This is a genomic window from Phycisphaerae bacterium, assembly GCA_035384605.1.
In the GTDB taxonomy this organism is placed as follows: Bacteria; Planctomycetota; Phycisphaerae; order UBA1845; family PWPN01; genus JAUCQB01.
Genome location: DAOOIV010000017.1, coordinates 1 through 57,671, shown reverse-complemented (window position 1 = coordinate 57,671; position 57,671 = coordinate 1). Strand labels below are relative to the sequence as shown.

The 57,671-nt window shown below is 61.2% G+C and carries 43 protein-coding genes and 1 pseudogene (1 of these 44 running past the window's edge); 23 read left to right on the top strand and 21 right to left on the bottom strand.

Annotated features, from left to right (window positions below):
- Positions 1-744: the 5' portion of a hypothetical protein gene (locus PLL20_06510; protein HPD29627.1), read on the bottom strand. Its footprint begins 204 nt before the window's first position; only the first 744 of its 948 coding nucleotides appear in the window; the start codon lies at positions 742-744; its stop codon lies beyond the left edge, outside the window.
- A gap of 624 nt (positions 745-1,368) precedes the next feature.
- On the opposite strand from PLL20_06510, the gene alaS reads away from it, so the two are divergent.
- Positions 1,369-4,023, top strand: a complete 2,655-nt coding sequence (gene alaS, locus PLL20_06505; GenBank protein ID HPD29626.1) for an alanine--tRNA ligase — start codon at positions 1,369-1,371, stop codon at positions 4,021-4,023.
- Between the two features lie 741 nt (positions 4,024-4,764).
- Entirely contained in the window at positions 4,765-6,009 is a 1,245-nt protein-coding gene (locus PLL20_06500; protein ID HPD29625.1) for a hypothetical protein, read from the top strand.
- Positions 6,010-6,148: 139 nt separating this feature from the next.
- On the opposite strand, the gene PLL20_06495 is transcribed toward PLL20_06500, so the two are convergent.
- From PLL20_06495 to PLL20_06475, 5 genes are read right to left on the bottom strand one after another with little or no spacing between them, the layout of a single operon-like run.
- Positions 6,149-6,754 (bottom strand): hypothetical protein, encoded by a 606-nt coding sequence (locus tag PLL20_06495; protein HPD29624.1) that lies wholly within the window; start codon positions 6,752-6,754, stop codon positions 6,149-6,151.
- Between the two features lie 18 nt (positions 6,755-6,772).
- The gene (locus PLL20_06490) at positions 6,773-7,309 is read right to left on the bottom strand and encodes a 4-vinyl reductase (GenBank protein HPD29623.1); all 537 of its coding nucleotides are present in this window, start codon (positions 7,307-7,309) and stop codon (positions 6,773-6,775) included.
- Between the two features lie 15 nt (positions 7,310-7,324).
- Positions 7,325-7,516 carry a hypothetical protein gene (locus PLL20_06485; GenBank protein HPD29622.1) on the bottom strand — a complete coding sequence of 64 codons (192 nt, stop codon included), beginning with the start codon at positions 7,514-7,516 and terminating at the stop codon, positions 7,325-7,327.
- A gap of 36 nt (positions 7,517-7,552) precedes the next feature.
- Positions 7,553-7,867 carry a hypothetical protein gene (locus tag PLL20_06480; GenBank protein HPD29621.1) on the bottom strand — a complete coding sequence of 105 codons (315 nt, stop codon included), beginning with the start codon at positions 7,865-7,867 and terminating at the stop codon, positions 7,553-7,555.
- Positions 7,864-9,033 (bottom strand): aminotransferase class V-fold PLP-dependent enzyme, encoded by a 1,170-nt coding sequence (locus tag PLL20_06475; GenBank protein HPD29620.1) that lies wholly within the window; start codon positions 9,031-9,033, stop codon positions 7,864-7,866. The genes PLL20_06480 and PLL20_06475 overlap by 4 nt, the downstream gene beginning before the upstream one ends.
- Positions 9,034-9,759: 726 nt before the next feature.
- Here PLL20_06475 and PLL20_06470 point away from each other — a divergent pair.
- The 3 genes from PLL20_06470 (at position 9,760) to murI (ending at position 13,870) form a co-directional block, all read left to right on the top strand.
- A complete protein-coding gene (locus PLL20_06470) occupies positions 9,760-10,995 on the top strand; it encodes a carbohydrate porin (protein ID HPD29619.1) in 1,236 nt (411 codons plus the stop codon).
- Positions 10,996-11,451: 456 nt separating this feature from the next.
- On the top strand, positions 11,452-12,807 hold the full coding sequence (locus tag PLL20_06465) for an outer membrane beta-barrel protein (protein HPD29618.1): 1,356 nt from the start codon (positions 11,452-11,454) through the stop codon (positions 12,805-12,807).
- Between the two features lie 217 nt (positions 12,808-13,024).
- Positions 13,025-13,870, top strand: coding sequence for a glutamate racemase (gene murI, locus PLL20_06460; GenBank protein ID HPD29617.1), 846 nt, complete (start codon positions 13,025-13,027; stop codon positions 13,868-13,870).
- Positions 13,871-14,069: 199 nt separating this feature from the next.
- On the opposite strand, the gene PLL20_06455 is transcribed toward murI, so the two are convergent.
- From PLL20_06455 to PLL20_06435, 5 genes are all read right to left on the bottom strand, one after another.
- Positions 14,070-14,849, bottom strand: coding sequence for a GDSL-type esterase/lipase family protein (locus PLL20_06455; GenBank protein ID HPD29616.1), 780 nt, complete (start codon positions 14,847-14,849; stop codon positions 14,070-14,072).
- The gene (locus tag PLL20_06450) at positions 14,846-16,195 is read right to left on the bottom strand and encodes an MFS transporter (protein ID HPD29615.1); all 1,350 of its coding nucleotides are present in this window, start codon (positions 16,193-16,195) and stop codon (positions 14,846-14,848) included. The genes PLL20_06455 and PLL20_06450 overlap by 4 nt, the downstream gene beginning before the upstream one ends.
- Before the next feature lie 106 nt (positions 16,196-16,301).
- Positions 16,302-18,971, bottom strand: a complete 2,670-nt coding sequence (locus PLL20_06445) for a hypothetical protein (GenBank protein HPD29614.1) — start codon at positions 18,969-18,971, stop codon at positions 16,302-16,304.
- 131 nt (positions 18,972-19,102) lie between these two features.
- Positions 19,103-20,086, bottom strand: a complete 984-nt coding sequence (locus PLL20_06440; protein HPD29613.1) for a TIGR01212 family radical SAM protein — start codon at positions 20,084-20,086, stop codon at positions 19,103-19,105.
- A gap of 403 nt (positions 20,087-20,489) precedes the next feature.
- On the bottom strand, positions 20,490-21,764 hold the full coding sequence (locus PLL20_06435; GenBank protein ID HPD29612.1) for a hypothetical protein: 1,275 nt from the start codon (positions 21,762-21,764) through the stop codon (positions 20,490-20,492).
- A 304-nt stretch (positions 21,765-22,068) separates the two neighbouring features.
- Between PLL20_06435 and PLL20_06430 the strand changes: the two genes are divergently transcribed.
- Both PLL20_06430 and PLL20_06425 read left to right on the top strand, forming a co-directional pair.
- A complete protein-coding gene (locus PLL20_06430; protein HPD29611.1) occupies positions 22,069-23,751 on the top strand; it encodes a hypothetical protein in 1,683 nt (560 codons plus the stop codon).
- A complete protein-coding gene (locus PLL20_06425) occupies positions 23,738-25,183 on the top strand; it encodes a hypothetical protein (protein ID HPD29610.1) in 1,446 nt (481 codons plus the stop codon). Before PLL20_06430 ends, PLL20_06425 begins: the two co-directional genes overlap by 14 nt.
- Positions 25,184-25,600: 417 nt before the next feature.
- On the opposite strand, the gene PLL20_06420 is transcribed toward PLL20_06425, so the two are convergent.
- From PLL20_06420 to PLL20_06405, 4 genes are all read right to left on the bottom strand, one after another.
- On the bottom strand, positions 25,601-27,802 hold the full coding sequence (locus tag PLL20_06420; protein ID HPD29609.1) for a right-handed parallel beta-helix repeat-containing protein: 2,202 nt from the start codon (positions 27,800-27,802) through the stop codon (positions 25,601-25,603).
- A 300-nt stretch (positions 27,803-28,102) separates the two neighbouring features.
- Entirely contained in the window at positions 28,103-28,756 is a 654-nt protein-coding gene (locus PLL20_06415) for an HAD family hydrolase (GenBank protein ID HPD29608.1), read from the bottom strand.
- Positions 28,757-28,917: 161 nt separating this feature from the next.
- The gene (locus tag PLL20_06410; GenBank protein ID HPD29607.1) at positions 28,918-29,910 is read right to left on the bottom strand and encodes a L,D-transpeptidase; all 993 of its coding nucleotides are present in this window, start codon (positions 29,908-29,910) and stop codon (positions 28,918-28,920) included.
- 29 nt (positions 29,911-29,939) lie between these two features.
- The gene (locus PLL20_06405) at positions 29,940-30,995 is read right to left on the bottom strand and encodes a hypothetical protein (GenBank protein HPD29606.1); all 1,056 of its coding nucleotides are present in this window, start codon (positions 30,993-30,995) and stop codon (positions 29,940-29,942) included.
- Positions 30,996-31,155: 160 nt separating this feature from the next.
- Between PLL20_06405 and PLL20_06400 the strand changes: the two genes are divergently transcribed.
- The 4 genes from PLL20_06400 (at position 31,156) to carB (ending at position 37,167) form a co-directional block, all read left to right on the top strand.
- Positions 31,156-32,010: a carboxypeptidase regulatory-like domain-containing protein gene (locus PLL20_06400; GenBank protein ID HPD29605.1), complete on the top strand. Its 855-nt coding sequence runs from the start codon at positions 31,156-31,158 to the stop codon at positions 32,008-32,010.
- 49 nt (positions 32,011-32,059) lie between these two features.
- The gene (locus PLL20_06395; GenBank protein HPD29604.1) at positions 32,060-32,638 is read left to right on the top strand and encodes a CAP domain-containing protein; all 579 of its coding nucleotides are present in this window, start codon (positions 32,060-32,062) and stop codon (positions 32,636-32,638) included.
- 48 nt (positions 32,639-32,686) lie between these two features.
- Entirely contained in the window at positions 32,687-33,265 is a 579-nt protein-coding gene (locus PLL20_06390) for a CAP domain-containing protein (GenBank protein HPD29603.1), read from the top strand.
- 194 nt (positions 33,266-33,459) lie between these two features.
- Entirely contained in the window at positions 33,460-37,167 is a 3,708-nt protein-coding gene (gene carB, locus PLL20_06385; protein HPD29602.1) for a carbamoyl-phosphate synthase large subunit, read from the top strand.
- Positions 37,168-37,684: 517 nt separating this feature from the next.
- Here the strand turns inward: carB and PLL20_06380 are convergent.
- Positions 37,685-39,079 (bottom strand): hypothetical protein, encoded by a 1,395-nt coding sequence (locus PLL20_06380; protein ID HPD29601.1) that lies wholly within the window; start codon positions 39,077-39,079, stop codon positions 37,685-37,687.
- Between the two features lie 52 nt (positions 39,080-39,131).
- On the bottom strand, positions 39,132-40,682 hold the full coding sequence (locus PLL20_06375; GenBank protein ID HPD29600.1) for a hypothetical protein: 1,551 nt from the start codon (positions 40,680-40,682) through the stop codon (positions 39,132-39,134).
- A gap of 205 nt (positions 40,683-40,887) precedes the next feature.
- Between PLL20_06375 and PLL20_06370 the strand changes: the two genes are divergently transcribed.
- The 9 genes and pseudogenes from PLL20_06370 (at position 40,888) to rdgB (ending at position 48,375) form a co-directional block, all read left to right on the top strand.
- Entirely contained in the window at positions 40,888-41,247 is a 360-nt protein-coding gene (locus tag PLL20_06370) for a four helix bundle protein (protein HPD29599.1), read from the top strand.
- Positions 41,248-41,359: 112 nt separating this feature from the next.
- Complete coding sequence (locus PLL20_06365; protein HPD29598.1) at positions 41,360-42,412, top strand: tRNA-dihydrouridine synthase; 1,053 nt, start codon at positions 41,360-41,362, stop codon at positions 42,410-42,412.
- A gap of 34 nt (positions 42,413-42,446) precedes the next feature.
- Positions 42,447-42,791: pseudogene (locus tag PLL20_06360) on the top strand (four helix bundle protein).
- A 104-nt stretch (positions 42,792-42,895) separates the two neighbouring features.
- A complete protein-coding gene (locus PLL20_06355; GenBank protein HPD29597.1) occupies positions 42,896-43,474 on the top strand; it encodes a nuclear transport factor 2 family protein in 579 nt (192 codons plus the stop codon).
- Between the two features lie 442 nt (positions 43,475-43,916).
- Positions 43,917-45,116: an aspartate aminotransferase family protein gene (locus PLL20_06350; protein HPD29596.1), complete on the top strand. Its 1,200-nt coding sequence runs from the start codon at positions 43,917-43,919 to the stop codon at positions 45,114-45,116.
- Complete coding sequence (gene argF, locus PLL20_06345; GenBank protein HPD29595.1) at positions 45,113-46,072, top strand: ornithine carbamoyltransferase; 960 nt, start codon at positions 45,113-45,115, stop codon at positions 46,070-46,072. The genes PLL20_06350 and argF overlap by 4 nt, the downstream gene beginning before the upstream one ends.
- 37 nt (positions 46,073-46,109) lie before the next feature.
- Positions 46,110-46,847, top strand: a complete 738-nt coding sequence (rph, locus tag PLL20_06340) for a ribonuclease PH (protein ID HPD29594.1) — start codon at positions 46,110-46,112, stop codon at positions 46,845-46,847.
- 5 nt (positions 46,848-46,852) lie between these two features.
- Positions 46,853-47,707 (top strand): hypothetical protein, encoded by an 855-nt coding sequence (locus PLL20_06335; protein ID HPD29593.1) that lies wholly within the window; start codon positions 46,853-46,855, stop codon positions 47,705-47,707.
- Between the two features lie 38 nt (positions 47,708-47,745).
- Positions 47,746-48,375, top strand: coding sequence for an RdgB/HAM1 family non-canonical purine NTP pyrophosphatase (rdgB, locus tag PLL20_06330; protein ID HPD29592.1), 630 nt, complete (start codon positions 47,746-47,748; stop codon positions 48,373-48,375).
- A gap of 158 nt (positions 48,376-48,533) precedes the next feature.
- Here rdgB and PLL20_06325 read toward each other — a convergent pair whose 3' ends face one another.
- Together PLL20_06325 and PLL20_06320 are read right to left on the bottom strand one after the other, a co-directional pair.
- Positions 48,534-49,328: a DUF502 domain-containing protein gene (locus PLL20_06325; GenBank protein ID HPD29591.1), complete on the bottom strand. Its 795-nt coding sequence runs from the start codon at positions 49,326-49,328 to the stop codon at positions 48,534-48,536.
- A gap of 72 nt (positions 49,329-49,400) precedes the next feature.
- Positions 49,401-52,145 carry a cation-transporting P-type ATPase gene (locus PLL20_06320; GenBank protein ID HPD29590.1) on the bottom strand — a complete coding sequence of 915 codons (2,745 nt, stop codon included), beginning with the start codon at positions 52,143-52,145 and terminating at the stop codon, positions 49,401-49,403.
- Between the two features lie 304 nt (positions 52,146-52,449).
- Here PLL20_06320 and PLL20_06315 point away from each other — a divergent pair, with 304 nt between their 5' ends.
- The 3 genes from PLL20_06315 (at position 52,450) to PLL20_06305 (ending at position 55,057) form a co-directional block, all read left to right on the top strand.
- The gene (locus PLL20_06315) at positions 52,450-52,989 is read left to right on the top strand and encodes a phosphate-starvation-inducible PsiE family protein (protein HPD29589.1); all 540 of its coding nucleotides are present in this window, start codon (positions 52,450-52,452) and stop codon (positions 52,987-52,989) included.
- A gap of 90 nt (positions 52,990-53,079) precedes the next feature.
- The gene (locus PLL20_06310; GenBank protein HPD29588.1) at positions 53,080-53,979 is read left to right on the top strand and encodes a universal stress protein; all 900 of its coding nucleotides are present in this window, start codon (positions 53,080-53,082) and stop codon (positions 53,977-53,979) included.
- A gap of 295 nt (positions 53,980-54,274) precedes the next feature.
- A complete protein-coding gene (locus PLL20_06305; GenBank protein ID HPD29587.1) occupies positions 54,275-55,057 on the top strand; it encodes a hypothetical protein in 783 nt (260 codons plus the stop codon).
- A gap of 25 nt (positions 55,058-55,082) precedes the next feature.
- Here the strand turns inward: PLL20_06305 and PLL20_06300 are convergent, their stop codons facing one another.
- Together PLL20_06300 and PLL20_06295 are read right to left on the bottom strand one after the other, a co-directional pair.
- On the bottom strand, positions 55,083-55,541 hold the full coding sequence (locus tag PLL20_06300; GenBank protein ID HPD29586.1) for a rhodanese-like domain-containing protein: 459 nt from the start codon (positions 55,539-55,541) through the stop codon (positions 55,083-55,085).
- 233 nt (positions 55,542-55,774) lie between these two features.
- Complete coding sequence (locus PLL20_06295; GenBank protein ID HPD29585.1) at positions 55,775-57,430, bottom strand: arylsulfatase; 1,656 nt, start codon at positions 57,428-57,430, stop codon at positions 55,775-55,777.
- Positions 57,431-57,671 lie beyond the last annotated feature (241 nt).

Here is a 57,671-nt window from a genome sequence, read left to right as displayed (position 1 = left end):
ATCAACATCACCGTCGCCGTCAGAGTCGGCAAAAGGCGTGTTGCATGGCATGCCGCTTTCGACGAGCTTGAGCTGATTCAGGTACCATTTTCCTATGTCAGCGGGGTCGATTTGAGCGTTGTGCGGCCCGGGGGCCACCCGGATCGTCATATCCCCGTCGTTACCGCATCGGATCTTCGTAAACCTGGCCACGAACCCCTCATTCTGATAACTATTGTGACCGGTGTTGAATTCGACCCAGTCCTCTCCCCGCCAGGGTGCGCCGGCAGAACTCTCATTGACGAAGGACTCAACGTCAGAGATGCTGAAAATGGCCGTGCGGCTCGGGTACGCATTTGCCAGGGTGCCGCGGCTACCAGTAATCACCACCGTGTAAAGGCGATTGGGATTAAGCCCGCTGAAGGAGCATGTCACCCAGGAGTTTGGATTACCGGCCGGCTGATCGCGGTGACGAATGTAACCGTCGTTGTTGACGATCGTTCCGAACTCGACGAGTGCGTCACCGTCCTGAAAATCGTCTACGCTCTTGGTATCAGATGCGACCTCAGAGCCTTCCACGGTCAGTGTGACCGGCGTATCCATCCCGGTTTCGTAATCTTTGAGCAGGCCTGACTGCGAGAGATTGATGGCCGTCACATTCCCGGAACTGCTTCCTGCTAGATCATTGTAAGCCGTAAACTCGCCCGCTGCCTTGCCGGAGAGGCAGAACAGTACGCACAGGAAGGAGATCGGTATGCTTCTCATCGTTTCGCCTCCGGAGAAATATGCCGTATCGCCGAGATGGCATAAGAGATCATCGAAGAGCTCGATACACGATGAGTGTATCTCGCCCTTCTCAACAACGCAAGACCGTATGCGTTGTTCTCGGTTGTTTTGGCACGGATATTCTTAGCTGAACCACCGCTCTGCCGGCAACCTCAGAGTCCTGGCGATAAAGCCGGAGACGGGTTTGCGCAAAAGTCGTCACCGCACCACAGCCGGAATCCCCGGCTCCTTCGGCCCGATTGTAGATCAAAGCGTCCTTCCACTTGCGAAAACAGCGCCGGACGGTTGCTTGATGGAAGAAAGCGGGCTGGGGGCCCTGGGCGGATGGGTCGTAGGGTCGGCGGGTCTTGCCGCTTCAGCTCGACCACCGAGGCACGGTGTTGCCCCGACCGGTGGTTAGCCCTGACCCGAACAAGCCCACGAAAGGCTACGCATCTGCCGAGGACACCAAACCGTCGTCCGCCTGAGGTCCCACTTCATGATCCGGCTTCGTTCGGCTAGAATACCCTGTCCCGGCACCCGGGAACCCCTGACGAGGGCGAGGCTTACGGCTGCTTGGCCCGCCGGGTTTCCAGGGCGGTTTTCGCCGGACAGGAAACATTCATGGAGTATCGAACGGCAGACCAGATACGACAAGAGTTTATCGCCTTCTTCGAGGGCAGGGGCCACACTGTCGTTCCGTCCTCGCCGGTGGTGCCCATCGACGACCCGACGCTCATGTTCGCCAACGCGGGCATGAATCAGTTCAAGGACGTTTTCTTGGGTACCGGCAGCCGGCCCTACAAGCGGGCGGTCGATACGCAGAAATGCATCCGGGTTTCCGGCAAGCACAACGACTTGGAGGAGGTCGGCCGCGACACCTACCACCATACCTTCTTCGAGATGCTCGGCAACTGGTCGCTGGGCGACTACTTCAAGCGCGAGGCCATTGCCTGGGCGTGGGAACTGCTCACCGAAGTGTGGGGCCTGCCCAAGGATCGCCTCTACGCCACCGTCTTCGGCGGTGATCCGGAGGAGAAGCTCGCGGCCGACGATGAGGCCGCCCGGCTCTGGACCGAGGTGACCGATATCGATCCGGCCCACGTGAAGCGATTCGGCAAAAAGGACAACTTCTGGGAAATGGGCGTCACCGGACCATGCGGCCCGTGCAGCGAGATTCACATCGACCTGACGTCCGACGGCTCAGGAGAGAGTCTGGTCAACTCCGGCGACCCCCGGGTCATGGAAATCTGGAACCTGGTGTTCATCCAGTTCAACCGCGACGAATCCGGCAAACTGTCGCCCTTGCCGGCCAGGCACGTGGACACCGGGATGGGCTTCGAGCGGATCGTCGCCGTGCTCCAGGGCAAGAGGAGTAATTACGACACCGACGTGTTCGCTCCCCTCATCAATAGAATCTGCGAGTTGACCGGACACAGCTATACCGCCAGGCTCGATTCGAACACGGACATCGCTATTCGCGTGATCGCCGATCACGCCCGAATGCTGACTTTCGCGATCACCGACGGCGCCAAGCCCAGTAACGAAGGCCGCGGATATGTCCTGCGCCGCCTGCTGAGGCGCGCGGCCCGCTTCGGTCGTCAACAGCTCGGCCGGCACGAGCCGTTCATTTATAAGCTCGTGCCGACCATCGTGCAGACCATGGGGCACGTTTTCCCCGAACTGAAAGAACGTCCGGAGAAGGTGGCCGAACTGATTCGCGACGAAGAAGCCGGCTTCGGACGCACGCTCGATCGTGGCATCGCTCTGTTCGAAGAGGCTGCCGCCGGCGGCAAGTCGATCTCGGCGGAATACGCCTTCAAGTTGTACGACACCTACGGCTTTCCGATCGACCTGACCGTCCAGATGGCCGGCGAACGCGGCATCAGGGTCGACGAGGCGGGTTTTGTTCGTCTGATGTCCGAGGCCAAGGAGAAGGCCCGGGCCGGGGCGAAGAAGCACGTGATGGTGGCCATCGACGGCGAACTGCCGGTCACCGATGACGCCCCGAAGTACGACGGGCGGCAAACCGAGGCTAAGATTGTCGGCTGGGTGAAGAACAACGCGCTCGTCTGCTCGGGCTCGCTGTCGCCCGACGACGGCGAGGTGGCCGTGGTACTGGATCGAACCTGTTTCTACGCCGAGCAGGGCGGACAGGTGGGCGACGCCGGGAAGATCATCACCGGCACCGGCGTGTTTGACGTGGCGATCACGGAGAAGCTTGGCGACGGCATCCTTCACATCGGCACGGTCACCGACGGCCGAATCGAGGCCGGTCAGTCGGCCCGGCTCGAAGTTGACGCCGCCCGAGATCTGACCCGCAAGAACCACACTGCGACGCACCTGCTACACTGGGCTCTCTGCCGGGTGCTCGGCGACCACGTGAAACAGCACGGGTCGGTGGTCGATCCGGACCGCCTGCGATTTGACTTCGACCACGGCAGCCAGATTGCGCATGAGGATCTTCAGGAAGTCGAACGACTGGTCAACGAGAAAGTCTGCGCCGATCTGCCGGTGACCACTCGCGTTTTGCCGATCGACGAGGCAAGGAAGCTGCCGGGGGTGCGGGCGTTTTTTGGCGACAAGTACGGCGACACCGTTCGCGTGATCATCATCGGTGACGGCTTCTCAACCGAATTCTGCGGCGGGACGCATTTGTCCCGGACCGGCGAGATTGGTTTCTTCAAAATCCTTGGTGAAGAAGGCATCGCCAAGGGCGTTCGCCGTATCACCGCCGCCACCGGCCCGCGAGCGGTCGAGGCAGTGCAGCAGCTTGAAAGAACCGCTCGCCAGGTGGCCGGCATCCTGAAGGCGGGCTATGACCAGTTGCCCGATCGTATCGCGGGACTCCAGGAAGAGATCAAGAAACTGCGCCGGCAACTGGCCAAGGGAGCGGCCGCTGATGTCAAGAGCGTCCGACAGGAGCTTCTGGATAAGGCCGAACGGGCTGGTGGAACTGCGATCATCGTCGGCGAATTGCCCGAAGTACCGATTGAACAGGTTCGTGAGGCCGCCGACTGGCTGCGGACCCAGGCCGGGTCGGCCGCGGTCTGTTTGGCGGTCTGCAACGATGGCAAGCCCATGCTTATTGCCGCCATGACCGACGATTTGGTCAAGAAAGGTCTCAAGGCCGGCGAGTTGATCCAGAACATCGTCCCGGCCATCGAAGGCCGCGGCGGCGGCAAGCCCAACCTCGCCCAGGCCGGCGGAGTCAATCCCGGAGGCATACCTGAAGCTCTGTCCCTGGCGACCGAGTGGATCAGGCAAAAGCTCGCCTGATTGTTGGCCTCACGTGGAGAGAGGGCCACCTCCTCCATGCGATCAGTGGCAGCCCGAACCAGCACGGTGATTCCGTGCTCGCACACCCAAGAGCCAACGGGTTCTTGGACGCATCCGCAAATGTCAACCACAGGCAGGAGTCATGATGATAACGTCCGGACCGAGTGTCAGGCCTCCGGCCGGGGGGTGTGCATGAGTCCCCATAACAGGCTGGCAAGGCCGCCGGCGGTCATCACCACGCCGGCAATCAAGTTCATCAGCACCTTGCCCGACTCAATCTTTTCCACCAGGGGGCAACAGCACAAGAATGCCGATCAGCGCAAGAATGATGCCGTTAGCCCAAGTTGAACCGCCCAAGGCGATTCCAGGTCTTTTTGGGGGTGTCGAACTGCACTAGCGCGGCTGCGGGTGCGGTTTTCGTTTCGCCAAGGCCGTGCAGTCACGACCTCAGCATTTGCTAACATCGTGAAGGGATACAGGCTTACAGTGGCAACTGGATGTGTCGCTGACCACGACCAGCGGATGCTTCGGAACTCGCAGAGGACCGCAAAATGCAGTCACGACTCTCGAACATAAACGGCCCTGACGCTATCCCCAAGGCGATTCTGGGCTCACAAGTGTTCAACTTGGGCTAACAAAGCCTTCGTTTCCAATCCCGCATTTGCCAATCTCCATTTCGCGGCGTTGCAGTATGCATCGCCGGGGTTAATATGGCTCGGCTTCTTGAGGAGGATAATAAACGTGATCGCGGAAAGACCGCTGCGTTGGCCGATGGCCATTCTGCTGATTCTGCCCGCCACCGCCATCGGCGCGCCGGTGATGATCGAAGCGATTCCCGGTCAGGCCGAGTTGGGCACGGTCGAGATCCACGGCGTCTCGGCAGGCCCGTTCGATCCTGCCATCTGGCGATCCGGCTCGCTCAACCTGGTGCCGGACATCAGGCATCCTCTCCTGGCTCCTTGTCAGGGTGGCGGGTTCCGCAACATCTACGCTCCCTCGCCGGTCGAAGTGCCCGGCGGATGGCGGCTGTTCTACGGGGCCTGGGACGGCGTCCAATCCGGCAACGACCGAATCTACAGCCGGTTCACCGCGGACTTCATCGACTTCGGCGAACGGCGTATCGAGATCGAGCACGGCACCTTCATTCACGTGTGCAATGTCAACGCCGTCCGCCTGCCCGACGGTTCCTTTCGTATGGCGTGCACGGCATATCCGGATACCAACGGCCAGAACAAGCCGGCCATCTTCACCAGCCCCGACGGCAGAGCTTGGAACGACAAACCGGCACCCTATCCGGCGACCGCGAGCGATATCATTCAGATCGAAGGCTATCCCAACTACGACGCGGCCGACATCAACGGCATGAACGTGCTGCGACACGAAAACGGCAAGTACCGCCTCTATTTCGGTGACTTCAAGGCCCGCCTGCAGGTTCACAGGGCATCATCCGACGACGGCCGCCGCTTCACGTACGACGGCGTCAGCCTCGATGCCGCCATGATGGTCAACGACGTCCGCGACTTCATCGTTGATGGTCAGCCTGTCTATCTGATGGCCCTTCACGCCAACACCAGCCGACTCTGGTACGCGCTCTCCGGCGACGGGATGGAATTCGAGCCGCAACGCGAGATGGCCGTCAGCCGCAGCGACGCCGACAAGTACATCGTCGCGGTCGGATGGGTCAGCAACGGCGACCGGCTTCTCGGGTTTGTCTATGGCGCTGGGGCCGTGCCCTCGCTCGACCGCAACCGCCTCTTCGCCCGCTGGCTGCAAAAGAAGCTCGTATTCACAGACCGACAAGGCAACACCCTCACTGTCGCTGGTGCTCTCGGACCGGACCGGCAGATCATCTCCATTCCGGCCCGCGAGACAGAGGGACGCCTTGAGATCCTCTCCGAAGACGGCAAAACCCGCCTGGGCGAGCCGCTCGACCTCAAGCTGACGGCCGGAGGCATGTACCGGCTCACATGGAGGGTGGCGCGCTAACGATTCGCCGAGGATCTTGCGTTCACTCGCTCCCCGATCAGGTCAACAAATCGGAACCACCGGCCCGAGAAAGAGCCCCGGAGCACCCGTGTGATGACGAGGCTTCGGGGCCCTTTCAAGAAAAGACGGAACCGTAAGATCAAGCGGCGCGGGTGACGACGAACTCGCCGTATTCGTCACCGCATTCGATCCCCTTGGTCTGCTGGCAGGTGAATGTCCGCATGCCGGTCTTGCCGGTCGGATCGTATTTGCCACCGTAAGCCAGATCCATGAACGCGGCGCAGACGCCGCGGATCATGTAGGCACTGGGCTTCGCTGAAGCCCCGTAGGAAACGACGTCCTGCTCGTAGTAGTCGTAGGCCCGAACGACCATTTTTTCGTTCGGCACCAGCTCGACAATCTCGCTCTTGGCCCAACCCCATGCGGTGAACACGGCGAATGCACCATGCAGAACGTCCTCGGTATTCTCCACCATCGGGGCTACCACTGACTTCCACTCTTCCGAGGTGATGATGCCGTGACCGGTGTGGTAACCACATTCGTGGGCAGCGTTGATCAGCAGCCACTCGGCGGCTTCCAGCGTATCGGGACCGACGCCGCGAGTCAGCCGTTCGCCGAATCCGTTCCAGAACTTCGTGGGAAGCTGGTTGACCAGCACGCCGAATGCCGGAATCAGTCCTTGGTCATTGCCTACGACCTGGATCTTCGATAGAGATTGAATGACTCGTTTACGATCAATAGCCATGCTAAGGTCTCCTTTCACTCAGTTCGCAACGACCTGGAACCGCGAACTCTTGGCACCACACACGATGCTCTGCGTCTCAACCGCGTTGAAGTGCCGCGTCGGCTGACCGAACACGGCCGAAAACAGGCCGGCAATGTAACCCGACGTGACGTAGTTCACCGAGGTCTCGTGTTTGCCCCACTTCTTGAGCCAACCCTCGTCCACATGCGAGTGGACCAGCTCGACCTCACCGCCATCGGCACCCGCGCACAGAACCTTCATCTGACCAAGGCCGATCGCCGAGTAGTACTGCTCGGCAATTGTGATCCGGTCCGTCACGTCGGTGACTTCGTGCTCCCGGTAGTATTTGTTGAGCATCTCGTTGAAGGTGTCCTCGGCGACCTCGGCCATGAGCTTCTTGCCGTCAAGCATGCCGCAGTCCTCCGCCAGTTGCGTGTACAACGTGATGAAGTGGTGGCAGTGCATGACCATCAGCTCGCCGTTAACCATGTGCCGGCAGGTTTGCGGATCGAACTTGTGATCCAGAATCAGTTGTGTTTCTTCCATTACTGGCATGAGCGCCTCCCCTTTCTATGCGATAGGTGCATCCTTACCGGTGATCTTCTTGACCGCATCCTTAAACTTCGCGATGTTCTCCGGCGAATCCGGCGCTTCGCCGGCTTTGTTTGACGGTATGGCCGTCATCATCGCCAACCGCATCTTGGCTTCGAGTCCGCCGTTGGCGCCGACGAACTCATAGAACGCCGTCAGCTTTTGTGCCATAAGTACCCCCTTTGTTCTCTTTTATATGGCCTGTCATTACGTATCACCCGAGCCTCTGAAGGCTTCGGAACCTCGATCAAACAACTGTTCAAACTCTTTTCTTGCCACCTCTCTTTCGTCACGAGGGTATATGGCGCGGCATTCGCAGTCGCCCTCAACCCCCTTGATCTGACAACCGCACTCAGTCCGCAGCCTGAAAAACGGTCGCGGAAACTCGGAGAAGTAGTCAACCGGTCCCAGCGTTCGAAGGAGTTGGATCGTTTCGGGAGTCCACGGAACGTCGAACACGTACCCGTAAACCCCGCTTCCGTCAAAGCAATCTTCGATCTTGCGGACCGCAATAATTCTCAAGCTGCCAATCCCCTGACCGCATCAAGCGCCACAGCAACCTCCTCTTCACTCGTGAATGCGGACGTGCTGAAGCGAACCGTCCCCTCTGGATCACTGCCGATCGCCCGATGAATAAGAGGAGCACAGTGGAGCCCCGTTCGACAGGCGATGCCATAGCATTCCTGTAGGACGTAACCCATTTCCTCGACCGTCCACCCCTTCACAACAAACGAGACAACGCCGATCTGCTGAGCGCCGCTTTTGCCGTCAAAAACCTTCACGTTCGGAATCTCCAACAGTCCCTTTCGCAGCGTGACCGCCACCCTCTCGGCACGTTCGCGAGCGCCGGAATCCAGGCCGGTCGCCCAATCCAATGCGGCCGCAAACCCCGCCGCTGCCGGCACGTTCGGCGTACCCGCTTCCAGCCGCGCGGGCATGTCTTCCGGTTGATACGGCAAATCGCTCCTGACACCCGTCCCACCCACGATCAGCGGCTCCAGGTCGATTCCCTCTGCGACGTACAACACACCAATGCCCGGCGGTCCATGAAAACCTTTGTGCGCCGGAAAGGCCGTCAAGTCCGCGTGCAGGTCATCCGGGTTAACCGGAATGAGTCCGGCCGTTTGGGAGGCATCCAGCATGGTAACGGCGCCTACAGCCTTGGCCTTCGAAAACCAGTGGCTCACGTCGTTGATGCGTCCTGTCACGTTTGATGCATGATTGAACACCACCAACGCCGGTTCGCGCTCAAGCTCCTTGCTGATTGTCTCGGCGTCCAAGGCTCCATCTTCGGCAAGGCCCACAATGCTCAAACGAATACCTGTGGTCCTGACCAAGTGGTTCAGCGGACGCAAGACGGAATTGTGCTCCGTTACCGTTGTCACCACGAGAGAGCCTCGCTTCAGTCTGAGGCCGCTGATTCCCATGTTCAGCGCCTGTGTTGCTCCCGCGGTCAGTACGATTCGACTCGCTTTTCTGACTCCCAGGTACGCAGCACACCTCATGCGGCAATCGGTTAAGACGTCTTCAGCACTCGCAGTCGCCCGCCCGGGGTGCTCCGGCGATTGGGATAAGACGCGAACAACGGCTTCGATCACGCCTGGTGCCTTGGGGTAGCCGGACGCTGCGTTGTTCAGATAGGCGCGCCAAACACCCCTTCGTGCCACCGCAACACCAATGACACCCATTTGTGCGTCTGCAGACTTCACGCAACCCCCAGCGAAGCGTTTCAGTCGGATGTCCCATATGGAGACCATCTATGCTGCCTAAGTCAGATCCCGTGTCGGTTTCATTGCTACAAACCTTGAGGTTTCTGCGGCTTTGCCGGCGCCGTTTTGGCGGGTTTTCGCCATTACAGGCGTTAGATACTTCTAAAGATTCACACACACGCGAATCAGGCTGTTTTCAGACCCTTTGGCTGACCTTTGGGTGCGAATGAGATCCCTATCAGATGGGCATACCGTAGAATGGTTGACAGTTTATGTTTGTTCCTGTGACAGCAATAGTTTGCGAAGTCGGAACTTATGTTCCCAACCGGGTCCGAAGGCGCTAGCTCTCTCCTGCTGGCGAAGCGCAAAGACCTCGTCCGCTACAACAATGACTAGAATGCATCACAGGTCAGCTTGTAAGAGCGTATCGCGCACCGCAAAACCGTCCCAAAGATGCGAGACGGTTCTTCGCCTTCATCCTATCGCGATTGCTTGGCAGGTTTATGTGCGGAAAACGATATGTCTTTTTGCCCAAGGGTATTGCGTTGTCTCGCGCATTCGCGCACAATGCGGCAACGAACGGTGTTTGCTCGGCGCGGCGAACCCGGCTCGTGACAGCTTAGCAACACAATTGTGGAAAGTCGCATGCTCTTCAGTCCTGATCAGAGGAAGGGCGCGCCCCTTCGAAATTGAGGAGAATAGAACATGGCGAGAACGCTTCTGGCATCATTAGTAGTCCTGTTTGTCGTCCCAATGGTCATCGCGCAACCCACCACTGCTCCGGCCGGCTACGGCGGAAGTTGGACCGAGTGGTCCAAGGCTACCGGCGATTGGGGCGGCGCCCGTACCGCCCTGGCTGACAAGGGAATTACCCTGGATTGGGGCATCACCCAGATCGTGCAGGAAAACATGCACGGTGGAGCGGATACGAACAGTGCCATCAAGTATTCTGGATCGAGTAGCCTTGAGTTGAAACTCGATACGGGCAAGATGGGTCTTTGGCCGGGCGGAACGTTTGTCTTTCACGGCGAGCCGCGGTGGGGCCGTGGGATCAACCGCTTTGTCGGCAGTCTGATGCCCGCCAACATGGATGCTCTCATGCCGGGCGGCGACGACAGTTGCGAGATGACTCTTTCAGAGTTTTTCTACCAACAAGTTCTGTTCGAAGGCAAGCTGGTCTTGCTGGCCGGGAAACTTGATGGTTCCCGAGCCTTCGACACCAACATGTTCGCGAACAACGAAGAAACGCAGTTCATGAACGTGGCGCTACGCAACTATCCCATGATTCCGCAGTTTATTCCTTACACGACGCTGGGGATCGGCATCGTCTTCAACCCGTTCGAATGGTGGTCCATTCGAACGGCGGTGGTCGATTCAGACGGCAGTGCCACCCGGACGGGGTTTGATACCGCCTTCCATGGTGACGCCAACACCAGCGTCATGCACGAATGGGATTTCACCGTGAAGCCTTTCGGCCAGCTTGGTCACCAGCGGGTGGCGATGATCACGAGTTGCAAGGACACCCCCACATATACGGGCGGAATGCAGAACTGCAACCTTGCGGTCTTGTACAACTTCGACCAGTACCTCTGGACCGAGTCGGAGGGCTCGGATCAGGGCGTGGGTATCTTCGGCCGGTTTGGATGGGCCGACAAGGATGTCAACCCCGTCGAGTATTTCTACAGTCTCGGCGTCAGCGCCAAAGGTCTGATTCCCACGCGGGATCGCGATACTTGCGGCCTCGGCTGGTATTTCGGCAACGCCAGCAACCAGCTCGCGCCTGCCGGGATTGTGCAGGAAAGCGGTATCGAGATGTACTATAGCATCGAGGTCTTCCCCTGGCTGCATATCAGCCCCGATTTCCAGATCATTTGCAACCCGGGTGGCGGCAACGCGGACACGGCCCTGGTGGGCGGCGTCCGATTCCAGATGGATCTGTAACAGAACCGGCGATAAGGGTCGACTCAAGCATTCTGTGGACGGCATCGGCCATTGGCTGATGCCGTCCCGCTTTTTGAAAGGGGTCGAGTCTCGAGCATCTGGTTGCGACGAAGATTCTCATCAACCGGACGGGCCTTCAAGAACGGCAGCGCGACGCTCGTCGCCCGCTCTCAACATAAAATGCCCCCTATTGCACTCTGGAAAACCCGCCTCGGCCGGGTTTCCTCGCCTTGGCCGACCAGGCAACCCAACAATCAATGCTGGCACGCATGTTGCCTGATGCAACCGGAGAGGAGCAAGCAGGCGGCTCAAGAGCAGAAGACGAGGAGGTATTCCTACCGGGCCGTAGGTTCCCAATCGCGAATCGTACCTGCCGGTAGGGCTACCACCTCCTGTTTCGCAGTGAACGGTCAGTTGTGACCGTCGAACACGGAAAGGCGTCGAGGAGACACGTTCATGAACTCAAACGACATACGGCTGGTTCTGTCGGTTTTGGTCCTGTTGTCGGCAATCGGCGGTCTTCAGATGGCGGTGGCCGCCGATCCGGAGGCGATCCGCATGGATCCGGCGCAGCTCGTTTCCGACACCCTCGAACCTGCGGTCGCACGCCCGCTGGGGGGCGGCGAACAGGGAATTCCCGAGACCCAGCCGGCCTCTGCGGACTGGCCTCCCGGTCTGATGATGGACGGCTTGGACGCCATCTCACTGGGCAGGCCGATGAGAGACCTGGGCCTGCGGCTTTACGGCCACGTGGAAGCCGGAATGACCTTTGAGTTGACCGGCCCGGGAGACAAGAACACCGGTCTCCCCCTGCGCGGCTTCGATTCCCGCCGGCCGCAGAACCTGCGCCTCAACCAGTTGATGCTCTCCCTCGACCGTCCTGTGGATACGAGCAAGAGCTTCGACGTGGGCGGGACGTTCACTTTCCTTTATGGCACCGATGCCAGACTGACCCATTCATTGGGGTTGCTTGACAAGCAGAACCACGAGGCTCAACCGGACATCTTGCAGGGTTATGGGGAGTTGTGGTTCAAGACCGGAGACGCGGGGCAGGGCCTCGATGTCATATTCGGCAAATGGTTTACACCCGCCGGCTTTGAAGTGACTCCCGCACCCGCTAATTATCTTTATTCTCGTGGTTACCTGTTCACATTTGCCCAACCGGTGTCACATACGGGACTGAAACTCACCTACTTCTTCGACCCGGACAACTACGCCTACTTCGGGGTGGTGCGCGGATGGGATGTCTTTGACGACAACAACGACGGTGCAACCTTCATGGGGGGGTTTCAGTTGTCCAGCAAGCAGCTCATGGGCGACAACCCTCGCTCGCAACTGGCGGTGAATGTCATCGCCGGGCCCGAGCAGACCGGAGAGGGCTGGCCAGGCAACCGGGTGCTCGTGGACGTCGTCTGGACCTGGAGGTGGACGGAGAAGCTGACCCAACACATCAATGCGGATTACGGATTCCAGGATGACGTCCCGGAGGCCTTGGGGAACCGCGACGTGCCGGGCGTGCGCGACTCGGCATGGTATGGGCTGGGGTATTGGTTGAATTACACGTTCAACGACTACCTCAGCGCCACTGGTCGGGCCGAGTGGTTCACCGACAACCATGGCGTAAGGACCGGTTATCGCGGCACGTTCTTCGAGCTGACCACCGGCCTGAGCATCACCCCGTTCCCCAATGATCGTATCCTGAAGAATCTGAGCATCCGCCCGGAGATCCGGGCCGACTGGTCGGCAAACGACGCACCATTTGCCGAGAGTTGCCAGATGACCGCTGGGTTCGACGTGGTCTACAAGTTCTGACCCATATGGCAGGACGATCGCCGCTCCCGCCAGATTTGCCTTGAATCAGACGGGCAGAAATAACGATACATAACACAGGCAGATTGCCCGCAGCCTGCCGCCGGGCAGGGAGGACGTCTGACCCGCCCTTGACGCGCCGCCGGCCGGCCTTTCAATACTGGGAAGCGGGTTTCTGCCACCAGCGGATTTCGCAACCTGCTCTGGCAAGGAGGAGCCCATGAATGATCGTCCCATCGGGGTGTTTGATTCCGGTCTGGGCGGACTGACCGTCGTCCGGGCGCTGCAGGAACAGCTCCCCAACGAAACCGTCATCTACTTCGGCGACACCGCCCGGGTGCCATACGGAACCAAGTCGTCCGAGACCGTTCTGACCTTCGCCGAGCAGGATTGCAGTTTTCTACTGCGGTTCGACCCGAAGCTGGTCATCGTGGCCTGCAACACGGCCAGCGCCCTGGCCCTCGACTACCTTAAAGAAAAAATGCCCGTCCCGGTTCTGGGCGTGGTGGAGCCCGGAGCCGCAGAGGCCGTTCGCAGATGCCAGGGACGCGGCATCGCCGTCTTAGCCACCGAGGCCACCGTGGCATCCAATGCCTACGCCAAGGCCATTGCCGCCTTGGCCCCCAACATCCCGGTCGCACAGCAACGATGCCCCAGCCTGGTGGCCCTGATCGAAGAGGGCCGCACCTGGGACGACCCCATCATGACCATGCTCGTAGCCGAGTACCTCGAGGGCGTCAAAGATCTTGACCCCGCCGTGGTCGTCCTCGGCTGCACGCACTATCCTCTTGTGGCAAAAGCAGTTGCGAAACAGATGCCCCATGCCACTGTGGTCGATTCGGCCGGCGCTACCGCCTTGGCCGCCCGTGACCTGCTGGTTCGCGAGGAGGCTATGAGTGATGCGTCAGCCCCCGGGCGTCTGCGGTGTTACGTCAGCGACAACCCTCAGCGCTTCCGCGAAGTCGGCGGCCGTTTCCTGAACAAACCCATCCGGGACGTGACTTCGGTCACGCCGGAACAGTTTTTTCTCGAACAGGTCCTGGAGACTGCGGGGTCAATGACGTGAGCCGGTGAAGCAGTCTCGTACCGGCGCTTCGGGGACAGCATCCGGGCCGCGCAATCGCGTATTCCAGCACTGCGAGCAACGAACGTCGTCTCCGTCGGGGCGAGCAAGCCGCCCATGGCCCCCTGGGTGGACGAGAGTGGCATTCCCCTTCGGCCTGAAAGGGCATTCTCGCCACAACATTCCCGCCGTCTGCCGAATCTCAAGAACGTTCCTGCTCAGATTCGTTTGAAAAACGTGGGGCGGGATTCAGCGGCGGGAGGATCTCCTCGATCATCTTGGCCCAGACCTTGTACCCCGCCTCGTTGAGGTGCAGGCCGTCACGCGAATACTCCTTGCGAAGCAGGTTCTGCTCATCGGCCAGCGGCTTGAAGACGTCCATGAACGAGCAGTTATGGTCCGCGGCAATCTTGGCCAGCCGCTTGTTGAATTCCCGGATGCCGGGTGTGAGCTGGTCGAACCGGTCGCGGGTGGGAAACAGTCCGACGATCACCAGCGGCACGTCCGGCAGCCGGTCACGGATCGTCTTGACCACCTTCCGGTAGCACGCGTCGATTTCCTCGATAGTTGGTGTGCCGTTTCGCTGCAGTTCGCCAAGATCGTTCACACCGTTTTCCAGAATGATGAAACCGGGATTGCAGTCGAATACGGAACTGTCGAGGCGGTGGAGGATGCCGCGATCGGTAAGGCCGATCCGGTCCGAGGCAATACCGCGGTTGACCACTCGACGGCCGGGAAGCAGCCTGGCCGCATCAAAGCCTTCGATGTGCGACGATCCCACCATGACGATGTTTTTCGCTGCGGCGTTTTCCTTCTTGAATAACTCAACGCGGTCATGGTAATGCTTGACCCACTTGTCTTGAGCGGCCGCCGGCCGGGTTTCAGGAAGGGCCGCGCGAACCGTAATCACCAGCCCGTATGATGCGCCGAGCGACAGAAGAACGATCGCCAGGCAGCGCCTGTGATGCTTCTCTCGGATCATGAATCGGGTTCCTCCTTCAACGATACGTGGTGTTGTTCTCTCACGCGATTCAACAGCAGGGTCAACACCGCGCCCACCAGCAGCGAGGTCGCGGCCACAAATAGACCGGCCTTGTAGTTCCTTGTTTGGTCGACGGTCACCCCGATGAGATACGGGCCCACAAATCCGCCCAGGTTGCCGATGGAGTTGATCATCGCGATGCCGGCGGCGGCCGCCGTTCCGGCCAGAAAGGCCGGCGGCATTGCCCAGAACGGACCGAGCGTGCTCCAGATCGCCGATGCGGCCAAAGCCATTGCCACAATGCCCGCCACCGGCTGATCGGTCATCGCACACAGCATGAAGCCAAGCGCTCCGCCGCCCGCGCAGAGGGCCACGTGCCGGCGTCGCTCCCCGAAGCGGTCAGAATGTCGCCCGATGAGCACCATGGCGATCATCGCTGTGAAATACGGGACGGACGCAATCAGGCCGACGTGGAGATTGTCGCGAGAGGCGGTGACCTGTTTGACGATGGTGGGCAGCCAGAAGTTGATGCCCTGGAAGCCGAACATCAGGGTGAAATAGATGATGTTGAGCATCAGAAACGTTGGACTGCGGAACGCCCTGAAGAACGAGGTGTGACCGATGCTCTTGAGCCTCTCGCGGTCGGCTCGGACTTGACTGTTGAGCCAACGCTGCTGTTCCGGACTGAGCCACTTGACCTGTTCGGGACGGTTGGGCAGCAGCAGCAGGATGGCGAACCCGCCAAGGACGCTCGGGATGCCCTCCAGCAGAAACAGCCACTGCCAGCCGGCCAACGCGCGGCCCAAGACGGCAGTCCCGTCCAACTTGAGCAGCAACCCGGCCAGCGGCGAACCAACGGCCCCGGCGATGGCCGTCGAAGTCAGAAACCATGCCACCGCCTTGGCCTGATGTCGGACCGGCAACCAATAGGTCAGATACAGCAGAATACCCGGGGCAAACCCGGCCTCGGCCGCCCCAAGCAGGAATCGGAGCGTGTAGAAGCTGTACGGGCCGCGTACAAACATCATGGCCGACGAGATCAATCCCCATGTGATCATGATTCGAGCCAGCCACAGCCTCGCCCCGACGCGTTGCATGATCAGGTTGCTGGGTATCTCGAACAGGAAATAGCTGATAAAGAAGATGCCCGCGCCCAGACCATATACGCTTTCGCTGAAGCCCAGGTCGTCCTTCATTTCCAGTTTGGCGAAGGAGACGTTGACGCGATCGAGATAGTTGAACACGTAGAGGATGACGATGAAGGGAATCAGCCGCAGCAGGACCGTTCTGACGGTCCCGGTCTCGCAGTTGGACGCGCGGTTTGATACGCAGGCCAGGGGCTTCATTGGACGCGCGGTAGCATAACAAGATGTGCCTCGGTTGAGAACCGCGCACCGGGAACCACTCGGCGTGGTTCCGAGCCGATCGCACCAGGCCTGCAAGAGGGCGGCCTTACTGCTTGGCAGAGCTCTTCGCCCGGGCTTCTGCGGTGCGTATAAGTGCCGCGGAAGCTGCCTTGATACCGTTCACGTCGTTGAGCATGCAATTGAGGCCCGCGGCGGTGAGCACGCGGCCGGCAGGCAACTGGACCTGCTTTTCAAATCCGCTTTGCAGGTCCACGCCGCCGCGGAAGAGCTTTTCTTCACCAAGCGTGCCATCCTTGTTGAGCGGCCTGGCCCAAACGCCCATCCGCTTGACGTCCCACTCAGGAGCAATGCCGGCGCCAAAACCCGTGGCGACGTAACCGGCCGGAAGCTCGATCTGTGCCTCAAGGCCGGCGTCACGTTCCCAACCGGTTCGCAGTTCCTCCGGCTCGCCCAGCGACCCGTCGGGCATGAGCGGCTGAATCTTCATCCACATGGTTGTGATGTTGTCGTAGTGTGCGCGGGCCCCCAGGCCGGTGATGACGTATCCCGGTGGTGCCTGAATGAACCCTTCCACCCTGTCATCTGCCTCGATCTTGTGGTCGATCAATACCAACGACAGGCGTTCGGCAGTCCGGACGGGCGGCGCGTCGGCCGCCGCAGGCGCGGGGCCGAGATCGTACACGTGGACGTGATCGACGTACGCACTGGCCGCATCAAGATCGCGCCAGCGGAAGAATCCGAAGCCGATCGTGGCCTGCTCGGCGGTTGCGATCCAACGATGCTCGAATCGTATCCACTTGCCGTCCGTCCAGTACCATTGGCTGGAATTCGGCCCGTCGAAGTTGTCCCCGCCGTCGGGATCGACAAAGAGCCTCACCCGCGTATCGCCACGAGGCCCGTTCTTGACGGCGGTGAACGCCATGGCCGCCAGTGCATACGCATGGCCCGGTGTGGTGGCGATCTTCTGCGCGAGTGTGCTCTTGGCAAAAACCTGTTCGCGTTTCTCGCCCGCCATGTGCGTGAATCCGGCCATGCGGCTTCCCCAACGTGTGCCGATGCCAAGCTGCTTCAGTTCGGACCGACTTTGCACGCCCACATCCGGCGAGTCCAGCGCATTGGGCGGCGAGACCTGCCAGCCGATGAGGCCCTCTTCGAACTCGGGGTTGACCAGCTCCACGGCTCTACGATATCGCAGCGGCTCCGGATCGGTCCCGGCGGCCACGCGGCTTGGCGCGAGGTTGACAAAACAGGGAGGATAAGGCTCCGGCGACGACAGCACGGCTTCGATCTCATTGGCGCGAGGCATGCGGATCCGATACAGCGGTGTTCGCCACACAAGGCCCGTCGGTCCCGTGGCCGTCAACCGGAACTCGTAATCATGGCCTGACCAGACGGGAATCGTCGCCTCCGTCCGGCCCTTCTCCACGTCCACGCGCTGCAGGTCAGGTCCGGCTCCCTTCATGCCGGGGCCGCGGATCTCGATCCGCGTCTGCGTTGGGAAGTTCTGCGACCAGGTCAATTTGAGCTTGCTGTCCTGGGGTGTCGCGGCTGTGAGGTTGAAGATCGCAGGCAGTGCGCCCGGCTGCGGCTCGCCATAGACCGTGGTGTGCATGTCGCCTCTGATGATCACAACGTGATCATCCTTCGGCAGCGGGGCTTTGTGGGCAACGGCGTAGACTTCGATTTGATACCGCTCGCCGACCGCGACAGGGAACTCATCCGCGGCAAAGAGGAACGGAGCAGCGTGGGGACCGTTTTCCGGTCCGCAACTCAGTCCTCGCTTCGGGCCGGCTACGATCTTGCCGTCGGCGGATCGCACCCGGATGACCAGGTCACAGCAATTGTGTTCGGTGGGCGGGTTCATCAGGATCGGCGATACGATGAGCGAAACCATTCGCACGTTCGGTGTTCGCGGAGTGAACCAGATACGGTCGGTGTCGTACACCCAACCTTCCTCATCGGTGTTTTCAACGGGCGAACGTTTCAGGTCGGCCGGCTCTTCAACGATCCAGACGGCCAGGTCACTCTCCGGCCGTGGGAGGCCGTCAACGTACAAAACACCCCCGTCGTACGCGTTGCCGATCGAATGAAGGTAGGGCATCCAGGCCTTGCCATCCTCACGCCACAGGCGAATTCCATACGTACGACCCGGCACCATCGGGGCCTGGCCGGTGATCCAGCGAGCGATACCCCATTCCATTGAATGGCCGGAGACAAAAGTCTTTGTCGGTCCGATCTGCCTGCCGCCGGGCCCCCCTTCGACTAAGGCGGCGCGAAAGATACCCGGCTCGGAAGCCACCATCAGCGTCATGCTGACCAGCTCCGTCGAGGTGGCAGTGAAGGTTTGCACGAACTCGCGGGCCGACCAGCCCCAGACACATCCGTCAGGTTGGTACACATGGTCGATGACCAGATCGGCGCTGTTGATTCGGCTCTCGTCGGCCTGGGCCCCCGAGATGATCCGCGGGTAGATGGGACCATGTTCGACGAACGTGAAGTCCATCAGCCCATAGCAGAAAGGGAACTCGGTGTAACCCTCATCGGCCATGCCCGTATTGCCGATCTCGACCCGCTTGTCTTGCGTCCAGACCGATCGGGTCTTCGGCAGGATCGGGGCGTTGTTTCGTGAACCCACCATTCGATAGAAAAGCTGACGGCCTCGCGGTTTGCCCTCTCCTTCCGCCTTCTGGCCGACCAATGTCCCCGGTGCTACCAGGCATACAAGCCCGATGACGATAAGCCCGCGAGTCGTCATGATCGGGTTTCCCTTCTCGTCCAAGCGGACGCCGCCGGACAACCGGCGTTGGCTGGGTCTTTTGAGTCTTCGTGTCCAACTGGGTTCAGCGCGAATCCGCCGAGCAAGGATAGAAGGTCGGGACCCGCGCGTCAAACCCCTGATCTATGGTGATACATCGCTGGCGCAGGGGGGAGTGTGGGGATGTCACTCAGAGCAAAGCCTAGGGCCTTGCCTTGCCAGGTGTCGCGACGGGCAAGAGCCCGCTTGATGTCCTCCAAAACGGCGGCTTTATCAAGGCACCACTCCGGGGCAACGAGAATGTCGCGCGGGGCATCGGCATGCATGCGCTGGATGACCATCGTGGCCGGCAGTGTTTCGAGTACATCACACACCAGATCCACGTACTCCTGACGACCGAGCAGCGCAAGCTCGCCGCGAGCATATTGAGCGGCCATGACCGTGTCGCGCATGACGTGGAGCAGATGGATTTTGATGCCGTCGATGGGCAGTTGGGCGAGTCGACGGTGAGTGTCGAGAATCATCTCACGCGTTTCACCGGGCAGCCCGAGCACCGTGTGAACGCAGATCTTGATGCCTCGGTCGCGGGTCATCTCAACGGCGTCCAGAAACTCCTGGTAACCGTGGCCGCGATTGATCGCTTTGAGCGTGGCGTCATGGGCGCTCTGGAGGCCGTATTCGAGCCAAACCTCGCCGCGGCCGGAGTATCCGGCGATCAGGTCGATCTTGGCCGGGTCAACGCAGTCCGGGCGGGTGCCGATCGACAACCCGACGATCTCCGGGAACTTCCACGCCTCATCGTACAGCTCTCTGAGGTGCTCGAGCGGTGCATAGGTATTCGTGTAGGCCTGAAAGTAGGCGATGAACTTCGTGGCCCTGGACCGCCGACGGGTCTGCTCGATTCCCCATTGGAGCTGCTCGCGAACGACGGCCGGGTCGGTGCGGGCATTGGGGCTGAAACCGGCGTTGTTGCAGAACGTGCAGCCGCCGTAGCCCCGTGTCCCGTCGCGATTCGGACACGTGAACCCCGCGTGAATGGTCACCTTGTGGACCCGGCAGCCGTAACGCCGGCGCAGGTAGCGACTGAACGGATAGTAGCGAGGCGAATCGGTCATTTTTCGTTCATCAACCCGGTTACAGGCCTGGCCGGCCGCGCAAGGCAACCGAGGGGTTTATTGCTCTCCGGTTCCAAGCGCGGGGCCTCCTGTGCCGATTTTCGGCTGACCATAGCCGCACAACGTCTTATGATAGCCTGTGTGCGACGTTCTGTCATTGTAGAGACGTCTCCGCGCATGATACGTCGTACCCTGGGAGGGGCTTTGGGCGATGATCGGGGCGTTGTCCCGCGCACGATGGTTGATCTACGTGGGCATATGCTTGCCTTCATACCCTCCTGTGCTCGTCCCGTGAGGGCTGGGTTGCGCGCGACGCTCTTCTGCCGGGGATGGGAGTCGATGCAGAAAGCGTCTCTCCCCAGTTGCGCCGATCTCTCTTCGACAATCCTCGCCCTTTTCCACCTCACGGTATCCTTGTCAGTGTAATCTCCGCCTCCGCCGTCTGACCGGCGGCAGGAGGATCAACTGGAAGGAAGCCGGGCAAAGGGGAATCGAGCCTGATTCTGGCACTGACCGTGACCGTCCCTCGCCAGGAGGCTCCGATCGGCGAAACCAGTCGGACCGAGCCGGTCAGCATCCGCCGGATCGCGGCAGCGTCCAACGCCATGCCGGTGGCGACGCACCAGCGGTCGATGGGGATCTCAAACGTCCTTGTTTGCCTCGGCTCCGTGTGGAACTCGGCTCTGTCGAGCTTCATGAAGAACCACGTGCCGATCTGCTCGATGCTCACGACAAACGGTGCGGCCGTGTCGTTGATGGTCACGGAGAATCGGCCCGTCGCGGCAGGATACGGCCGGCAGAACCTGTTCAATCGGGAAATCTTCTCTTCCCACGGGGCTTTTTCCGCTAGTTGATTCAGCACTTCGCTCTCGGGCTTCAAACCGCTGAGAATGCATAGACCCTCGGCCGCCGCCATACGCACGTTGGCCTCTTCGTGGTTGCTCAAGACCGCCAGTCGGCGAGGGTTGACTGCTTCCAGCACCGCCGTGCCTTGCTCGCGACCGGCGGCGCTGCCCGCCATGTCCAGAATCGGGCGGAGGTTGGTCACATTCCCGCAGCCGATGAGCAGCACCGCCGCTTGCCGGATGTCCTGGCGTCCGGCTGAGAGCATGTCGAGAAAAACCGGAAGGTTGCCATCATCGACCCGTCCGGCAAACTCGGCCGCCAGCGAGGACTCATCGCCGCCCTTGCGCAGGTGCTCAGCGGCCAGTCGGGTCGTGGCCATGTGCGCGGCCTTTTCGCCACTGTCCAGTGCCGAGCTGGTGGCGGTCTTGAACAGCCGGTATCCGCCAATGCTCAACATCGCCAGGGCCGCGATGCCCGCAATCAGCTTCCACGGCAGGGCCGACAGGACCGACGGCTTGACTTCCACCGGCCGCCGTGGCGGACGCCGGACGATGCCGGTCACTTGATTCGCCCCGCATTCCGGGCAGGTGATTGCCTCGTCGTCCAGCGGTGCCTGGCAGATGATGCAGTTACGGAGTTCCTTCTTCTCTTTCGGAGCCTCGACGCCGATCCAGGAGTCCTCGCCGAGGTCGGTCTGCTTCCACTCGAACGGCAGCCGCACCTGGCCGATGCGAAAAGTCTGATGGCAGCCGGTGCACACGGCCGTCTTGCCCATCCCCTCGGTTCGCGTTCGGTACCGCCGCTGACAATGTGGACAGGCGACGCGAATCATGATTCACCTCGGCCTCAAGCATTTCAGAACCCGGAGCGCAAGCGACGGGCCAACCTTCTCAATGCCGCCAAGACTCCCACAACCGATTATAATCCCGGTCCGGAATCATAATGGCCCCAACCAACAACATGTTGTAAGAAAGAAGCGGCGGCATGACAAGGGCGGCGATTGTGGATTGGCGCTTGGGCCCTGGGGACTGGCGATTGCGCCCCGCAATGGGATTGGGCACCCCCGGCCCCCACCCGCCGATCCCCAGTCCCGGCCATTTGGCCCGCTCGCCCAGGACACTGGAAAGGACCAAGCCGTGACAGAGGGCATTCAGCAGAAGAAGCGTTGGCCGTGGTGGCTCCGGCTGATTCTCTATCTCAGCCCTCTCTGGATCATTCTCGCGATCATCCTGAGCGTCGAGATCTCCGGGCGGCGGGCGTACAACCGGGCGATACAGGAAGCCCGGGACATCGGCGGGCCGGTGACGATCGAGGAGATCGAGGCGGCTCGCAAGGTCTGGCCGGATGATGAGAATGGGGCCCTGGTTCTTCTTCGGGTTCGCGACCGACTCGATGCTATTGGCAAAGAGGCCGCAGCCACAACGCTCCCAGTTCTGGGCACCCTCAAAGACGAACTCGGATACCGCTGGTCAGATGACACCATTCAGGCTGTGGAGGCATTTCTTCAGCAACACGCAGCGGTGTTCGCCGAGATCGACCGCCTGCGACAGTATGACGGCGGGCGCATTCCGTTCGAGATGAAACCGAACCCGCTCGATACCTGCCTGCCTGATCGGGCTTTCCTTCGGCACTCGGCCAAGCTGGTGTTCCTGAGACTGGAGTCTCGGATCATTCTGGGCGATACTTCGCGAGCAGTGGATGACATTGATCTTCTCTTCCGTCACGCACGTCTTCTGGATGGTGAAGGGACGCTGATATCGAGCCTCGTCAGGCTGGCCATCGGCGCTCTTGCCGAGAATGGAGTCCAGCGAGTCCTATCCTTGTGCTCGCTGAGTGATCAGCAGTTGCAGCAGCTTGATGAGATGCTCGCCGCGTTTGAGCGCACGGATTGTCTGGAAATCGGATACCGCGGCGAGCGGGCCTTCTTTCTCATGCTCACAGAGGAGGCGAACCTTCGTCGCGCCGTGGCCACAGGGAACAACCCAAAATTCGCAACGCTCCCTATGGAGCTGCCTGTACTGCATGGCGTGTTTCAGATGGACCGGGCTGCCGGTTTGCGGATGCTCAATCGGATCGTGAAATCGAACACGCTCCAGGATCGTCTCAAGGCCATGATGGAGAATGAGGCAGAAAAGGCATCTGTGCCACGCCTTTACCTGGCGACGCGGATAATGATCCCTTCTCTCGAACGTTCCGTGGTCCTGGACCAGAACCGCATAGCTCAAGTGCGCGCTGCCAGAACCGGCCTGGCGATTGAGCGATTTCGCTCCGACCATGGTCGTTTTCCACAGCGGTTGGAAGAACTTGTGCCACAGTACCTGCCTGCTTTGTTGATCGACCCGTTCGACGACAAACCGCTGCGATACCGGGTGACCGACGACGCGGTGATCATCTACAGCATCGGCGAGGACGGCATCGACGACGGCGGGTATGTGGGCCACCGGACAGCGCCCGAAACGTCGCCAACAGACTGGGGTTTCGTCCTGCTCAAGCCCGACTTTCGTGGCCGACCGGCCAGTACCACGGCACCGGCGACACAAGAGGCTGAGACTGCTGCGGTCTCAACGGGTCCGGGCGGAGTAGGGCATGCCCGCGCCGAGTCGCGGGAATGCCATCCGGCGATGCAGACGGGCGAATCGGGCCATACATCCGCTTTGCACCAGCGTCATTATACGGGGAGCCGGGAGACTGGCCGCCGCGAGCAACGGCAACCTTGCGATGCTGCACGGTTCCACATCACCAGTCACCGATCCCCAATCGCGGCAGGGGGGGCGGCACGATGGTGGCGTCGGAAAGGACTGAGCCATGACAGAGACTGATAAAAACAAGAAGCGCTGGCCTTGGTGGGGCCGGCTTCTGTTGCTGTTGAGTCCGATCTTCGTTCTTCTGCTCGTGATCGTGGTTTTCGAGGCAGGCGGCCGCAGGTCCTTCAACAAGGCCCTGCAAGACGCCCGGGACATCGGCGGGCCGGTGACTTTCGAAGAGATCGAGGCGGCCCGCAAAGTCGTGCCGGACGACGTCAACGGCGCGTTGATCATCACTTCGCTGACCGGGCCGTTGTCGCCGTCGACGGACAACCCTGCACATGAGCTCCTGCCGCTTCTGGGGCAGGCCGACCTTCCACCGTTGGGAGAGAAGTGGCCGGATCAGACTGACCAGGTGGTCCGCGACTACCTTGCCCGATTGTCTGCCGAACTGAGCAAGATCGATGGGCTGGCTCGCTGCGAAAGTGGCGGGATGCCTTTCCAGGTGGCACCCAACCCGTTTGATACCCTTTTGCCGAGCCTGGGCCACGTTCGCGAATCATGCAAGCTGAAGTCGCTCCAGGTGATCAGCGAAGCGATGCAGGGGAATACGAAATCGCTGGTGACCGACCTGGACATTCTTCTGCGGCACGGCCAGACGCTGGCGGACCATCCGACGCTGATCTCGAGCTTGGTACATGTCGCGACCGACTCGTTGGCCCTCGACGTCCTCCAGCGAGTTCTCGGGCAGACGACAGTCAGCGCCGAGCAGCTTCGGCAGATCGAGCCGCTGGTCCGGGCCGTCGAGGATGAAGACCGCTTGTATTGGGGAATCCGGGGTGAGCGGGCGATGCTCGTCGGCGCGGTCACTTGGATGACGGCAAGCGGGGCTCGTGGCATTCCCGGGGCGGCTTCGCTGCCGTTGCCCGCTAACATTCCGGGCGTGAGAGGCTGGGTGATGGGCGACATGGCCGAGGGGCTGCGATTGGAGAACCGCCTGGTCAAGGCAAAGGGGCCTCGGGAGCGGATCAAGGCGGCCACCGAGGTTGAGACCGCAGTTGTGAGGCTTCCGCGATATCGCGTGCTGTCGAGGACGCTGATCCCGTCGATGAAGCGAGCATTCAGCCTGGACCTGCACGTGACGGCCATGGCCCGTTCGACCCGGGCGGCCTTGGCCGCGGAATGTTACCGGCTCGACAAGGGTCGGTTCCCTGACAAGCTGGAAGAGTTGGTGCCCGGTTACCTGGACGCGGTGCCGACTGATCCGTTCGATGACAAGCCGTTGCGATATCGTGTCGATCCAGACGGCGTGGTCATCTATTCGATCGCTGAAGATAGAAATGATGGCGGTGGCCAGGTTCAAGGCCGCATGCCTCCCAAGAGCCGGCCGCTTGATGTGGGTTTCGTACTGCTCAAACCCGATTCTCGCGGCCGTCCGGCCAGTAGCACCGCACCGGCGACACAAGAGGCCGAGGCCACTGCCGTTTCAACGGGTTCGGCGAGGTAAGCTACGCCCGCGACGGGCCGAATGGGATCTTGATGACCGGCTGAAAGTGAATCTGTGTGCGCCACGGTAGCGTCTCATCAGATTCATCACGAAAACACGAAAGAAGGAAAACACGAAAGAGGCCGCTGGGGGCCCCATCCATCCAGCCGAAGGGTGGATGGGTGGGGTCTCGGTGACCGACTGCGCAAGAATCGTCTGGCAGCGAACCTGGCTTTGGTGATTGATGGGGCGTTTGGGCTGATTCGATCATCGTATTCCCCAACCTTTGCTGGCGCGAAGGGTGGGCCATCCGGCCATCTTGATAGCCTCAAGCCGCCTTGGCAGCATGACGAAAGGATTCGTCGAGGGAATGGTGCCAGAAAGGATTCGGGCACCAGCAGACCCTGAACCCTGAACCCCGAATCCCGAACCCGTACCCTATTTGATCCTTCCGATCTTGCTCGTGTCGATGGGTACGAAGCCGATTTGGTGCGCCGGGTAGCCGGGCTTGAACGAGAAGTCCCCGTTGGCCGGGTCCACAAACTGCGGATCGGCGATGATGGAATGCGTGTCGTGGCCGCGTTTTCTCCAGTCCTCGAAAGACGCACCCGCGAAATCAAACGGTTGGCCTTCGGTTCGCCAGTAAAGGTTGTAGTCCGTCACGAACTTGTCGCTTTTCCAGTTGCCGGCCAGGAGGTTGGGACCGTCGAAGAGCACGATGTTTCGCTCGAAAATGAACGAGGTGTGCTCCTCTTCCCGTGACCGCTGCATCTGGGCCTCCCGGCCGAAGGCAAAGATGTTGTTGCGGAGGTAGTTCTCCTTGCCATAGTGCTGATGATAGCCGGCGTGCTTGGTGCGATAGACGATGTTGTTCTCGATGTGGATGTGCGTGCTGCCTTCGTCGTTGTAGATGCCCCAGCCGCCGTAGGTGTGGGCTTCAATGTCGTGGATCAGGTTATATCGAATCTGCGTATTTGGCGAGACCCCGAGGGTGTAGATACCGCCCATGTCGCTGAGCATGCCCTTGCCGATATCGTGGATATGGTTGTACTCGACGATGTTCCGGACGGCCGGGCTGGGGTTGTAGCCCCACGACCAGCCGACGGAAACGCCGGTGTAGTTGAAGTCGTGGATATGGTTGTGGCTGACGGTGTTGTCCCCGCTGGGGCCGATCAGCACACCGACGGCGCTGTGAAAAATGAGCCCGCCGGGGCCGATCTCGCAGTTGTGAACGATTGTGTGGCTCGATCCGCTCCAGACCTTGACTCCGCCCGCGCCCAAGTCGGTGATCTCGCAGTTGTTGATACAGATGTTCTCGCACCCGGTGCCGACCTCGATGCCGTAGCCGGAGACATGGTTGACCGCGGCACCGCAGACGATGCAGGTATCGGCGTCTACGAAGCAGACAGCGCCCGGCACGTCGAAGGAGGCCTGTGCCGAACCGGCTTTCTCGGCGGGCAGTGACCAGTCGGCATGGCTGAATGTCAGTTGACACAGATGCAGGTCGTGGACGGGTTTGCCGGCCTTGCGGTCACCCGCCACGCGGATCAGTTGGGGCAACCGCGGGGCGATCACAGTCGTGTTCTCGGGCGTCTCGCCGGGCTTGGGCACGTAGTAGAGCATGCCGGTGGAGCGGTCGACGTACCATTGCCCGGGCGTGTCCAGGGCCTCGAAGACGTTTTCGACGTAGTAGCGGGCAAACTGCTTGGGGCTGTGCGCGTCGGTCAGCCGGAAGATGCTCTTGCGGGTGAACTTGGCGAGGTTCTCGGTCTCGTTGACCTCGGCCAACGGCAGGCGCGACTCGATCCAGAAGTGCAGGGCAACGACCTCGACGTCACCGAGGTTCCGCCAATTCCTGATGTCGCCGGGCTTGAAAGTGGCTTCGGTCTGACCTTCGTTCCATGGAGTCTTGTCGGTCATCTGCGGCAGGCCGGTGAGCTCGAAGTAACCCTCCTTCGGAAGCCGCGTTCGCGGCCGACGCTCGTTGTTGACAAAAAGCTGGCGAGGGTACCACTTTCCGGCCTTTACGTCCGCCAATTCCGCGGCCCAGACCTTCTTGCCGTTCACTTCGGCGGTCTTCCAGCCGGTGATCCGCCGGCCGCCGCTGATGGTTGCGTGCTCATTGCCGAAGCAAGCGTACATGACCGGGGTGTCGCGTGTGCCGGAGTCCTCAGGGCCGAATACCAGTGGCTCCTCCAGCTCGTATGTCCCGGGTTTGACAGATACGAGCCACGCGGCTGCGTTCTTCGGCTTCTCGGTCGTGCGGATGCGTCTGAGGGCATCGCGCGCGGCTTGGATGGTCGGCAAAGGTCCGTCTGTCTTGTCGCTGTTGGGCTCGCGGAGCCGGCCCGACCATTCCAGTCGGCCGTCGGGCGAGACATAGATATCTGCATCGATCATGTCCTCCAAAGCGCGCGCCACCGCTGTCTGAACCGCCGGCCGGAAGACCTCTTCCGATATCAACTGGCCGCAGCCGGCCGGGAGTGTCGCCATGCCAAGTGTCGAGGCGAGCAGGGTCGTCGTTCCACAGAGGCGTGCGAAGCGGTGAGAGCGACGCGCAGTCCAAGACGACTCACGACGGTTGAAGACGCTGGCTACCATGTTCATGCTCCTGCGTTGAAGGTCCGGTGAAGTACTCACCCACGAGCTCCTGCGTGTCTCGTTGCTCTGTTAAGGCCGGCTATCATGGCCCCAAGGTGTCCTGCCGGCAAGTCCGGGCCGACCGATCGCGGGGCGTCGAGGAGCCAAGACCGTGATCGGGAACCTGACCCGGTGAGTGTGGGTCCGGCATCTTGCCGGTCATGTGACGCGTCAACTGGCAGGGCAGCGTCGAGCGGAGCGAGACCTGCCGGTGCGCGACGTTGGTGTGATTCACGGGTGTGATCGTGTTCAGCGTACAGGCGGCAGGTCTCCATCGCCTTCAGTGATTCCGACCATGCCCTACCCTTGCCAGATCAGTTGAAGCAGTTGTGCCGGCGCATCGATCAGGTGAGCAGCCCCTGCGGCGATGAGTTCCTCGCGATCACGATAGCCCCAGGTGGCTCCGATGGGAACAACTCCGGCATTCCGGGCAGTGGCGATGTCGGTGTTCGAGTCGCCGACGAGCATCACCTCGTTTGGCTTCGCCTTCATCCTCGCCACGATGTCCAGAAGCGTTCTTGGATCGGGTTTGCGACGGTCTTCTTCCTTATACCCCTCGATGGCCACCAGCGGCCAGCGGCCGAAGAGCCCCTGCGTCATCGGGACGGTGTACACGTGCGGCTTGTTCGACAAGACGCCCATCAGCACGCCTCGCTTTGCCAGCTCATCCATCAGTTCCGCAATGCCCGGAAACGGCACCGTCTTGTCCATCTGGTGCTCGCGGTAATGCTGCGAGACGGCCGCCATCATGCGTTCGAAGGTCGCCTTGTCCGCGTCCGGCAATGCCCGCCGGCACAGAGTCGGCAATCCCTCGCCGATCCAACGACGTACCTCGTCGCGGGATGCCTCGGGCCTCCCGACTGCGGCGAGTCCGTAGTTGATGGCGTCGGCAATCGCCGGCAGCGTGTCGGCCAGCGTGCCGTCAAGGTCGAAAACGACGCCCGTTGTGTTCATCCTCGTGAATTCACTCAACTCTGGTTCTATGGCTCGCTGCCCAATCTGAAGACATGGAGATGAAGCTCCGTGCCTCACCCGAAGACCTAGGGGATGAACCCCTCGGCTCGTCAAGATCGCGGCTACGAGCCTCTCCCACCGAATCCTGAACCCTGAACCCTCTACTGCACCTTCTGTGCCGCCTCGCTCGGTGTGTCAACGAACTTCACCGGTGTTCCGGCCTTGACCATCTTGGCCAGCCGTAGCGCATCCCAGTTGGTCAGCCTGAAGCAGCCGTGAGAACCGGTCTTGCCGATCATTTCGGGATTTGGCGAGCCGTGCATGCCCACGCCCGGCAGGGTCAACTGGATCCAACAGCGGCCGACCGGGTTTCGCGGCCCTGGCGGAATGGTCAGCTTGCTGGTGATCTTCTCGGTCACCTCAGGCCACATCTTGGGATCGAACGTGTACTCCGGATCGGTGGCGATGAACTCGACCTCGGCACTGCCCGACGGCAGCTTGGCCTTGCTGGCCGCGATGGAGCAGTGAAACAGCCCCGCCAGTTGCTTGTCACGATCAATAACCCGAATGATCTTGTCGTTGAGGTTGACTTCGAGTTGTGTCGCCTGCGGCAGACGTGCGGAACTGGCGATGGCCGGGCCGATGTACTTGTCGCCGGGCTTGAGGTTGCTGAGTTTCTTGCCCGGGTTGAGCCGCTGGAGCAGTCCTCGCGTGCAGTGGCATTTCTCGGCCAGAGCCTCTTCCAGATCGCTGTAGCCCAACAGGCTCTTCTTGCTCTTGGCCACCCAGCTATGGGGTACCGGATCAACCTCCTTAAGATCGGCCGATTCGATGGTGTAGAGGATGAGCGCCCCATCCGGATCGACCTTGAGAGCCTCGGCGGTCGCCTTGTCCAATTCACCGGTCTTGGGCAGTCCCTTAACCCGCTGAAATTCCCAGGTGGCGATCTTCGTCTTGCGTCCGGGGTTACCGTCGATCAATCCGGGTGAGAAGCCGACGTTTTCCAGTGCAACCTGCCAGGCGATATTCCGCCGAAGGCTTGACTCGCTTTCCTGAGCGATGGCGGGCCTGAGTGTCACACAGCCGCTGATGCAGGCGGTTGCGATCAGAAAGTGGTATACTGTCCCGACATATCTGTACGTTTGAGGAAGCATGTGACCTCCTTGTCCTCGCGCGATCGCAACTATTCCCTGCGGGCCGGGGCGGTTGCTGGGGCGTCAGGCGATTGTATCTGACCGGCCACTGAAGGGCCAGCCATCGATCGGGCCCAACTCTCATATTCGGCAAGACAATCCTCCGGACTGATGAACTTCTTCCAGACTGCCCGGGCGCGGTAACCGTATTCACGGTCCTGTTCGACGGGGTGGATGACATACTGGAAATCCCAGGCCGGCCGGGGGAACTTATCGAGCTTGAATTTGAACAGGCTGAACCGCAGCTCGTCGGCCGGGGTATACGCCCGGTCGAACATGAGAATATATGTCATGCCCTTGGCTGCCCGACCATAGTAGAAGGGCTTGCTGAACCGGGGGTACTCGTAGCTCCAACTGTTGAGCCGAAACCTCAGATCGTCGTCGCGGGGCAAATCCTTTGCCTGGACGTGCCGCCACGTTCCGCCATGATTGTGGTCGGGATGGCCGGGCGGGGCATCGACCCGGATCCATTCCTCCCGACCGTCTCGCCGTTCGATCCCGCGGAAGTTAATCGCCACGTCTTCGACGTCGTTCATGTAGTTGGCCCAGAAGAGAATCGCGTACCGATGTCTGCCGAACAGCGAGGCGTCGGCCGGACGGCATCTGAACTCGAAATCAATGTAGTGGGGCGGCGTCACCGTGTATTTCATCGTACTGGCCATGGCCCAGGGGTCATCTGCCGCATTCCGCACCAGCATGACCGATCGGCCGTCCGGCAACGTGTACAGGCGATAAGGCCCGTGTCGCGGAGTGAAAGCATTGTGCGGGTTCTCATGTCCCGCAATGATGTGCTCGAAGTTCAAACCGGCCGCCGCTCCCTTGCTGTCAGGGTCGAAGGCGTTGAAGCCCGGCGCGTCCTTCACGTTGATGAGCGACGCAATGCCGCTGAGCACGCCGGGCGACTCGGAGTTGTCCAGAAAGACGACGTCGAGATCGCCGGCGCGTATGTGGGCGGATTTCGCCGAATCGCCGGCGGGGCGGGTCGAGACCTCACTCGCAGGGTCGGCCTCACAACAGCATAGGACAACCAGCATTTGGAGCAACATGTCAGCCCTCCCGACGTCCGGCCGATTCATTCCCTCATCGCATAACCATGCTATCACACGGCCGTGAATCGGACGACGGGCGGAACGCTCCATCTCCACCTGAAATCAAACACCCGTGTCAAGTCTTGCTCCTGGAATCCGCTGCGATACAATCCTACCCATGCGTCAGGGACAAGAAGGTGAGGGCAAGGGGACTTGCGACGCCCTGATGGGCCGCGACCAGGCAGTCAGTCGCCGCGAACTGCTGGCGTCGCTCGCCGTGGCGGTCTCGGCCCGGGCGGCCTTGGCGGCGGTCGGCACTTCACGGCCCGCAAGCCGACCGGCAGACACGATACCGTGGGACGACCCGCCGACTGATGCAGTCCTCGGTCGAGTCCTTTACGACGGTACGCCTCCGGTTCTTGCGCCGGTCGACTGTAGCGCCGACCCCAACTGCGCCGCCCTCTACCGCCACAACCCGCTCCTGCCGGAGGACCTGGTGGTGAGTAAGACCGGCGGGTTGGCTCATGTCTTCGTGTCGGTGAAACACGGGTTGGATCCGGGTCGCCGATGGCCCGTGCCCGATCGACCGGTGATCCTGGATCAAAAGGGCTGCCTCTACATTCCCCACGTGTTCGGCGTCATGGCCGGCCAGCCGCTCCAGATCCTCAACAGCAGCAAGATCAACGAGGTTCCGCACGGATACCCCAAACGTAACCCGGAGTTCAGTTTCACTCTGCCCAAGCGCGGCATGAGTAAGACCGTCGTGCTCAACGAGCCGGAAGTGTTTCGCATCGGCTGTGACGTGCATCCGTGGGAAACGGCGTGGTGCCACGTGATGGCCCACCCGTTCTTTGCGGTGACCGACACCGAGGGGCGGTTCATGATCCGCGGTCTGCCGGCCGGCGAGTACGAATTGGAGTTATGGCACGAGCATGCCACGCTGGGTACGCTGACCAGGAGCGTTCGCATCGAGGCGGGTCGGGCGGCTTGGCTTGAAGAAGTCAGGTGGTCGCCGTTGCAGCAACGGCAGTAGCGTGGAAACAGAGAATCGCGTCTTCTTGGGCGTCTGGAGAGGTCGACAGATGAGGCAGTTGATTCGCATTGCGCCGGTAGCGGGGCTCTTCGCCCTGTGGTGTGCGGGCTTGGCCGGCTGCACCGGCTTCGATCTGCCCTCTTCTGACGGTGGCGACTGGTGGGATCCGGGCGATGGTGGAGGAGGGGGCGGCGGCGTCGAGTCCGGTTATTGCGAGCCTGTCGGAGCGCCCGATACGGCCGTTCAGCAATTGATGTTCGAAGCGATCAATACATATCGACTGGCCAACGGTCTTGACGAACTGCTCTATTCCGATACCCTGGAAGAGGCTGCGGACTTCCAGGCCCAAGACATGTATGCCCGTAGCTTCTTCGACCATACCAACCCCGACGGCGAGGGCCCGATGGACCGCGCGGTCGCGGCCGGATTCTGTCGTCCGAGGCTGGTCGGTGAAAACATCGCTTATGGACAACAATCGGTGAACGAGGTGCAGGTGGGCTGGCAGAATAGTCCCGGCCACAATGCCAACATGCTCAGGGCCGACTTCGTCTTTGTCGGCATGGGACACTACACCGCCCCGATCGGGACGCAGTATTGGGTCCAGCTTTTCGGAACACCCTTCGAGTAGGCCTCGCGGGGGGTTGTTCGGCGGGCATGTGCCCGCGGGAGAACAAAGATGATGCGATTACTGACAGGCTTGCTCTGGCGGACCTCGGCTGTCGTGTTGCTTGTGTCCTTACCCGCCTGTGTTGGCGGTCTTCCGCTGCCGGGTATCGGAGGGTTTCCGGACGTTCTTGGTGACGATGCCAATGATCCCGGCGCGGGCGCATCGGGCTATTGCGAGCCGATCGGTACCCCGGACACGAGTACTCAGCAGCAGATGCTGAATGCTTTGAACAATTATCGTCTTGCGAATGGACTTGGGATACTGATGTATTCCGACTCGCTCGAACAGGCCGCACAGGCACACGCGCAGGATATGCATGCCCGCAACTTCTTCGACCATACCAATCCCGACGGCAAAACCTCATTCGACCGCGCTGTGGCCGCCGGCTTCTGCAGTCCCTTGATGGTCGGCGAGAACATCGCTTATGGCCAGCAGTCCGTGGCCGACGTTCAGGCCGGTTGGGAAGGCAGCCCGGGTCACAACGCTAATATGCTCCACACTGGTTACGCGTTTGTCGGCATGGGGCACTATGTCTCCTTCCTGGGGGAGCATTACTGGGTACAAGTCTTTGGCACCACCTTCGAGTAGACATGCCCCAAAGGCACCCTCGCCCAACCGGTCATGGATCCCTACTGGCCGGCGTTCCCGCCGCGAGTCGCTTTCGTTGAGAGTTTCGGCTATCCTTTGGCTTTCAACGGTTATCGCCGGACGCCTGAAACGGGCCGCTTGCGGCGCGGCATGGGGATCCCTGTGATGGGCCGGCGACCGATCGGGAAGCGTAAATGCCTAAGCGACAGGATCTTAAGTGTGTAATGATCATCGGCTCCGGCCCGATCATCATCGGGCAGGGCTGTGAGTTTGATTACTCCGGGACCCAGGCATGCAAGGCCCTTCGCGAGGAGGGCATTCGCGTTGTTCTTCTCAACAGCAACCCGGCGACCATCATGACCGACCCGGAGATGGCCGACCGGGTCTACATCGAGCCGATCACGCCGGAGGCCATCGACAAGGTCCTGGCAATGGAAAAGGCTCGCGGCACGCCCGTAGATGCGCTGCTTCCTACCCTCGGCGGCCAGACGGGTTTGAACTGCGCGGTGCGCGCGGCAGATGCGGGCATCCTCGGCAAGCACGGCGTGCAGCTCATCGGCGCGGATCAGAAAGCCATCCACAAAGCCGAAGACCGTACCGAATTCAAGAACGCGATGCTCCGCATCGGTCTCGATGTGCCGCGATCCGGGATCGCCCATTCGTGGCAAGAGGCCCGGGAGGTGCTCAAGGAGATCGGCTTGCCGGTGGTCATCCGCCCGGCATACACACTCGGCGGGACCGGCGGAGGATTTGCCACCACTCCCACGGAGTTCGAGACCATCTGCAAGCGCGGGCTCGAATACTCGCTCAATAGCGAAATCCTCATCGAAGAAAGTTGCCTCGGCTGGAAGGAATACGAACTCGAGGTCATGCGCGACCGCGCGGACAACGTGGTCATCATCTGCTCCATCGAGAACTTCGACCCCATGGGCGTACACACCGGCGATTCAATCACCGTTGCTCCGGCCCAGACGCTGACCGACAAGGAATACCAGCGCATGCGGGACGCGGCGATCAAGATCATCCGCGAGATCGGCGTCGAGACCGGCGGGTCGAACATCCAGTTCGCCGTGCATCCCAAGACCGGCCGAATGGTTGTGATCGAGATGAACCCGCGCGTCTCGCGAAGCTCCGCCCTGGCCAGCAAGGCCACCGGCTACCCGATCGCCCGAATCGCCGCAAAACTCGCCATCGGCTACACCCTGGACGAGATCCCCAACGACATCACCAGGAAAACGCCGGCCAGTTTCGAGCCGACCATCGACTACTGCGTGGTCAAAATCCCACGCTGGACGTTCGAGAAATTCCCCGAGGCCGACGAGACCCTGACCACCCAGATGAAGAGCGTCGGCGAGGCCATGTCCATCGGCCGCACGTTCAAAGAAGCGCTCCAGAAGGGCATTCGTTCGATGGAGATCAAGCGCTTCGGCCTGGGCCTGGACGCCAACGACAAGTGGCTGGCGGCCATGCAGGCCTCCGAAAGCGCCTGGCGGCGTGAGGCCGAAACACCCGGCGAGCCCGAGCCGCTCAAAGGCTGGCGCAAGGGCGAAGCTCCGGCCGACACCGTGGAACAGAGTGCTCAGAAGTATCCGATTCCTTTCCCGGTACTTCGCGACAAGTTGTCTCGCCCGTGCCAGGGCCGCCTCTACTACATCCGCTACGCCCTTAAGATGGGCTGGAGCGTCGAGAAGATCTACGAACTCAGCCACATCGATCCATGGTTCCTGGAGAACATCAAGGAGCTGGTGGAGTTCGAGGATGAGTTGATCACGCTCGCTCAGGAGGGCAGAGACGATCTGAAGAGACTCTTCGAAGATTGTGCCCGAGCTCAGGCCGAGTATGACCAACACGGCATGAGGCGCTCGCCGGCAACCGATGATGTTGCTGCCAGACTCTCTGCCGGGTCCTCTCTTGCGGTGTTTGAGCGGCTTCGCCAGGTCGTCCGTCAGGCCAAGCAATGGGGCTACTCGAATGTGCAACTGGCGACGGTATTCAACGTTCCCCATGTGCAGGTGCGTGCGTTCTGCAGATATGGCGGCCTTGAGCCCGTCTACAAGCTGGTAGACACCTGCGCGGCGGAATTCGAGGCCGAGACACCGTACTACTACTCGTCTCACGAGAATCCACCGGCCACGTTGGGCAAGATGGATGTTACCTCCGTGGAGCATGGAGGAAATCGGCAATGCTCCGAGCGTCTTGTTGCTTTCGCTGAACACGACGACGAAATCCGCGTCAGCGAACGGCAGAAAGTCATTGTACTCGGCGGTGGGCCGAACCGTATCGGGCAGGGCATCGAGTTCGATTATTGCTGCGTGCATGCCGTTTTCACCGCCCGCGACATGGGCTATGAGACGGTGATGATCAACTCGAACCCCGAGACGGTCTCGACTGACTACGACACGAGCGACCTGTTGTTCTTCGAGCCGCTGACGCATGAGGACGTATTGAACATCTGCGAACGTCTGAACGGCAGGCCGTTCATCCCTTTGACCCCCCCGTCCCCCCCTTGCCAAGGGGGGGCCAGGGGGGGTGGGCTCGTCAAAGGTGTCATCGTCCAGTTCGGCGGCCAGACGCCGCTGAACCTGGCCCAGGGGCTCAAGGATGCCGGCGTGCCGATCTTGGGCACCTCGCCCGAGAGTATCCACTTGGCCGAGGACCGCGAGGCCTTTGCCGGCGTGCTCAACGAACTGGGTCTGCGCCAGCCGGAGAACGGAATCGCTTATGACCTGGAAGGTGCCAAGGAGATCGCCAGACGCATCGGCTACCCGGTGCTGGTGCGGCCGTCGTACGTGCTGGGCGGTCGGGCGATGGAGAAGTGTCACTTGGAAGAAGACCTGGTGCGTTACATGGACAAGGCCCTGCAAGCCACCGACCGTATGGCCGGCAGCGGCAAGGCTCACCCCATCCTCATCGATCGATTCCTCAGCGAAGCCACCGAGGTCGACGTCGACTGCATCTGCGACGGAAAAAAAGCGGTGGTTTGCGGCGTGATGGAGCACATCGAGGAGGCCGGCATCCACAGCGGCGACAGTGCATGCGCCCTCCCCCCCTACGCGCTGAGCCCGGCCATCATCGATGAGATCAAGCAGCAGACAGAGCGGCTCGCCATGCGGATCGGTGTCTGCGGCCTGATGAACGTGCAATACGCAGTGAAGGATGACGTGGTCTACGTACTGGAGGTCAACCCGCGGGCCTCTCGAACCGTGCCCTTCGTCAGCAAGGCCACCGGCGTGCCCTGGGCAAAACTGGCCACCGAAGTAATGCTCGGCAAATCGCTCGACCAGGTGATGAGGCAGCGCGGCCTGACCGATGCTCCCTGGCCCAGACACATTTCAGTCAAAGAGTCGGTCTTCCCGTTCAGCAAGTTCCCCGGTGTGGATTGCGTTCTCGGCCCCGAGATGCGCAGCACCGGCGAGGTTATGGGTATCGACTACTCGTTCGGCCTGGCGTTTGCCAAGTCGCAGATGGCGGCCGGCACGGCCCTGCCAACAAGCGGCACCGTGCTCATCAGCGTCAACGACCACGACAAACCGCTGATCGTGCCGATCGCCCGTGAGTTCAAGGAGATGGGCTTTCGGATCGTCTCGACCCGCAAGACCCGCGATACGCTGCTCGCCGCCGGCATCGAGGCGGACCTGGTATCGAAAATACAGGATCCCGCCGGTCCCTATCTGATCGACATGATCAATGCCGGGCAGATCGGCCTGCTGATCAACACCCCGGTTTTCTTCGGCAGCGCAGCCACCGAAAGCCGCATCCGCTCCGCGGCCGTCATGCACAACATCCCTCTGGTCACCACCATGACCGGCGCCCGGGCGGTCGTTCAGGCCATCCGGGCCCTCCGCGAAGGCGATTGGACCGTCCGGGCACTGCAGGACTATCACCGTCAGCCGGTCGGCTGACCGTGCGGTCCGGGCGGCGAGGGGCTCGTCATCTGAGGCTGAGCTGCCGGGAAAACCGTGCTTGTTGAGCGAGGTCTTATTCTCCCCCGCCCCGCATCCCACGTCCCATGCCGACATGTTGTCGGCGCACAAACGCGTATCGCCGGGATGAAACACCCCTCAGGGCATCTCATCCCGGCGATCCCGCGGGAGGAGGAAAGACGAAAGAAAGTACTTGCTGTCTGTATGCTCTGCCCTACATCTGATTATACGCCTGCCGGCGGCCTCGGTTCGCATTCTTCCACAATAATCTGGTCCAATATAAAGCCTGCCCGAGAGCTGTGGCGCGTGTTTCAAGGCCGTGGCAGACGCTTCCCCCCGTTTCCCTGGGATTCGGAAATCCCAACATCGGGCCGTCCCACACCGAAGACACCGCAGAACCCTGATCTTTCGTGCTCCGCAGCGAGGGACCGAGTCTGTACAGGGACGCTGGTCTGGTGATAGGCCCCGCGAACGCTTGGGGTTCTCAAAAAGATTCTCACGCGTTGGCGAAGCGAGTCTGGCGCAGGGCTCTGACCAGGCGGATGGCGGCGAAGAGGAAGACGACGGCCGGGAGGGCGCAGATCGCAGCACCAGAGGCATAGTGTGCGATTGTGCCGGCCCAACTGTAGTGGTACGTGGCCATGTTCCACTGGAAACGTTCCTTCAATACGTAGACGATCAACATCGACGCATCGACTGCCAAGAGAATCGGAACCGCCCACGCCGACCAGTAGAAAACCACCGTGGCCGGAGTCCTCAACGATCGGTGTCCGGACAATCGACCCAATAGCACCAGCAGGGAGAGAAAGAGCAGAATACCAACGGGTATGGCTGTCGCTGCGACCGCGGCCTTTCCCAGGTGTCGCAGTGCATAGTCCGGGCGCCAGAGGAGCACCTCGATGATCCCGAACGGTACGACGAGCGGCAACGATGCCAGACACATCCATATGGCAAACCGTCTCGCTGCCGGGTAGTCGGTCCGCACGGTCGTCCGGCGGTAGAAGTCGGTACGGAGAGAGGCCCAACACGTTCTGAGAAAGGCCCTTGGCCGAGATGCAAGCCGATGGGCGGCGGCCCAACTCGTCGGCCTGCGTCGCTCCGGCAGTGAATACGCGATCGCCGCACCGCACTCGGGGCAGTTGTCGGTCGACTTCAGCCCGGTTAAGGCATAGCCGCACGTCTCACACAATGGCCGGCGCGGCTTCCAGGCTGGTCCCTCTGTCGGTCCGGCGTAACGAAGGCCGCTCCGCAGCCAGATCCAAACGAACCACAAGACGTATAGACCGATGGCACCCGCCCATAGCTCGTCGAGCTGCTCTCGGGTGTAATCGAGAAGCTCAATTGCCTGGAAAGCGATCCCCAAGACCGGCAGAGACGTCGTGGACCACAACGTCAGTTTCACACTTCGCGAGAACAGCAGTTGGCCGCGCTCCCCCGCGGTTGCATAGGGCATCAGCAGACATGCCAGCAGGATCAGCCCGGCCTCTACGGCGACTGCCATGGCCAGTCCAATCGCCAAGTCCGCACCGCCACCGACCCAGCCGTTTACGCCGAATTCTGGGTTGCCGGCCAGCAGGGTGCCCAGCACGGCCATTGGAGCCCGGGCAATCTGCGAGATGGTCGGGTCCGGCCAGAGTGCCTCCGTTTCATGCCCGGAGGTCCGCCCGGTCAGATAGGCCGCCCAGCCGAACATCGGAGTCCAGTAAGCGACCGTCATGCAGCCCAGCCCGTACACCACCCAGACAAGATGCGCGACAATCACACCCGGCCATCGTACGGCCGCAAAGTGCGGTCCCATCCGCTTCGGCAGGAGCCAGAAAAGTGGAACCAAGACCACCGCCAACGGCCAGGGGATCCACAGGGCCCGCACAGGCTTCGGCGGTGTTTGCAACGGCCAGAACTCCGGCAGAACAGCCTGTCCGGACGGCGAAACGGGTGCTGTTTCAGTAGTCGCTGTCACCGGTTGCCCTTGTTGTTGTGCCGGCGGGGACGAGGAACCATTCATTGAACGTTGCGGGTTGCCGTGTCTTGTGGATGAGGAGGTCCAGGAGCTCGCCACTGTTCGCATCCCGTTCCACACCACCGTCGTCCTTTCCGTCCTCCCACACCGAGTACAGCCGGTAGTCTCCCTCAGTCTCGCGTTTGTATCGGAGCGGTCTGCCCGCGCCAGGGTCTATTGGCAGCGCCTCAAGATAGCGGGGTACCATTTCCTCCAATGCCTCTGGAAACCGGCCGTGGTCGTTCCGGTAGGCCGCAAGAGCGAGAACCGTGATGGTGCCATCGACCCACATCTCGTCTCGCTCCGTCCGCCAGCGTATCCTCCACGACCAGTCTTGTCCTTGACTCGCCTTGAACGGCAGCGTCGGATCCCAGCTCTGCCAGCCCCTGCTATGTCTGCTTATTGATGAGGGTGGCGGTGTGGGTGTATCGATCGCCACAAGCTGATTGCGGCAATAGTCGTCCAGCCGATTCTTCGCCTGTTCGCGATTATCATAGAACGGCGAGAGAAGGTTCAGCAGGCCAAGCGACGGGTGATCGGCGATCTCGGGACAGCAGTAGGTGGGAACGAACCATCCGCCGTCGCGGTCATCCCCAGTGTACATCTGGTTGGCGAAGTCCCGCAGAAGAAGATGATCGCTTCTCAGCATGGTCTCGGCCAGTTGCCTGGGATCGCGTCGCTGGGTACCGACCAGATTCTGCAACCGGCGGAGTTGGACGTTGTCCAGCTTCATCTCCTCAGGCCAATGAGTCATTTCCCACAATGCCATACAACGACATGCCGTGCCGACCATCATGCTGAGGGCTCTTTGGTCGTCCTCCAGGCCCGAGGCCAGATTGAGAACTGTCCGGATATCACTCAGGGCGCTGTCGAGATCGTTTCGCTCGGCCATGGCCCGGCGTGCTCGGACGGTCAGCGTCCTTGCCGCCTCCCGGCAACTGCTCAACATTGTGAAGCCGAATCTGGCCTGCGAGATGCAAAAGGGCTTGCCACTGAGTTCGACGATTCGATCGAGGGTTGCCTTTGTAGTCGCCAGATCGAGATATCTGACGATCTCCGTAAGATGGTAGCGCGTGGTCGGGTTCCATTCCCCGTCCAGCGCCACTGCGGTCCACAAATCGATCGAATCGGACTTCGCCGATCGCCGCTGGACTGGTTGGCCCTTTCGCCAGGCCTCGTAGTCTTCTCCTTCCATCCATTCCATGCCGGCCGGCGCTGTGGTCGGGGCTGGGAAGGTTGTTGGTGTCGCCGTCAGCGTGGTCAGGGCGTTAGCGAGTTGCACAGAAACATCGACAGCCGGATCCGGAATAGCCAAGCCGGCGTCGGACCAGCCTCCGGCGATGTACGGCGCGGCCGGCCGTGTGGTCATCCGCGTATACGCGAAGTACCCGAACCACGGCACCAGCACGACGGCCAGCACCAAACGAACCCACCACCGCCGGCGGTCGAACCAGTCGCGGACGAGATTCAGCGGATAGGGGGCGTAGGGGGTCATGGTTGCTCCTGATAGAGCATACCGCCTGTGTTGGGGGGGGCAACTGTGAGGAGAGAATTGGCTGTTAGTCCCTTCCGTCGCAACTGGTGCGCATTTTGCGCGCATGTTTCTGGATCGCAGAGCGGTTGGGTTGCGGCCTGCAAAAAGGCGGTCCGCCTTAGTCTGTTAGACTCTCGGTGAAGCAGGCAATCTGGAGGTTAGTTCCTTGCGAGATCACACCAAGGTCAAGGTATTCCAGGCGGCGGACAGGTTAGCCATCCTTGTGTACAAGATGACGCGGACCTTCCCACGAGAGGAACAGTCTGGCCTGACCTCGCAGATGAGACGAGCCGCGGTCTCCGTCCCGTCAAACATCGTGGAGGGATGTGCGCGGCCGACGGAGGCCAACTACATTCGCTTTTTGGGCACCTCATTTGCCTCCCTTCGTGAACTGCAGTACCAGGGTTCGCTGGTCCATCGTCTGGGCTACTGCAAGGACGACGCCCGTCAGGCCTTTGACGCACTCTGTACCGAGGTATCCAAGATGCTCGGCGCGATGATCCGCTCTTTGCGGAGCGAGCAGTGATGGTTCTTCTGTTCGTCTGAGCGACTATAAGGTCCAACGATCTTGCACTGGCCTAACAGCCCAACAGTCCAACAGCCTAACAGTCTTTCTTGGTTCCGGATAAAATCCATACATGCTTCGCATTGGCTCGCTCACACTCGAGTTCCCCGTCATCCAGGCCGCTCTGAGCGGTTACAGCGATCTGCCCATGCGTCGGGTGGCGCGGATGCTGGGCGCGTCCTACATGCTCAGCGAGGTGGTGCTCGATCGGCTGGTGATCCAAAAGGGTCGCAAGCGCCGGACGATTACCACCGTTCATCCTGACGATCATCCTGTCGGCGGGCAGCTCATGGGGGCCGAGCCGAACGCCTTTGCCCAGGCAGCGGACGCCTTGGTGCAGGCCGGCTACGACGTGGTGGACATCAACTTCGCTTGTCCGGTCAGAAAGGTCCTCGGCCGTTGCCGCGGCGGCTATCTGCTCTCGGACCCGGAAACGGCGCTGGCGATCGTGCGGGCAGTCGTTGAAGCCGTCGATCATCGCCGGCCGGTGACGCTCAAAATGCGGCGCGGCATGGACGACACGCCCGAGAGCGAACGCAAGTTCTTCACCATTCTCGACGGGGCCTTTGCCGCCGGCATCGATGCGGTGACGGTGCACCCGCGCACCGTTCGCCAGCGCTATGTCGGCCCGAGTCAGTGGCCTTTCCTCAAACGAGTCAAGCAGCACGTTGGCGACAGGGTCGTCATTGGTAGCGGTGACCTGTTTTGCGCCGAGGATTGTATCCGCATGATGGCCGAGACCGGCGTCGACGGAGTGGCCGTTGCCCGAGGCTGCATCGGCAACCCGTGGATTTTCCGCGAATGTCGCGAACTGCTGGCCGGCCGTCCGATCCCGCCGGCTCCGTCGGTTCCCGAGCAGGGGGAGGTCATCGCCCGCCACTATGCCTGGACGGCCGAAGTCTACGGCGACAAGATCGCCGGGAAGATGATGCGCAAGTTCGGCATCAAGTACAGCGAGCTTCATCCCATGGACCGCGAGGTGCGCGACGCCTTTATCGCCGCCAGGACCCGTGTCGACTTCCAGGCCGTCCTGACACAATGGTATGATCCGGCCCGCGACTGGCCGCCGGGTGTCCGCCGAACCGGTCCGGGACATCTGGTGGCAGCGGGAGCGAGGATGGGGTAATTGGTCTGTTGGTGGGGGGTAATGAGTATCGAATATGCGAGATCACACCACACTTCAGGCATTCCAGGAAGCTGATGAGTTGGCCGTCCTCATCTACAGGGCAACCAAGCCTTTTCCTCGAGAGGAGCAGTTTGGGCTCACTGCCCAGATGAGGCGAGCCGCTGTGTCTGTGCCTTCAAACATAGTCGAAGACTGCGCTCGACAGAGTCAGGCCGACTTCGTCCGGTTCCTGGATACAGCGTTCGCGTCTTTGCGGGAATTGCACTACCAAGCGTCTCTGTCTCGCCTTCTGGGATACCTGGATCAAAAGCGTTTCTGTGCTCTCGATGCCCAGTGTACGAAGGTCTCAAAGCTCTTGGCTGGACTAATCCGCTCCATGCACAACCGGCGATGTGCAACGAACGCAAACGCGCCAGCAGACCAACAGACCAACAGACTAACAGACCAACAGACCAGTACACCAATGACCTTTGGAGCCCAATCGTGTCCTTCCTCACCCGCATCCTCTTCGAAGACCTCGCCGTCCTGCTCATCATCGAGTTTCTCGTGCTCATGTCCGTGCTGGCCGTCCATCGGCAGCGCATGACACCCCGCACCCGTCGGGCCGTGTGGATCACACTGGGTTGCTGCGCGGCTTTCATTACCCTCAACCATCTGGTGACCACCGACAGCGAGCGGATCGTCCAAACCGTCTCGGCCATCGCCAAGGCTGTCGACGAGGGTGACGTGCCCGCGATTGCGAATCATCTGGACGACGAGTTTCACTACCGCAACTGGGACAAGGACGGCTTCGTGGCCGAGCTGAACGGCAAACTTCAGCAATGGCGGATCGACGAGGCCAAGGTGGGGCGGTTCGAGATCCGGATCGAAGGTGATGCGGCCACCGCTTCCTTCCGGGCGTCCTGCGACTGGAGGGGTGCCAGCGACGCGCAGGCCGGCGTAGCCAGCACCTGGACGCTGGAGCTGATCCGCCGGCCCGGCGGATGGAAGTTGCGACGCGTCGTCAGCGCCAAGGTTGGCCCGGGATACAAGCTCGACCTGAACGAAGTGTGGCACTACTGATCGATCACTCGGCACCCCTGGAAAGGGCTGTGTGCCATTGCTCTGCGAGCAGTGCTGACGGGCGGGCGGCGACACGGCAGTGCCGCACGACGGCACTTGCCCGCTCCGCGAACCACCGCAATCTGGTGGATGCACCGTCGTGCGAGGGTGCATGCCGTTTTCGGTGGCGTTGTGAAAGTAGGGCATGGTCGAAATCCGCACAGCGGATGAGACCTGCCGATAATTCCGGCCGTTCTCGGCAGGTCTCGGTCGCTGAAGCGACCTCGACACTGCCGCACTCGCAGCGGGCATGGGCACACGTGCCAGCGTTTCAGGGATGCGCCCTCATGCGAAGATCTCCGATTTTCCGGCCGTTGCCACATGGCCGGAACCGGGGGTACAATAAGAGTTTCTTTCTCGGCCGGCCGGACCGGTCGCAGATGAGTGCTACGGAGTGCTATAGATGACCTCTCAGGAAGTATTTGATCTGTACAGCCGATGTGTGATCGGCAACTACGGCCGCCTGCCGGTGGTGATTGTCAAGGCCCAGGGTTCGCAGATGTGGGACATCGACGGCAAGCGGTACCTCGATCTGTTCCCTGGCTGGGGCTGCAGCCTGCTAGGCCATTGTCATCCCCGCGTCGTCGAGGCGATCCGCGAGCAGGTCGGCCGCCTGATCCATGTGGACAACACCTTTTACACCGTCGAGCAGGGTCGCCTGGCCGAGATGCTCAGCCGGCACAGCTTCGGCGGGCAGTGCTTCTTTTCCAACAGCGGGGCTGAGGCCAACGAGGGGGCCATCAAACTGGCTCGCAAGCATGCCGGCCAGGGACGCTACAGGATTATCACCATGGAAAAGAGCTTCCACGGCCGGACCTTCGGGGCCATGTCGGCCACCGCCCAATCAAAGACGCATGCCGGCTTCGAGCCTCTGTTGCCGGGCTTCGTCTACGTCCCGTTCGATGATGTGGACGCGGTTGCCAGGGCCATCACCGACGAAACGGCCGCCGTCATGCTTGAGCCGGTTCAGGGAGAAGGTGGAATAAACATTCCCTCCGACGACTACCTTCCGAAGATCCGCGAACTGTGCGACGAGCACAACCTCCTTCTGATTCTGGACGAAGTGCAGACCGGCGTCGGTCGGACCGGCAAGTGGTTCGGCTATCAGCACAGTAACATCGAGCCGGACATCGTCACCATGGCTAAAGCCTTGGGCAACGGCGCGCCCATCGGCGCGATCATCGCCCAACCCGATGTCGCCGCCGCCTTTACCCCCGGCTCGCACGCCTCGACCTACGGAGCAAACTGTCTGGTGGTGGCGGCGGCCATTGCCACCCTGGAGACCATCGAGTCCGAGGGCCTTTTGGAGCGTGTGGACCGAATTTCGGCCTACATCGTGGACCGCGCCCGCGCCATGCAACAGCGATTCGGTTTCATTGAGGAGGTCCGGGCTCGCGGCTTGATGATCGCCATCCAACTGTCGCTGCCCGGAGCCGCGATCGTTTCGTCGGCCCTGGAAAAGGGCTTACGCATCAATTGCACCCAGGGCAACGTCATCCGGCTCCTGCCGGCGATGACGATCACCACGCAGGAGGTTGACGAGGCCTTCGAGATCATGACCGCGGCTTTTGCCGAATCCGAGAGCAAACTGGTGACCACATGAGCACTGAAATCCCCGATTGTCTGCAATCACTGAAGCACTTCTTGGCCATTCAGGATCTGAGCGCGGAGGCCTTGCAGGCCTTGATCGACTTCTCCATCCGTCGCAAGGGGCAGTTCAAGCGAGGCGAGCTGAAACCGGTCCTGGAACGTAAAGTGCTCGCGATGCTTTTTCAGAAGTCCTCCCTCCGAACGCGTCTGGGCTTTGAAACGGCAATGGTCCAACTCGGGGGTTATGCCGTCTGCCTGGAAGACCACCAGATCGGCGTGGCCAAGCGCGAAGAACCCAAGGATATCGCCCGAGTCATGTCCTCCATGTGTGACGGAATCATGGCCCGGGTGAAGGCCCACCAGATCCTCATCGAGCTGGCCGCCCGCAGCACCGTGCCGGTCATCAACGGCCTGAGCGACTGGAGCCACCCTTGCCAGGCGCTCGCCGATGTGATGACCCTTCAGGAACACTTCGGCAGTGTCGCAGGCAGGAAACTGGCGTTTATCGGCGACGGCAACAATGTGGCCCGCTCTCTGCTCAGTGCAAGCGCAAAGCTTGGCATGAGTTTCGCGCTCGCCGCCCCGAAGAAATACCAGTTTGACGATGGTGTCATTCAGTCGGCTCACGACAAGGCGGGCAAGAATGGGGCCGCCATCGTTCAGACCGAACAACCCGAGGAGGCGGCCGCCGACGCTGACGTGTTGTACACCGATGTCTGGACCAGCATGGGACAGGAGTCCGAACGGGCCGCCCGCGAGGCCGATTTCGCCGGCTATCAGATCAATGCCGCTTTGGTGAAGAAAGCCAAACCCAAGGCGGTGGTCATGCACTGTCTGCCGGCCTACCGGGGTCTGGAAATCACCGATGAAGTGATCGACGGCTCACAGTCGCTGGTCTTTCAACAGGCGGAGAACCGGTTACATTCTCAGCGGGCCCTGCTGGAAGTGCTCCTTGGCAGACGAAAGTGAGAACAGGGCAGCCTGGTTGTTTACGGGAAAGTCAGTCATGCCTGCTCTTCGTTCAGACGGTCGTCGCGTGGATGAGCTGCGCCCGGTTCGGATCATACGCGGCTACACCCGGTGCTCGCCGGGTTCGGTCTTGATCCGCACGGGCAATACGATCGTATTATGTACTGCCAGCGTGGCCGACGAGGTCCCGGAGTGGTTGGCCGGCAAGGGTCGGGGGTGGGTGACGGCCGAGTATGATATGTTGCCCGGCTCAACCGGCCGGCGGCGCGACCGTAGTCGCAAGCGGCTTGACGGACGCACCACTGAAATCCAACGCATGATCGGCCGGGCCCTGCGCGCGGTCGTGGACATGGAGATGCTCGGCGAACGGTGCATCTGGCTGGATTGCGATGTGATCCAGGCCGACGGCGGCACGCGCACCGCCGCGATTACCGGTACCTTTGTGGCCTTATGTGACGCCGTCGGGTGGATGCGAAAACAAGGGATGATCGGTCGATCCCCGATCATCGAACCCGTGGCGGCCGTCAGCGCGGGAAAAGTCGATGGCAGGATACTGATCGATCTCGACTACAGTGAGGACTCCCGCGCAGAGGTCGATCTCAATGTTGCCATGACGGCCTCCGGCAGCCTCGTGGAAGTGCAGGGCACCGGCGAAGGTGGGGCGTTCACCCGCAAGGAACTGGACCGGATGCTGGACCGGGCGGCCGTCGGTGTTCGTCGGCTGATCGAGGCTCAGCGGCGTGCGCTGCGCCGCCGGCCGGGCGGAGGGCGGTGACAAACATGCAACAGCAGATGTCGATTCTCGGAAGGCTGGCTCTTCGGCTCGGCCCCATGGTGCTGGCGGCGCTCCTGCTGGGCTCAGGCTGCGACAGCGCCGGCAGCAGCGGCGGAGTCTGGACCGCGCAGCCCGGAGCCGGCGCTGAAAAATGGACTATCAACTGCTTTCGCTCCGCCGCTCCCAATCATGTCGAGTTGTGCAACGGCCTGGCGGACTTGCTCCGAAAGACCAACGGAATCGATCCCAAGGCGGTCCGCGTACAGTCCGACGCGCTGGGCAGCACCATCTACTACGGCGAATACACCCGTGTGCCCGGTGCCGGGGGCCAATTGGTGTTTCCGCCTAAGATGCAGGAGGATATCAAGCGAATTCGCCTGCTGACGTACAATCAAACCTTGCCGTTCGGATTGGCCGCACCGGAATCGCTCGGGGGTGCGGCTCCTGCCGGCGGCGCGGGCCAGTACAACCTGACAACCGCGCGAGGCAAGTACTCCCTGTTGATCGCGGTTTTCTTCAACACCCCCACCTTCAACCAGCGCCGCGAAGTCGCCGAACAGTACGTGCAGCAGCTTCGATCTGAGGGCGTTGAAGCCTATGTTTTTCATGAGCAGTTCAAGAGTTACGTCTTTGTGGGGTCCTTTGGAGAAGATGCCCTGACTTTCCTGCCAAACGGGACCTGGCAAGTCAGCAAGGAGGTCCAGGATTTTGCAGCCGCGCGGGCCGGGGAGGAATTCCTGTACCTCATGGAGAACGGTTATCGTCAGAAGCGGGTCGGCCCCGACGGCGAGTCTATTCTTGTCCCGTCCCAGTTGATGCCGATCCCACGTCCCGGAGCGACCAGTCTGCACGACCGGTAGGAAAACCTCATCTGAGATGATATTCCGCGGAGCATGCCATGCGCGAGATCCTGCTGGCGACCGGCAACGCCGGTAAGGCCAGGGAAATGAAAGAAATACTGAGCGGGGTGGGCGACGAAATCTGCCGCAGGGTTCGTTGGCGGCACCTTCAGGAGTTCACAGGGTGGCCGGAGGCAATCGAGGACGGCCGGACGTTCCTGGAGAATGCCCAGAGCAAGGCGCTGTACTACGCCCGACTGAGCGGCCTCTGGACGATCGCCGACGATTCCGGCCTGGAGGTTGATGCCCTGGGTGGCGAGCCCGGCGTGCGATCCGCCCGGTATGCCGGCGAGCCCAAGAGCGATCAGGCCAACAATGCCCTCCTGGTTGAGCGGCTGGCCGGCGTCCCCGATGACCAACGCACGGCAAGGTTCCGCTGCGCGGTTGCGCTTGCCGACGGCCGCCAAGTGCTGGCCAGTGCCGAGGGGACGGTGGAAGGGCGGATTATCGACCATCCGCGGGGTGCCAACGGCTTCGGCTATGATCCCCATTTCCTGGTCGTTTCTGCCGGCATGACTGCAGCCGAGATGCCCCCCGAGCAGAAACACGCCGTCAGTCACCGTGGCCAGGCTCTGCGGAAGCTGGCTGTCCAGCTTGCCGCACTCCTGTCCGAACGGGCTGTGTATTGAGACGCGCCCTGCACCGGGGTCAAGTCTTCCGCGGATGGCGAAAGCATTCATCCGTCTCTTGTCTGCGCCCTATCGGGACCAGGCGATACCTTGCGGTATGAGGTCTGGAAACGGGCAAGTTGTTCATCCGCGCGGTCGGCAACCGGTCAAACGAATCCTCACGATGCGTCCGATCTCTGCGGAGCGGCCGGACCCTGCTCGGTGGGCAGCGATCGCGGGCCCTCATCGAGCGCGGCCGACGGATGGTAGCTGACTTCCGCCGGCGCCGTGATCCCGAAAGAAACGACGGCCTGCACGGTCTGTTCGAGGTCCCAATTCAGCTCGGTCACCTCCTCCTCAGGGACGAGCAGCACGTACCCGGAGGTCGGGATGGGTGTGGTCGGCACATAGACGCACAGAATCGTCTTCTGCGTGAGTCTGTCGCGGCAGGAGGCCGTAACGAACCCCGGAACCCTCATCCCAGGATGGGGAAACGCCACAAGCACGGCACGTCGAAAGCGACTCAGCTCGTTTGACCCTCGAAACGTCGCGAAAGCCTGGCTGACCGCCTTGTGAATGGATGTGATGATGGGCACCCGCAACAAAACCGCATCAAGAATGCGATCCGCCCGGACCCGTGCAAAGAAGCCGAGAAAGTAGAGCAATACCAGGACCGCCACCACGCCGATCAGGGGGGCAACATAGTTCACAAACCAGGAAGGAAGGGCAACGTCCACGCGCCTCTCGATCAGTTGAACCACGAGCCGCGCCGTGGGACCTATGACAAGGTTTTCGAGGAACGAGTACAGCCAGTACACGATCCATGCCGTGACCACAAACGGCAGGACGAATAACAGGCCGGCAAGCATGCGCTGCCGAAGGCCGGCCGGCGGGTGGCGCCGAACGGTTGCAACGGTCGGCGGCTCATGGTTGCCGACCGCTTCCGCGATCGAATGTTGTTTCTTGGAAGTCATGGCTCGCGTCCTTCATATGTCGGCGCCGCACTCCGCGCCGCCCGCGTGGGCCCGAGGCGGCATGCGCCGGATTTACGACGCGGAACCGGACGCCAACGCGGCGTTTGCGCCTCGCTTGCGGCGAGAGAATCGCTTCAGCATGGCCACAAGAACGGAACCGGCAAGGGCAACCGCAGCGGCCTCGAACCAGGTGATTGCATCCACGGGCGCGCTGTGAAACAGCCTGTTCATTGCCGGCAGATAGTTGAACGCCAGTTGCAGCAGCAACATGCTCACAACCCCCACCGGGATCCAGCGATTGGAAAACAGACCGATCTCCAGCATCGAACGTGTCAGAGACCGGCAGTTGAACAGGTAGAATAACTCAACGAGGACGAGTACGTTCACCGCAGCCGTCCGGGCTGCCGCCTCGCCGAGACCACGATATAGCTCCCATTTGAAGATGCCGAAGCCGCCCAGCAGCATAACCCCGGCGATCAGAAACATCCGAAGGGCCACATCGAAGGTGATGATCGGCTGGTCCGGGTTACGGGGCGGGCGCGCCATGATACCCGGCTCCTTGGGCTCGAAGGCCAGCATCAGGCCCAGGAGTACCGCCGTGGTCATGTTGATCCAGAGGATCTGCACCGGCAGGATCGGCAGAGTCGTTCCCACGAACACGGCCGCAAGAATAATCAGGCCCTCGCCGATGTTCGTGGGCAAGGTCCATGCGATGAACTTTGTCAGGTTGTCGAACACGCCGCGACCTTCCTCGACGGCCGCTTCGATGGAGGCGAAGTTGTCGTCGGTGAGCACCATGTCGGCCGCTTCCTTGGCTACGTCGGTTCCGCTGATGCCCATGGCGACCCCAATGTTGGCCTGTTTGAGGGCTGGTGCATCGTTCACCCCGTCGCCCGTCATCGCGACAATCTGACCGCGAGCCTGTAACGCCTCGACCAGCCGCAGCTTCTGCTCGGGGCTGACGCGGGCAAACACGCTTGTTCGGTCCGCTACGTCGATCAGCTTCTCGTCGGAGCAGGCCGCCAATTCCGGTCCGGTCAAGGCCTGCGGAAAGGCATCGCCGGGTCTCGAATCGACACCAATCCCGATCTGCTTCGCGATCGCCGCGGCCGTCAAGGCATGGTCGCCGGTGATCATCTTGACCCGAATACCTGCCGCCCGGCACTTGGCAACGGCCTCAATCGCTTCGGCTCGTGGCGGGTCGATCATCCCCTGAAGGCCCAGGAACGTCATCTCGTCACGCAGGTCACGGTGAGCGATGTGTCTCGTCCCCGGCGGTTGCTCGGACCGCGCAAACGCCAAGACCCGAAGACCTTGCCCCGCCAGTTCCGCGGCAGCCGCCGTTACCTGATCGCGATCAAGTGGAACGCGGTTGCCGGTCGAGTCCAGGGCTTCGCGGCACCGCTGAAGCACCACCTCCGGAGCCCCCTTGAGGTAGACAATACATGAATCGGCACCGCCGTCATGAAGCGTGGCCATGTACTGATGCTCGGACTCAAACGGCACAACGTCAATGCGAGGAAGTTGTTGGCTGAGCGACTCGCGAGACAGACCACCCTTTCCCGCCGCCACAAGCAGTGCCGCCTCGGTCGGATCGCCTTGAACGCTCCATCGTCCCTCTTTGTTCACGAGTATCGCATCATTGCATAGCAGCCCTGCCGTCAGGCATTCACGGAGTGCCACGTGTGACGAGATGTCTACCGCGTTGCCTTCCGCCAGGATCTGGCCCTCCGGAGCGTAACCACCACCCGTCACCTCAGCGATAATGCCGCCGGAGGCGATTTGCCGCACGGTCATCTGGTTCTCGGTAAGCGTTCCGGTCTTGTCCGAGCAGATGACCGTCGTGCTGCCGAGGGTTTCAACGGCCGGAAGCTTGCGAATCACCGCGCGTCGCCTTGCCATGCGCGACACGCCTATCGCCAGCGTGATCGTCACCACCGCAGGCAGTCCCTCGGGGATCGCCCCGACTGCCAATGCGACGGCCGCCTTGAACATCAGCAGGGCTGACTCGCCCCGGAGAATGCCGACACCGAACGTCAGCAGGGCCAGCACCAGTATGCTGTACATCAACACGTGGCTGAAACGGGCGATCTTTTGCGTGAGCGGCGTTGCCAGGCTCGGGGCAGCGCGAATCAGCTCGGAGATACGACCCACCTCCGTCGCATCGCCGATCGCCACGACGACCCCCGTGCCTTGCCCATAGGTCACCAGGCAGGATGAGTAGGCCATGTTGGTGCGATCGGCAAGAGGGGTGTCATGCTCGAGGATCTCGGCGGTCTTATGCACGGGCACGGATTCGCCCGTCAATATCGATTCATCGATCTGCAGGTCACGGGATTCAAGCAGGCGAATATCCGCCGGAACCTTGTCCCCGGACTGGAGCAACACAATGTCACCGGGCACAAGCTCCCTCGCCGAAACCCGCAGCCGCCGGCCGCCCCGAATGATTGTGGCCTCGGTGACCATGGCCTTTGCAAGGGCTTCGATGGCCTTGGCCGCCTTCGATTCCTGGATGAAGCCCACAATCGCGTTGATCAGTACGACCCCCGCGATGACACCCGCGTCCACGACCTCCTTCAAAACGGCGGTAATAAGCGCGGCCACCAGAAGAATATGAACGAGAGGCTGGTGAAACTGCAGCAGGAAGCGACGCAGGGGGCCGGCACCCTTGCGGGCAGTCACGGCATTCGGACCGAAGTGCTCCTGGCGGCGTTTAACCGCGAACAGATCAAGCCCCTTGTTCAGGTCGGTCTCCAGGAGATCAACAACCTCATGAGCGGGCAGGTGGTGCCAGTGCTTGCCGATGAGTGATTCCATGAGGGCTCCTCCAAGGCGTATTCTATGCCCGGGGGTGGCGCGCTGCCAGTCTTCAAATGGGGTTGTAGAGCACCGGCGCGAGCCGCCGGCCCAAGTCGAAGCCTGACTGCACGTCCAGCCGACGCCGTCTCTGTCCCTTGCAACCGCTGTCCAAGGGTGACCAGAAGCAAGCTGCCGGTCCTCAGATCCCTCTCTGGCTAAACCTGATCGCTGGACGTATCATGATAAGCCACATGCGATCGGCAGTGGGGCCGTGTGACGAGAGGATACCGACCCGCGCGCGAAAGCGTTCCGGAATACCGTCATGGAGAATCAGGCACAATCTGCGCTTGACCAAGCCCCGCCCGGGCAACAAGGCTGCTTCATAACCGGGGGGCACACGGCTCACCACGACAAGTTCGTGGAACGTCTGATTTGCATCATTCGCTGGACGGTCCGGTTGCTGGCCGTGCTGATGGTCTTTGTCATTATTATGGGCGTGATCGACGTCGTCTGGGTCCTTTACCAGCGCCTTGTCGCTCCACCCTTCATGCTCCTGGAGATCAGCGATATCCTGGGAACCTTCGGCGCCTTCATGGCCGTGTTGATCGCCATCGAGATCTTCGTCAATATTACCGTCTACCTGCGCGAGGACGTGATTCATATTCGGATCGTCATGGCAACGGCCTTAATGGCGATCGCCCGGAAAGTGATCATCCTGGACATGAAAGAGGTGAGCATGCAGGAAATGCTGGGCTTGGCCGCGGTTACCCTGGCGATGAGCATCGGCTACTGGCTTGTCGTGGGAAACCCGTTTGCGTCCAGGTCCTCGGCAGACAATCACTCGACTTCGCAGCGTCGGTAACAGACCAGGGGCCGAAACGAAAGCGAGTCGTCATCGCTCGCAAGTGGCGAAAAAGATGCCTGACGGTGCTCCAGACAGTGAGGTGTTCCCATGAAGAATATTCAGAAACTGGGTGTGTACCTGAATGACGAACCGGGCGACGAGGAGGCATTGGCCTTTGCCGGCCTGTTGGTGAAGCTGGGGAAGCCCAAGTTCATCGATTGCATACACGTTCGCGGCATCGAGGACCCGGTGGAGACGCCGCCTCCTGAACCCGAAACCCTCCGCCAACACGTTCTGGAGTGTTTTTCTGCCGACTCGGCAAAGGGCGTCGAGGTGCATGTGTCCGAGGCGACCGGTCTCCAGGAGATGCTTCGTACCGCCAGGGACCACGATCTGGACATGATCGTGGTCGGACGTCGACTGCCGCACGACCAGTTGGCATTGGGCTCGACGTTCTACCGCCTGGCCCGCAAGACCCCTTGTGACGTGCTGGTGGTTCCCGCAGGCGCGCGCCCTCATCTGAGTCGTTTGCTGGTTCTGGTCGACGGCTCGGAGCACTCCAGGATGGCACTGGAGACCGCACTGCATATCGCCCGGCTCGCCGGAAAGGAGTCGCAGGTACTCGTCCAGTCGGTGTACGGCGTCCCCTACGGCTACCGCTATGCCGGGATGAGCATCGAGCAGGCGCAACGCCATCGCGAAACACTGCAGCGGGAAAAAATCGGAAAGTTCCTTGCGGACATCGACACCAGCGGCGTGACCTTCGATGTCGTTTACACGTGTTCCCTGAACACGGCCGCTGCCGCCCACGATATGGCTTCGGCAAGAAACATGGACGCAATCGTGATCGGAAGCCGTGGAGCAACGCTGCCGGCAGTGGCCCTGCTTGGGGCCACAACGGAACGGGTTTTGTTGGAGGCTCCCATCCCCGTGCTGGTGGTCAAGCGCAAGGGCGAAACCTTCCGATTTCTTGACGCCGTCTTGGAGACTTTCCAGGCTCCCGGGTAAGGCAGCCGGCGTCCGGGCCCGCAAACCGGTATGCAGGCGGGTCTGCGCCCGCTGACCATCCAAAAAAAATCCCACGTGGTCCCAAAAACCACGTAACAACATCACCCCCCTGTGCATCTAATCATGGGGTGAGTTGTGGAACCGGATCTTGCCAGGCGGCCATCGAACCGCCACAGGCGGGTCCGCCTGCACACGGGGTGCCCCCAAAGGCCTGCAGGAATCCTCAGCCCAACGGCCGCTACCGGTCGTGCCGCGCGCATAAGCCCACCACGCCGTCCGACAAGGGAGAACCGCAATGACGGCCATCAACAGAATCCTGTATCCAGGAGCCATTCTGGCAACCGTTCTGCTGCTCGTTCTGTTGAAGCTGCCGCATCTGCTTCTCGCCGTCAGTCTTGCGTCCGGCCAACTCAACGGGAAACCGATACCGGTCGTCAACATGCCGGCATCCAGGTTGCCTGCACGGACCCACGTGCTCCTGTGCGGCGACCTGCGCCTGGAGGTCCCGGCTGAGACCAGCGTCCAACCGCAGCCGCCGGACGACTCGTGCGGATTTCTCCTGAGGCTCAACGGCATGGTGTGTCGAGTCATGCCCCCGCGGCATCAATCCGCCGGCCAGGATGTTGACGAAATGGAATGGGCCGAGGAGTTGAACCGACACGGGATCGACTGGCAAGCCGCCGTCTGCGCCAAGAGCGCAAGGGATTTCTCTTTCTGGATGAGCTCATCGCAGGTCGAATCGCTTCGCAAACAACTGGAGGCCAGGATGTTTCTTTCCTTGTTTGCCGAGCGGGTCGAAGTGGTTCACAACGAGAATCTCTGCGGCTTGCTGTTGATGTGGGATCTTGACGAACGGCCGCGCATGCGACTCGACTACTTCACGCCCGATCACCGGGTCAGCGGAGTACTGTTGGTCGCTCTCGAATCGGCGACGCCTGAAGCCGTCGACACGACCCGGGCAATCGTAAGCTCGTTGCGCATTGAGCCCCCCGCCGACAACAACGTCCAAGTCCATGAGTCCGTCGCCGCGGCGACGGGGCTTGTCCCAGGCCGGTTGCCGCCGGCTTCGCATCGGTGATGTCGGATCCGCTCAAGGCCGGCGGCTACTTGACGACCGGCAGACCCAGACTCTGCCACTCTACGATTCCGCCCGTCATGTTGTAGACGTTGGTGAACCCTTCCGCGGCCATGATACCGCTGGCGTTCGCGCTTCGGCGACCGGTTCGGCAGTATACCAGGAAGGTGAGGGATCTGTCGATATCGGCAAGCGCGTCGCGAAAAGCCGGATCGCTGCACAGAAGACAAAGACTTACCGCGCCCTCGATATGACCGGCCGCGAACTCTTCCCCGCTGCGGACATCGAGAATGACAAAGCTCGGGTCGTCCTGATGCTCTTGAATCAATGCCATCGCTTCGGCCGGGGTAACATTGGTGTACCGCACCTCTTCCACTCCGGGTACCCCGAGCCCCGCGCCTTGCGGGCATCCCTGCCCCGACAGCAACAGCAGCACCATCAGCGAAAACGCAACCGAACCGATCAGCGATCCGTAATGCCGACTCATATTCAACCTGCTCCTTTATGGATGCGGACTGTCCACGCCAACAATACTCAAGGCGTTCAATTTCATCGGCAAGTATCAATGCCAATCTGGATAAAGGCACCGTTTCCGCGACTTCAGATTCAGAATCATGGACCTGGTCGGCTGGGGATGTCTCCATCCGACGCGCATGTCCCGCGACTGAACACTTGCCCGCGGCTTCGAAAACCTGACCTGAGAATGCAGACCGCTCCGCGTCAGCGCTGTCTTGCGGGTTCCGGTCCGGTTGAAGGGACCGCTCCCGACTGACGGCGAAACTCCTGGTCGAGTTGTTTCCACATGTCCGCCATCTGACTCACTCTGTCAGGATATTGCCCCGCGAGGTCCCTGGATTCAATGCGGTCTTGTTTCAGATTGTACAGTTCCCACATGGAATTGTTCTCCGCCTCCGATACCAGCTTCCAATCCCCCACCCGTAGGGCGCGGTTGCCCTGGTGGTGCCAGTAAAGGTAGTCCCGTTGGATTTCGACGTCGGAATCCAGGAGCGGAACCAGGCTCCTGCCCGGCATCGGCGGGCGACCCAGGCCCTTCCACGTCTCCGGGGCCGCCACGTCCGCCAATTCCAATACGGTGGGAACCAGGTCGATCACGTGGGCGGGCGTGTGACGAAGTGCTCCCTTGGATCTGATGGCCGCCGGCCAATGCATAATGCACGGCGTCGAGATGCCGCCCTCGTGAACCCATATCTTGTGCCGGCGGAAAGGAGCGTTTGAGACGCTGGCCCACCCTGGCCCCAGACACAAGAAAGACGCAGCCGAGCCGGGATCTGCCGCTCGGTCGTGGCCGTCCCCACGGACCATCAACGTGGCGTCCGCCCCATTATCGGAAAGGAAAACGACTAAGGTGTTATCCCACGCTCCCATCTTGCGCAGTTGGTCCAGAACGCGGCCGATCTCCTGGTCCATCCGGTCTACCATTGCCGCGTGAATAGCCATCTTGGTTGCCTGCAAACGCTGCTGTTGCGGCGTCAATTCGCTCCATGCAAGGGCATGCTCCACTTCACCGGGACCGATCATGTCGATCAGATCAGGCTTGAGATACCGCGGGGTAAATCTCGGATCGAGGGGCGAGAGACCGCAGTCGACGATGCCCAATGCCCGCAACCGCCGCCACCGCGCCTCCCGGATCGAGTCCCAGCCCTCCAGGTACCGATCTCGATATCGGGCAATGTCCTCGGGGAGTGCGTGCAGCGGGAAATGGGGAGCAATAAACGCCAGGTAAAGGAAAAATGGCTCGCTGCCATGTTTCTCCTTGTGCTCGGCGAGAAAGTCGATCGCGTACTGGGCGAACGCCCTCGTCGCATAGTAGCCGTCGCTCGGTTTGACCGCAGGCAACTGTTTGTCATCCAGAAAGTGGGCCTTCGGGGTGAAATACCGATCCCAGTCCTCAAAGTGGTAAGAACGTTCAAATCCGCCCGCCAGCACCTTGCCGTCCACGTGCCATTTCCCGCAATGATAGCTGTGATACCCCGCCGGCTTGAGCAATTCGGGCAACAACGCGGCCCAGGCAGGTCGCTGTCGGGCGGGGTCCCGGTTGATCTGCTGGGCGTAATAGCCGGATAAAAGGGCCCCTCGCGTCGGCCAGCATCGGGCCGTGTTGTACATCTGGGTCAGCCGCAGACCGTCGGCCGCGAGTCGGTCGAGGTTCGGCGTGGCAATCTCGCCGCCGTAACAGCCGACGTCGGAAAAACCGAGATCGTCGGCGAGAAAGATGACCACGTTAGGTCGCCGTGCTGGTTGTGACCCCGGCGGCATCTGCTCTGCCGCCGACAAGCACGGCGGACAGAAATGAATGATCACGACCGCAACAAACGCCGCCGCCGATCGACTCGCCTGACCACCTGCATATTGCATGATTCGGTTCTACCTCCACGCCGGAAAGCCGCAGCGCCGTATGCGGCCCACGATGGTACAACTCAGCCTCGTATACCGCAACGTTAACGAGATCTCAGCCAGAGTCGGCTCCACCCCGGCAGACCGCGGCACCTGCTGGGAGCAAGTAGGGCCGACGCCCTCGTCGGCCCCGTTCCACTTGAGATCCCGTTGGCCCCGGTACCCATATTGTCGCTGGCCCCAGAATCCGTTCTGGGGCCTT

Excerpts from the sequence above, each read along its gene's own strand:
- PLL20_06350 (HPD29596.1), top strand. The coding sequence starts at position 43,917 with ATGACCTCTCAGGAAGTATTTGATCTGTACAGCCGATGTGTGATCGGC.
- PLL20_06390 (HPD29603.1), top strand. The coding sequence starts at position 32,687 with ATGATGCGATTACTGACAGGCTTGCTCTGGCGGACCTCGGCTGTCGTG.
- murI (HPD29617.1), top strand. The coding sequence starts at position 13,025 with ATGAATGATCGTCCCATCGGGGTGTTTGATTCCGGTCTGGGCGGACTG.
- PLL20_06400 (HPD29605.1), top strand. The coding sequence starts at position 31,156 with ATGCGTCAGGGACAAGAAGGTGAGGGCAAGGGGACTTGCGACGCCCTG.
- PLL20_06325 (HPD29591.1), bottom strand. The coding sequence starts at position 49,328 with ATGACTTCCAAGAAACAACATTCGATCGCGGAAGCGGTCGGCAACCAT.
- carB (HPD29602.1), top strand. The coding sequence starts at position 33,460 with ATGCCTAAGCGACAGGATCTTAAGTGTGTAATGATCATCGGCTCCGGC.
- PLL20_06445 (HPD29614.1), bottom strand. The coding sequence starts at position 18,971 with ATGACGACTCGCGGGCTTATCGTCATCGGGCTTGTATGCCTGGTAGCA.
- rph (HPD29594.1), top strand. The coding sequence starts at position 46,110 with ATGCCTGCTCTTCGTTCAGACGGTCGTCGCGTGGATGAGCTGCGCCCG.
- PLL20_06475 (HPD29620.1), bottom strand. The coding sequence starts at position 9,033 with ATGGGTGTCATTGGTGTTGCGGTGGCACGAAGGGGTGTTTGGCGCGCC.
- PLL20_06375 (HPD29600.1), bottom strand. The coding sequence starts at position 40,682 with ATGACCCCCTACGCCCCCTATCCGCTGAATCTCGTCCGCGACTGGTTC.
- PLL20_06440 (HPD29613.1), bottom strand. The coding sequence starts at position 20,086 with ATGACCGATTCGCCTCGCTACTATCCGTTCAGTCGCTACCTGCGCCGG.
- PLL20_06490 (HPD29623.1), bottom strand. The coding sequence starts at position 7,309 with ATGCCAGTAATGGAAGAAACACAACTGATTCTGGATCACAAGTTCGAT.
- PLL20_06485 (HPD29622.1), bottom strand. The coding sequence starts at position 7,516 with ATGGCACAAAAGCTGACGGCGTTCTATGAGTTCGTCGGCGCCAACGGC.
- PLL20_06405 (HPD29606.1), bottom strand. The coding sequence starts at position 30,995 with ATGTTGCTCCAAATGCTGGTTGTCCTATGCTGTTGTGAGGCCGACCCT.
- PLL20_06495 (HPD29624.1), bottom strand. The coding sequence starts at position 6,754 with ATGGCTATTGATCGTAAACGAGTCATTCAATCTCTATCGAAGATCCAG.
- rdgB (HPD29592.1), top strand. The coding sequence starts at position 47,746 with ATGCGCGAGATCCTGCTGGCGACCGGCAACGCCGGTAAGGCCAGGGAA.
- PLL20_06295 (HPD29585.1), bottom strand. The coding sequence starts at position 57,430 with ATGCAATATGCAGGTGGTCAGGCGAGTCGATCGGCGGCGGCGTTTGTT.
- PLL20_06450 (HPD29615.1), bottom strand. The coding sequence starts at position 16,195 with ATGAAGCCCCTGGCCTGCGTATCAAACCGCGCGTCCAACTGCGAGACC.
- PLL20_06300 (HPD29586.1), bottom strand. The coding sequence starts at position 55,541 with ATGAGTCGGCATTACGGATCGCTGATCGGTTCGGTTGCGTTTTCGCTG.
- PLL20_06435 (HPD29612.1), bottom strand. The coding sequence starts at position 21,764 with ATGATTCGCGTCGCCTGTCCACATTGTCAGCGGCGGTACCGAACGCGA.
- alaS (HPD29626.1), top strand. The coding sequence starts at position 1,369 with ATGGAGTATCGAACGGCAGACCAGATACGACAAGAGTTTATCGCCTTC.
- PLL20_06315 (HPD29589.1), top strand. The coding sequence starts at position 52,450 with ATGGAGAATCAGGCACAATCTGCGCTTGACCAAGCCCCGCCCGGGCAA.
- PLL20_06455 (HPD29616.1), bottom strand. The coding sequence starts at position 14,849 with ATGATCCGAGAGAAGCATCACAGGCGCTGCCTGGCGATCGTTCTTCTG.
- PLL20_06320 (HPD29590.1), bottom strand. The coding sequence starts at position 52,145 with ATGGAATCACTCATCGGCAAGCACTGGCACCACCTGCCCGCTCATGAG.
- PLL20_06310 (HPD29588.1), top strand. The coding sequence starts at position 53,080 with ATGAAGAATATTCAGAAACTGGGTGTGTACCTGAATGACGAACCGGGC.
- PLL20_06335 (HPD29593.1), top strand. The coding sequence starts at position 46,853 with ATGCAACAGCAGATGTCGATTCTCGGAAGGCTGGCTCTTCGGCTCGGC.
- argF (HPD29595.1), top strand. The coding sequence starts at position 45,113 with ATGAGCACTGAAATCCCCGATTGTCTGCAATCACTGAAGCACTTCTTG.
- PLL20_06465 (HPD29618.1), top strand. The coding sequence starts at position 11,452 with ATGAACTCAAACGACATACGGCTGGTTCTGTCGGTTTTGGTCCTGTTG.
- PLL20_06410 (HPD29607.1), bottom strand. The coding sequence starts at position 29,910 with ATGCTTCCTCAAACGTACAGATATGTCGGGACAGTATACCACTTTCTG.
- PLL20_06365 (HPD29598.1), top strand. The coding sequence starts at position 41,360 with ATGCTTCGCATTGGCTCGCTCACACTCGAGTTCCCCGTCATCCAGGCC.
- PLL20_06425 (HPD29610.1), top strand. The coding sequence starts at position 23,738 with ATGACAGAGACTGATAAAAACAAGAAGCGCTGGCCTTGGTGGGGCCGG.
- PLL20_06395 (HPD29604.1), top strand. The coding sequence starts at position 32,060 with ATGAGGCAGTTGATTCGCATTGCGCCGGTAGCGGGGCTCTTCGCCCTG.
- PLL20_06305 (HPD29587.1), top strand. The coding sequence starts at position 54,275 with ATGACGGCCATCAACAGAATCCTGTATCCAGGAGCCATTCTGGCAACC.
- PLL20_06470 (HPD29619.1), top strand. The coding sequence starts at position 9,760 with ATGGCGAGAACGCTTCTGGCATCATTAGTAGTCCTGTTTGTCGTCCCA.
- PLL20_06415 (HPD29608.1), bottom strand. The coding sequence starts at position 28,756 with ATGAACACAACGGGCGTCGTTTTCGACCTTGACGGCACGCTGGCCGAC.